Source organism: Mammaliicoccus stepanovicii (genome assembly GCF_002902525.1).
Taxonomy (GTDB): domain Bacteria; phylum Bacillota; class Bacilli; order Staphylococcales; family Staphylococcaceae; genus Mammaliicoccus; species Mammaliicoccus stepanovicii.
Map to the genome: position 1 here is coordinate 30,452 of NZ_PPQZ01000102.1, position 42,374 is coordinate 72,825.

Genomic DNA, 42,374 nt, shown 5'->3' on the forward strand with positions numbered 1-42,374 from the left:
ATTTTTAAATAATGCGACTAGAATTCCTGAAACCGGTCCAAAAGCAAATGTAGCAATCAGTACAGGAATATCACTAAAGTCCATCGTTAAATACGGCGGAATTAGTGGTAAAGGAAATTTTAAAAACATTAAAATAAAGCTGATTGCGATTAACATACTAACCGTAAGTAATCGCTTTGTTTTGTTATGATTACTCATACAGACTCCTCCTATCCATCTCGTAAGAATAGGAGGAAAAGTAATCGTTAAATAAACCTAGACTAACTAGATTAATTTCCTCCATCTTCTCCCATCCAGACTTTAACTGTCGGCCTTAGATTTCCACTAAGTCAGCCAGTATATATTCAAAATATACTAGGTCGCGGGCTATAACCGCCGGTATGGAATTTCACCAAACCCCGAAGATGAATTTTATTTAATTTTATGATTCGAATAATATCTTAGCATAATACATTGGCTAATTCATCAAATAAACTCAAAATATTTTTATTTTGGCAAAGTAATGAAAAATGTTGTACCTTCACCTACGACACTATTTACGGAAATTGTTCCTTCATGTGAGTCGATTATTTTTTGAACGATGAATAGTCCTAAACCAGTACCATTCTTACCTCTTGTTCTGGATTGATCTACTTTATAAAACCTATTAAAGATTTGTTCTAGATGTTCTTTGGCAATACCTACACCAGTATCTCTAACGATAATAGAATTATATGTCGTATGACTATCATCAAAAATAACTTCGATTTGATCATCTTTATGTGTATATCTTATTGCATTATCAATTAAATTAGTCAGGACTTGTTCAATTCTATCGATATCACCATTCCAGTTATTTGATTTACCTGAATTCACTATAGATAAATGTAAACCATTTTCAATCGTTTGTGTTTTGAATTTAGTCTCGATTTTCTTAATGAATGCATCTAAATCAAATTGAGCGATGGTTACTTTAATACCTTCGGCATCCATTTTAGCTACTTCTAACAATTCATTTACAAGTCTACTGAGTCGTTTAGATTCATCTAAAACAATATATAGAAAATCATCAACGTCTTTCTTCTCTGTTACAACCCCATCAACTATTGCTTCTGTATAACCTTGTAGCATTGAAATAGGTGTTCGTAATTCATGTGACACACTTGCAATAAAATCTTTCTTCATTTGATCCATGTGATGTTCTTCTGTCATATCTCTAATAATTACAACGATACCTGAAGAGCCATCATTTTGAATACTATCAATATAAGTTGAAATAACTACATAATATTTATGTCCAACTTCATATTCATAAAACTTAGTATTTTTTTCTTTAAAAGTTGCATTTCTTTGATGAGAAAGTGTGATATTGTCATATTCTTTAACTTCATTTAAAAACGTATCCGCTTTTGAGTTTGATAATATGACTTCATTATTAGCATTAATGCCGACTACACCATCAATCATCGAGTTAATTAACTTTTCTTGAATATTATTCTTAGAATTAACATCATCTATATTCTTCCTAATATCTTTACTCATTTTATTAAATGCTAAACCAAGTTCGCCAATTTCATCACGCGAATAGACAGGTACTTTTTCATTATATTGTCCTTTAGCCACTTTAAATGCTGCTTGCTTAAGTTGTATAAGTGGTTTCGTAATTCGATTCGAAAGAAAGAATGCAAAAACGGTACTCACAATTAATAATATAATGGCAGCAATAAGTATACTAAGCGTAATCACTTTTTGTGTTTCTTTAATAGAATTAACATCTTGGAATATGAATATGCCAGAATTATTGTTGTTAAATGCCTGTGATGGATAACCTAATAATATATAACGGTGTTTATCGCCATTAACTGTCAAATTAATTTCTTTTAAAACATGTGTATCATCTTTAAATACTTTATCAAATGCATGATTCCTTCTAATCTCCTCAATCATGACCTCTTTTAAAGGATCATCTGAATGTGCGTTTAAATCGTGTTTATTTCGTATAATAATTAAACCTGCAGGATCTTCTATTAATTCTCTGGCATAGTCAATGACAGAATTTTTTTCATGAGAGTTGAGCAATAGTCGTTCTATTTTAGCAGCATTTTTATATAAATCTTCACCAGTATTAGAAGTATTATAAGATTGCATGAAAGTAATTAAGAATCCACTTAATAAAAGTAAAACTGTCGTTACTATTAAAATAATAGATAACCACAGTTTTACAACAACACTATTTAACCGGTTCATTATTCTGGAACCTCAAATTTATAACCAACGCCCCATACTGTATGAATCATTTGCGCTGCTTCTTCAGAAACTCTATTTAGCTTTTCACGTAACCTTTTAACATGTGTATCTACCGTTCTTAAATCTCCGTAAAATTCATAATGCCAAACTTCTTTTAGGAGTTGTTCACGGTCGAATACTTTGTCTGGTGATTTTGCTAAGTACAATAATAGCTCATACTCTTTTGGTGTTAAATTAACTTCTTTATGATCCGCCAAAACTCTATGTGCGTCATTATCAATTACTAGATTTTCAAATACAATCATATCTTTAGCGGTATTAGTTTGACTAATCGTCATGTTACTCGTTGTGCGTCTTAAAAGTGCTTTAACTCTTAACACAACTTCTCTAGGTGAAAATGGTTTCACGATATAGTCATCTGCACCTGACTCAAAACCTTCTACTCTATTATTTTCTTCACCTTTAGCTGTAAGCATAATAATAGGAGTTGATTTCGTTTCTCTTAATTTCTTACATACTTCTATTCCATCCATCTTAGGTAACATTAAGTCCAACAAAATACAGTCATAATTTTCATTTAATGCTTTATCTAAAGCTATTTGACCGTTTTCGGCTTCATCAGTTTCATAACCTTCTCTTTGGAGATACATTGTAACTAATTTACGAATTCTATCTTCATCATCTACAACTAAAATACGATCTGTCATTATCGCTTAACTCCTTTCAAGCAATTTTTAAGCATATGAGTGTAATCCGGATACGATTAAGTTAACGGCGATTACATTGAAAAGGATAATACCAAGTCCACCAACAGCTAACCAGGCTGACTTACGACCTTCCCATCCTTTACCTAACCTTAAGTGTAGAAAAATAGCATAATATAGGAATGTAATGAGTGCCCAAACTTCTTTAGGATCCCATCCCCAATATCTACTCCATGCCATTTGTGCCCAAATACTTGCAAATAAAATGCCGCCTAAAGCAAATAATGGGAAACCAATAATAACTGAACGATAACCTATTTCATCCATCAGAGATAAATTAACACGTTTAGTCAATGGTTTAATCAAACTAAATAAAGTTTTACCTTTAAATATTAACCTCAGTATACCATATAATACCGTTCCAATAACGATCGACCATATCACTGTATTGAATTTCTGTGCGTTTAGAACAGGTGGTAATTCGATTTTACTCCAACTTAATATATCATTTCTCTTAGTTGGTTCATAATCACTACCTTTAACGTGGTTTACTAGTATACTATCTTGTTGAGTGACAAATGCTGGTAAGTGATAATGTTGAACTGAATTGTTATCATTTTTATCTATAAAGAAATACGTATCATCATAACCAACAACATCTTTCATAATAACAGTAGTTAATATAAAACCTATTATAATCACGACAAAGTACATAATCACTTCAACAAAGAAACTATGTATCGTTTTTTCACTCGGACTAACTGCTGCCAATAAATAAATTAAACCGGCAACACAGCTAATTGAAAGAATTCCGTATGAAATGGTAACCGTGATGACATGTATAGCTAACCAACTCGATTGTAGTGCTGGAATTAATGGCGAAACATCTCTTGAGAACATACTTGCATATGCAATGAGTAACATTGCAATTGGAAGAACGAACAATGCCAATAGCGGTAATTTATATAATGAATAAATTACTAAAAATCCGCCAACCATCATGATTCCAAACATTGTTAAAAATTCATACATATTACTAACTGGTGCATGACCTGCAGCAATCCATCTTGTGATAAAATATGTTATCTGTAGAATGAATCCAAAAACAGTTAAAGTAACACCAATTTTTTCGGCACGTTTCTTTGTTGCTTTTACTGAAAAAGAAAAAGGTACCATAGCAATTAAATATATGATAAATGCTGAATACAAAGTTATATTACTTATGTTTAATATTAAATCCTTATCCATTGTTTGCCTCCTTACTTTCGTGAATATCTTTTTTTGTATCAACGATATGTTGAATATTATGCTTGTCTAAAATTTGGTTTATTTCCTTACTAAATCCGTAGTAGTTTTTATTCGTATGACCAGCAATATTAAATTTACCATCATTTGTATTAATCCATATTCTTCTATGATTAATATATGATCCTACTGCTAAACCTAGTAAGAAAATAATAAATCCAGTAAATAATATAGGTAAAGTTAAATCTTTTTTGACTGCAAGTACTGTAGCCCATTGATTTGTAGCATTAGCAAATTTAACTTCCATTTTATTATTTTTAGAAATATCTTGTGAGTCTTTTATTCTTAGAAAACTAAATTCAGGTTTTTCGCCTTTTTTAGTGACTTCAAAAACGAAAGCAGGATTGTTTGGATTTGGTGATTTTGTAGCTAAAACACCGTTTTCGATTTTTTCATAATCTGGTGCATAACTTCTTAAATTAATAGTATAGCCATTTCCAACATTGTATTTCTTCTTAGGGTTTTCAAGATTGACTGTAAATGGATTACCAACCTTGTCTCCATCTTTAGTTTTTAAATTAAATGTCATATCCTTCAGAAGTGAATTATCAAAACTACTTTGATAAAATTGTAAGTTTTCATATGTTAGCGGTTTGTTTACTTTAATAGACTTATGCGCAACTTCTTTTAAATTTGCACTTGAACCAATAACATCTTGTTGACTGTTCTTATATAAAGTTGCTTTTGTTTCATAGTTCTTTGCTATTTTGTTCATGCTTGGATCAATAGATTCTGGATTTGTGTTCGATTGAGATTTTTCATCATATTCTTCAAAAATAAAATCATTATTTTTAATATAATACTCTCTATCCGTGCCAGGAACTGGTTTAGTTTCGCCTTCTTTGACGTATACCATTTCGTCTAAATAAAAACCAGGTATGAATCTTAACATAGCACCTATTAATAATATAATTAAGCCCGTATGATTAATATATGGCCCGTATCTTGATAAACGACCTTTTTCTAATAATAAATTGTCACCTTCACGTTTTACTTTATACCGTTTTGCCTTAAATGATTTGCCTAATGCATCTAAATCAACTTTATCTTCAGATGACATGAACAGTCGTTGTCTTTTGAAGAAAGAATCATGTTTCTTAGTTCTTTGGTTTCTTAAAGATTTATGTAACGGAACGCCTCTATCAATACTAGATGTAATAATTGAAAATGCTACTAAACCTAGTAATATTAAGAACCACCATGAACTATATAAATTATGGAAACCTAATTTATAATATAACAACCCTAATGAACCGTAATGTTCAAAGTAATATTGTTCAGGGTTAACATTCATAGGAATAAAGTACTGTTGAGGGAATATCGTTCCAATTGAAGCAGCAATAACAGTTATGATTAACAACGTTACCCCTGTTTTAATTGAAGCAAAGAAATTCCAAATACGGTCTAGTAATGTTTTATTTTTAGTTTTTGAACGAATAGCCTGACCGTCATATCTCATGACATCAGTTGTTTTTTTCTTATCATAGTCGTCATTTATTAATCGACCACAATTCAAACAAAGTTGAGTACCTTCAGGATTTTTGAACCCGCACTCACAAACGATTTGTTTGTTGCTCATCTTAAATCCCCCCTATTTCACTTTAACTGATTCCATTTGTTCTATAATTTGTTTCTTAGATAATTCACCGGTGTGTTTAGCTTTTACTTTACCATCTTTATCAACTGTAATTGTAGTTGGTAATGGATTAACGCCATACGCATCTGTAACTAAATTATCATTGTCCATAGCAACGGTAAAAGTTGGTGATTTGTCCAGTGAACTTAAATATTGTTTTATTTGTTGAGGATTATTTCTAACATGAATTGCAACAACTTCAACGCCTTTATGTTTATATGTCTGATATTGTCTTTCTAATTCTGGCATTTCTCGTTTACAAGGTTCACACCAAGTCCCCCAAAAATTAATTAATACGCCTTTACCCTTCAAATCTTCAAGATTAATTTTCTTACCATCAACTGTTTCAAGTTCAAACAGTGGTGCATCGTCACCAACTTGTGCAACTTTGTCTTTATCTTTTGTAAGACTAGACCACACGACAAAAATAATAGCAAATAAAATGACGACAGTAATAACTATTTGTAAAATAGTCTTATTCTTTTTCTTCATGCATAATCCTCCTTAACACAATAAAAAAACCATACATTTGCTATGTTATGGTGTTTTGTTTAGTATATCATGACTAAAAATCAGTTTAGTGGCATAATTGTGAACGTTTGCAATTTATTTGCCGTCTTGAGCTAAGTGTCTCATGACTTTAATTTCATGTGGTGATAATGTTCTACCTTGACCTGCATTTAATCCTTTTAAGTTTAAAGGGCCGTATTCAACACGTGATAATTTCACAACTTCGTGACCAAAGTGGCTAAACATTCTTCTTACTTGTCGATTTCTTCCTTCAGTTATCGTGATTTCTACATGCGTTACATTTCTTTCGCGATCTTGACTTTTAACTTTAACAATTGCTGGTTGAGTCAATCCGTCTTCTAATTTGATACCTTTTTCAAGTTGTTTTACTTCTTCACGCAATAAATAGCCTTTTAATTTAGCTACATATTTCTTTTGGATTTTATACTTTGGATGTGTCATTAAGTTCGTAAATTCCCCATCATTCGTTAAAATGAGTAATCCAGAAGTGTCATAATCAAGTCGTCCAACTGGGAAAATTCTTGTCTTTATATCTTTGAAGAAATCTGTTACAACTGTTCTTCCTTTATCATCTGACACACTCGTAATAACTTTAGTCGGTTTATGGAAGAGAATATATAATTTGTTTGGCATTTCTAAAGGTATACCTTCCACAACAATATAATCTGATTCTCTAACTTTAGTTCCAAGTTCTGTTACTTGCTTTTGATTGACGTATACTTTACCTTCTTCGATTAATTTCTCGGCTTTTCTACGTGATGTATGCCCGCTCTTTGCAATAACTTTTTGTAATCTATCTAATTCTTCGCTCATTATTCATGCTCCTCATTTTGTTTTTCATTCATGCTACTAAAAAACAAATCCATTTCTTCTTGTTCATTTTCTTCGTTTGTTGATTTTGGTAAATCGTCTAATGATGAAAGTCCAAATACATTTAAAAAGTAATCAGTCGTATAAAGTAACTGACTTCTTGATTGTTCATTATGTTTGGATTCTACAACACCTTTAGCAATTAATGTTTTGACAGATGCGTCGGAATTAACGCCTCTAATTATTTCAATATCGCTTCTCGTTACAGGTTGATTATACGCAATGATAGATAATGTTTCTAGTGCAGCTTGTGATAATTTCGTATTCATATTATCTATCATTAATTGCTCTAAATATGGGTGCATTATCGGTTTAGCTGTTAATATGCAATTGTTACCATAAAAAATAATTTGCAACGTTTCTCTTTCATATTCACTTGCTAACGCTTTAAGCTGTGTAGGTGTTACTTCTAGTAAATCACATAATTGATTAACTTCAATCCCTTCATCACCTAAAGAATATAACAATCCTTCTAATAATCCTAATTTACTCACTGACATAATTTACGCCTCGATTTATAATTATTTCACCGAATTGATGTTTTTGAAAGACATCAATTTGTCTTAATTTCATCATTTCTAAAATTGCTAAAAATAGTGTAACCAACACGTTCGTCGATAAATCATTTGGTAACGTTTCGAAAAAACGATAACTTGATTGGTTTACTAATTGGGTATGTATATTGTTTGTTGCCATTTCTATCGTATATGAATCTTCATTGACGGTCACTTTTTGAGGTTGGTTAAATTTTTGTCGTTTCTTAGTACGTTGATATGCTATTATCAAGTCTGTCAAATTTAAATCTAACGGTGCTCGCTTGTCATAAACTTCTTCAAATTTAGATAAATCTGCAGGTTTTTTTACAAACAATTGCTCTCTTTCAATTTTTTTAGTATTAAGTAGGGAAGCATATTCTTTATAGTTTTGATATTCTATTAATTGCCTCACTAAATCTTCCCTAGGATCGTCTTCGAATTCATCAATTTCGGCTGGCTGAGTTGGTAGTAATAATTTACTTTTTATCATTAGTAATTCAGCGGCCATGACTAAATATTCACTTGCAACATTAATTTCAAGTATCTTCATTTGATGGATATAACTTAAATATTGCTCTGTTAGTGACTTCATTGGTATATCATAAATATCTATTTCATATTTTTGTATTAAATGAAGTAATAAGTCTAAAGGTCCTTCAAAGGCATCAAGTTTTACTTCATACATTTAAGACTTCCTCTTTTCTTTTCCTTTTGCGTGCATAAACCTTGGATTTATTATAACATGTTTACGTATTAAGATTCTATATTGTGAGGGATTACGATGAATACAAATATTATGGAATTCCATTATCATTTTCATGTATTAAGGCATTATTTTGAATGCCACGACATATTAGAAGATCACTGGAAAGCTCAAGATACTTATTCAAAGAATGATGCAATAGTAAGTTTGATATTATTCTCAACTGCTTGTTACCACTACAGACGTGATAATTTAGTAGGCGCACACAAAACTTATAAGAAAGCATTACAAATTGCAGAGAATAACCACGATTTCAACCACTTAGGCATTGAAAAGATGCAATTTATAACAATTATAAATACTCAAATTATGCGAATTCTTGATGGTCAAAAATACGAAAACATTCAACTGCCTTTAACAATTTCTTGTTTACAAGCTTTAGAAACGACATATGCTGATTTCGAATTCAATTATAGTTTGGATGTTTCAGACTATATTAAACATCATCATTTAATGAGAGACCGTACTGAAGTGATAGAAAGTCGTAAACACGCATATCATATTCGACATTCTAAGCAATAAATAACCAGTAAGCCAATCCCCATAAAATGATAAACGTTACTAAAAACGCAAGTGTTTTATATTTGTTTTTTTCGTTATTCTGTTTTTTGTTATTCATTGTAATGCTCCTTCTTTGCTCTTGGATGATAATTCATATACATGTCTCTAATTTGTTTTCTAGAGATATGTGTGTATAGCTGGGTTGTTGATATATCCGAATGACCTAACATTTCTTGTACTGCTCTTAAGTCAGCACCATTTTCTAGTAAATGTGTCGCAAACGAATGTCTTAAAGTATGCGGAGTTAACGTTTTCGTGATACCTTTTTCTAACCCTATTTTCTTTAAAATTTTCCAAAAACCTTGTCTCGAAAGACTGCCACCTCTGGCATTCAAAAACAATACATCAGTTACTTCTTTCTTTAATAAGTTTGGTCTTACTTCTTGAATATAATGACGTAATATATTCATTAACTGTTCACCTAAAGGTACGATTCTTTCTTTATTTCCTTTTCCAAATACTCGAACAAATCCCATCGTCAAATTGACATCTTCAACTTTAAGTTGGATTAATTCCGATACGCGTACGCCTGTCCCATATAGCAACTCCAACATGACGCGGTCTCGCTCGTCCCGATAATTCGTAATATGTGAAAATGTTAATAGCTGATTCACTTCATCTTCACTTAAAACGTCAGGTAATTTTTGCTCGTATTTAGGTGTTTCAATTAGAATTGTTGGATCTTTAACAGCGTATTTTTCTCTAATCGCAAATTGATGAAAGCTCCTAATCGTTGCAGCTAATCTGGCAATAGATTTGGATGACTTTCCTTCCTTTTTAAGATGAGCAAAATATTTTTGAATTACGATGCGATCAACATTATCTATATGACTCACTTTCTGTTCTGTAAGGTATTCGTTATATTGTTTTAAATCTCGATTATATGATTGAATCGTATTTGGACTTAGACCTTTTTCTAGCCTTATAAAATCTATAAATTCATTTATTATTTGCTGCAAAAAATCACCTCATTATTAATCATATTTTACCATAAAAAAAGACATCACTAAAATTAGTATAAAACTTCATTTAGTAAAGTCTATTTTGAATATCTTATTCCTCACGGCATCTATGACAAATTCCATGAAATGTTAATCGATGGTCTAAAATTTTAAAATTAAATTCTCTTTCAACACGCTTTTCTACATCGTCTAATAAATCTTCTTCTATTTCATCAACTGTGCCACATTCCATACAAACCATGTGGTGATGAAAGTGTTTTGCACCTTCTTTTCTTAAATCAAATCGTGCAACACCGTCTCCGAAGTTGATTTTGTCTACAACTTTCAATTCTGCTAATAATTCAAGTGTACGATAAACAGTCGCTAAGCCTATCTCAGGTGCCTTGTCTTTAACTTTAAGATAAACATCTTCAGCACTTAAATGATCAGATTCATTCTCAAGTAACACTCTTACCGTCGCTTCTCTTTGTGGCGTTAATTTATAAGAAGCTTTGTGTAATTGTTCTTTTACTCTTTGTATACGTTCTTCCAAGTTGACACCTACTTCCTCAAATAAAACTCATTCTTAATTAGAAACTTATTCGTATACTAAAATACCAATATTTTTATTAAAAAGCAAGAAGAAATGCTCCTTTATTTAGAATGATTATAATTTAGCAATAAATATTGAAATGCGATTAATGTTTTTGCATCTTCAATGTGCCCAGAAGAAACGCGTCTCTTTACCTCATCAATACTTAATTTCTTGATATTTAAAAATTCATCTTCGTCTAAATCCGCTTTTCCTTCTTTCAAATTATTAGCGAAGTAGATACTTATTTTCTCATTTGCAAAACCTGGACAGCCATATACTTCACCAATTAGTGTTAAATCTTCAGTATAATATCCAGTTTCTTCTTCTAATTCTCTAATCGCAGCACTTTCTCTTTTTTCACCAACTTCAAGTTTACCTGCTGGAATTTCTATTAATGTATGTTCTAAAGCTTTTCTAAATTGTTCAACAACTATGACTTCATTATTAGGTGTTAATGCGAGTATCGAAACTGCACCATTATGTAGTACGATTTCCCTTTCACTCGTTTCACCATTAGGAAGTTTTACTTTGTGTTTTTCAAGGTTAATAATTTTACCTTTATATATTACTTCTTTTGATATTGTATCTTCTGATAATTTCACTTGAGTGTACCTCTTTTCATTTTAATAATTTATCTGATAAACTTAATATATAAAGTGTAGCGAAAGGAGCTTTAATATGCAAAAAAATACATTAAAAAGTGGACTTGAGATTTCTGAAGTCGGTTTAGGATGCATGAGTTTAGGTACTAATATTGATAAAGCTCAACCTATCGTTGAAGAAGCAATAAATCAAGGTATTACTTACTTTGATACTGCGGATTTATATGATTTTGGCGAAAATGAAAAATTACTTGGTACAATTTTAAAACAATATAAACAGAACCACAATATTGTTATTGGTTCAAAAGTTGGTAATCACTTTAATAAGGAAACTAAAGAAAAGTATTGGGATCCATCTAAAGAGCATATTATATCAAGCATAAAAGACTCGCTTCTTAGACTTAACCTAGAACAACTTGATTTATATATGTTGCATGGCGGTACTATTGAAGATAATAAAGACGAAACGATAGAAGCATTTGAAAGACTTAAAGAAGAAGGATTAATTAAAGCTTACGGCATTTCATCAATTAGACCTAATGTTATCGATTATTATTTGAATAACAGTAATATTGAAACTATTATGATGCAATTTAGCCTATTAGATAATAGACCAGAATCACTTATAAACAAAATCGAAGAACAAGGCGTAAAAATATTGGCGAGAGGCCCTGTTTCTAAAGGTTTATTAACAGATAATCATCAAACAGTTCTTGATAATAAATTTAAAGATGGCTTCTTAGATTACAATAGTAATGACTTGGAAAGTACAATCAAAAAATTAGACCAAGCATTTGAAAGTTTATCTACGTTAACATTTAATTATTTAAAATCATTCGATGCCCTTGGCTCAATTATTACAGGTGCTAGCTCACCAGAACAAATTATTTCAAACGTAAAACATTACAATGAACCCTTAACAGATGAGCAATTGAATCATGCACGTTCTATAGTTAAAAATTTAGAATTTAAAGATCACTTAATTTAATCTCACCAGATCATAGTTAATCTACGTAAACAACCTAGGACATAAATGAATAGTCCTAGGTTGTTTATTTGTACCCATTTATAGTTTTTTACTTAAAAATGATTTTTTAAATAACTTCTCTATTGTTCTAGGTGCTAATTGGTAAAATCTTAGACCTAAATCCATCCACTTTGGTTCATTAATTTCAATTTTCTTCTTAATGATGCCTTTTACAATTTGATCTCCTAAATCATTCACATCTAATTGTATTTGTTCAGTTAATCGTTGAAAAGTTCCTGACGGATCGGCTTTAGTATGAAATTCAGATTTAAATGGTCCTGGGTTAATCGTTAGTATATGCAAATCTTCACGTTCAAGTCTAAGTGAATTAGTAAAACTTATAAGTGCGGCTTTAGATGCAGCATAATGACTACCATATGGCGTTGTAACTTTTCCTGAAATGGATGCAATATTAACGACAGATGCATGTCGGTTAAGGAATGGCAAAACAATATTTAACAACTCAATCAGATTTACTAGATTAGTGTTATAAATATCTTTGATTTCAGCGTTAGAATGTTGTTCATTACTCTTGAAATATCCTAAACCCGCATTATTAATTATCCCATCAAACTTAGCATGTTCGCTCAGTTTATCTCTTACATATTTATGATTTATTTCAGAATTTAAATCCAATAATATGACATCAATGATATTAGCGTATTTGTTTTGTAGTAGTGTTGCTTTTTCTTCATTTCGTACAACAATAGTCACAAATGCTCCACATTCATTTAAAGAACGAATTAAACTTTCACCTAAAGAACCGGTTGCACCTGTAATGATATAATGTTTACCTAGCATATGTATCCATCCCTTTAATTAATATATTTAATGTAACATATCTTCATCGTTCATGACGAAATATGTTCACAACCTTTTTGACATAAAGATTTAATTCTTTATAATTAAATATGAAATCATACGGAAGTGAGTGATACAATATGAAAATCGTATTTTACGGTTCTGGAAACATGGCAAATGCTATTTTTACAGGCATTATTAATAGTGAGTCTGTAGCGCCAGAAAATATTTATTTAACAAACAAATCAAATCAAGAAGCACTTGAAGATTATCATGATGCTTTAGGTGTAAGTTATAGTTATGATGATGCTGAGTTATTGAAAGATGCGGATTATGTATTCTTAAGTACTAAGCCTTATGACTTTCTGAAGTTAGCTGAAAGAATAAGACCTTATATTAATGACAATAATAAGTTTATATCGATAATGGCAGGTCTTCCTATAAGTTATATTAGAGAAAATCTACAAAAGGATAACCCAATAGCGAGAATTATGCCAAATACAAATGCACATGTTGGCCATTCAGTCACAGGCATTAGTTTTTCAACAAACTTTGGACCTACTTCGAAACAAGAAGTACTTACACTAATTGAAGCATTTGGTACTGCCTTAGAAGTGAAAGAAGATCATTTACATCAAGTTACAGCAATTACAGGCAGTGGCCCTGCATTTTTATACCATGTATTTGAGCAATACGTAAATGCAGGTACTAAACTAGGTATCGAAAAATCTCAAGTAGAAGAATCTATTAAAGAACTTATAATAGGAACAGGCAAAATGATAGAACGATCTGATTTAAAAATGGAACAACTCAGAAAAAATATTACATCTAAAGGTGGTACGACACAAGCAGGTTTAAATGCTTTAAGTAACCACGATATAGAGGCTGTATTCTTAGATTGTTTAAATGCAGCAGTTAAAAGAAGTATCGAACTTGCAGAAACAGAAGATGATTAAACAATAAGAAGCCACACCACTTTGGTGAGGCTTCTTATTATATTTGGAAATTATCATAATCTTTAACAAACTTTATGTCTTGTGTTGTTGTTTGTTGTATATCATGTTCAATTTCATTTACTTCTTCTAATTCATATCGATTTGAAAGATGTGTAAACAATCCTTTTTTTACATTTGCATTCTTCATCAATTGAAGCACATCATCTATATGACTATGATGATAAGAATTGGCTAACTGTTTGTCACCTTCAATATATGTTGTCTCATGGACAATTAGGTCAGCATTATGTGCTAATATTGCTTGATTTTCACATATCATTGTATCTCCAAATATCGTAATGACTTTTCCTTTTTGTTTAGATCCTTTAAAGTTTTTAGATTGGTAAATTTGACCATTATATTCAAATGTTTCATCTGCTTTAACTTTTTGATAAAGTGGTCCTGGTTCCATACCTAATGCTTTAAGTTTAGCAACATCTAACTTCCCTTCAATATCAGGTGCTTCAATCCTATAACCTACAGATAATATCCCATGTTTAAGTGGAAGTGCTTGAACGTGAAATCCATTTATATTTAAATTGATTTCTGTATCAAATTCGTTTATTGTCATTTGATAATTTAAATTTGATTGAGAAATCTCCAAAGCAGTTTCTATAAATTTGGCGATTCCTTTTGGTCCAATAATAGTTAGCGGTTTATCTTTACCGCCTTGGAAAGAGCGACTCGTTAATAATCCCGGCAAACCAAATATATGATCGCCATGTAAATGGGTTATAAATATATGACTCACTTTACCTAATTTAATACCAGTATGAAGTACTCTATGTTGAGTTGCTTCACCAACATCAAATAACCAAATTTGATTTTCATATGGTAAGCAATTAAAGGCAATCGATTGCGTATTTCTTTCTTTAGTTGGTAAGCCGGCACTTGTGCCTAAAAATGTTAATTCCATCGTCTTCCTCCTTACGAAATTATTATAACACGTTCAATTTATATAATTATCAAAATAAAAAAATTAATCCCTATTTCCTCGATGGATTTACATTTTATGAAAATGACAGTTTAAATTAAAGAATATCAAGAAGTATCATGTTATAATAAATGATATTGAAAATAGTGAAAAAGTTAGAGAATCGAGGTAATGAATTTGACAACGGAAACTAAAAACATCCCATGTTTAATCACAATATTTGGGGCTACTGGTGATTTAAGTCATCGTAAACTATTCCCATCTATTTTCCATTTATATCAACAAAACCAACTTAATGAGAACATTGCAATTATAGGCGTTGGTAGAAGAGATTGGACTACTGACAAATTTAGATCTGAAATTAAATCCTCAGTAGAAAAACATGTCCAAGATACAGACAAACTAGATGAATTTATGGAACATGTTTTTTATCAATCACATGATGTCAGTGATGCTTCAAGTTACCAAGATTTGCTAGAGTTTTCAGAAGATCTTGATTCTAAATTCAAACTAGATGGTAACCGTTTATTTTATTTAGCTATGGCACCACAATTTTTTGGTACTGTGACAGATTTCTTGAAATCTTCTGGATTAACGAAGACAAAAGGATTTAAACGACTAATCATTGAAAAACCTTTCGGAAATGACTTAGCGTCTGCCGAAGAATTAAATAAACAAATTAGAAGATCATTCAAAGAAGAAGAGATTTTCCGTATAGACCATTATTTAGGTAAAGACATGGTACAAAATATCGAAGTACTAAGATTTGCTAACGCTATGTTTGAACCTCTATGGAATAACAAATATATTTCTAACGTCCAAGTTACTTCATCTGAAATTTTAGGTGTTGAAGATCGTGGTGGATACTATGAAAATAGCGGTGCATTAAAGGATATGTTCCAAAACCATATGCTACAAATGGTCGCGTTACTAGCAATGGAACCACCTATCAGTTTAAATAGCGAAGATGTAAGAAATGAAAAAGTAAAAGTATTACGCTCAATTAGACCACTAGATGAATCTGAAGTTAAACAGAATTTTGTTAGAGGACAATATGATCGCGGTAAGATCGAAGGCGAAGAAGTTAAGAGCTATCGTGAAGAAGATAAAGTAGCTGAAGATTCAAATACACCTACATTTGTTGCAGGTAAACTTTTAATTGATAATTTCAGATGGGCTGGTGTACCTTTCTTCATTAGAACTGGGAAAAGAATGAAGAAGAAAGGTATCCAAGTTATCGTTGAATTTAAAGAAGTCCCAATGAACTTATATTATCAAAGAGATAATCAGTTAGAATCTAATTTACTCGTTATTAACATTCAACCAAATGAAGGATTGTCGTTGCATTTAAATGCTAAAAAACATGTACAAGGTATTGAAACAGAACCTGTGCAATTATCATATTCTATGAGTGCTCAAGACAAGATGAATACTGTAGATGCGTATGAAAATTTAATTTATGATTGTCTAAAAGGCGATTCGACAAACTTTACACATTGGGAAGAATTAAAAGCGACATGGAAATATGTGGATATCATTCAAAATGTATGGGATGATGATAAAGCACCATTCCCTAATTATAGAGCTGGCACAAATGGACCTATTAAGAGTCAATTACTGTTGTCAGTTGACGGATTTAAATGGTGGGACGATATTAACTAATCTTTCTACCTACAGGAGTGACTGAACATTGGAAGTAATTAAAGTACTACAAAGAGTGATTGTTTACATAGAAGATAATCTACTAAATACAGTAGACCTTCAAACACTAAGTGAATATGTAGAACAATCCCCTTTTCATTTGAATCAAACATTTACCATGATAATTGGTATGACGCCATCCGAATATCAAACTGCAAGAAGGATGACGGAAGCAGCACAAGATATATTAAATGGACATACAAGGATCATTGATATCGCACTTAAATATGGATACAATGATGCAAATTCATTTGCACATGATTACAGTAATTATCATGGAATTAGTCCACTACAAACGAAAACACATCAATCCATGTTAAAAATTAAAAAAAGAGTATCTATTAAATTAACTGCTACAGAAACAGAACCATTAAATTACACATTACAATATAAAGATGAACTTAATTTAGTAGGTAAAAATCATCATTATCATTCAAATGAACTAGATAATCATTTTTTAATTCCTGATTTATTAGAAATGTTGATTGAAAATAATTATATAGAAGACTTTATTAAATATAATGATGAAAAACCAAATCAATTATTTGTAATAAGAAGACCATTGTTAGATGGATTAGAAGTATTTGTTGGCGTACCTAGTAATCGTTATCCAGGTCATCTAGATAATTATTACTTACCACGACACCACTTCGCAACTTTTAACTTACAAGGAGAATTAGATTTCGTTGTAAGTGAAGCATGGCATCATATAGAAAACCAATGGCAATTAAAGATGCCATATGTACATGATGACTTCTATGTAGAGGTATATCCACTTGATATAAGTTTCGATCAAGAAACGACTAAAGTACAGCTTTGGATGCCGATAGATTTCAAAGGTATTGATTAATCCTAAAACACTTATAAACCAAGTAAAAAAGCACAACTTGTTAATATGCAAGTTGTGCTTTTTTGATATATTATTTTGCCCACTCTGTATGGAAAATACCTTCTTTGTCTTTACGCTCATAAGTATGTGCACCGAAATAATCACGTTGTGCTTGAATTAAATTCGCTGGTAAGTTTTCTGAACGATAACTATCGAAATAATTGATTGCAGATGAAAATCCTGGTGTAGCTATTCCAGCTTTAATTGCTGTAGCTGCAACTTCTCTTAATGAACCTTGGTAGTTGCTCACGATATCTTTGAAATAAGGATCTAATAACAGATTAGTTAAGTTCTTATCATTGTCATAAGCATCTTTGATTTTTTGTAAGAATTGTGCACGTATAATACACCCTTCTCTCCAAATCATAGCTAATTCGCCTAATTTAAGATTCCATTCATTAACTTCACTTGCAGTTTTCATTTGAGCAAATCCTTGTGCATAACTACAAATTTTACTCATGTATAATGCTTGTCTAATTTGTTCTAAGAAAGCTTCTTTATCACCATCAAATTGTGTTACTTCAGGATTAAATGTCTTGCTTGCTACAGTTCTTTCATCTTTATATGAAGAAATAAATCTAGCAAACACTGATTCTGTAATAATAGTTAATGGTACTCCTAAATCAAGTGCATTTATTGATGTCCATTTACCAGTTCCTTTTTGACCAGCTTTATCCATAATTTTTTCAACTAATGGTGTGCCGTCTTCATCTAGCTTGTTGAAGATGTCTCCAGTGATTTCGATTAAATAACTTTCTAATTCACCAGTGTTCCATGATTTAAATGTTTCAGCAATTTCAGTATGATCCATACCTAATACACGCTTCATTAAATCGTAACTTTCAGCTATCAATTGCATGTCTGCATATTCAATACCATTGTGTACCATTTTAACGTAATGACCTGCTCCACCTGGACCAACATAAGTTACACATGGTGCGCCATCTTTTGCTTTAGCTGATATACTTTCTAAGATTGGTGCTACTAATTCGTATGCATGTTTCTGTCCACCTGGCATGATTGAAGGACCTGTTAAAGCACCTTCCTCACCGCCAGATACACCTGTACCGATGAAGTTTATTCCACTTTCGTCTAAATATTGATTTCTACGAATCGTATCTAAATAGTTTGTATTACCACCATCAATTAGAATATCACCTTTATCAAGTAATGGTAATAAACTATCAATTGTCTTATCTGTTGCTTCTCCAGCTTTAACCATAAGTAAAATTTTACGTGGTTTTTCTAAAGAATTCACAAATTCTTCGATTGAATAATTTGGATGTATATTTTTGCCTTTAGATTCTTCAACCATTAGGTCTACTTTTTCTTTAGAACGGTTATATACTGATACTGAGTATCCTCGTGATTCGATATTCCAAGCCAAGTTTTTACCCATTACAGCTAAACCTACTACACCTATTTGTTGTGTCATGAAATTAACCTCACTTTTTATCATTTTCTAGTTCATTTTAACACATTTCTTATTAATATCCTTCTAATTAAGAAGCTATTTTATTGAAATTACAAATGAATACGTTTACATCTTATAAATTATGCTAATTCTGAAATAGCTATAATTTGTTCGGTTATTTTATTTAATTCTACAATAGGCATACGTTCATTTTTAGTGTGTATATATTCATACCCTACACCTAACACGACAGTTGGAATTCCAAAACCACTTATAATATTTCCATCAGATCCGCCACCTAGTTTAACTAAGTCTGCTGCTCTTCCGATTTTTTCTGATGCTTTAACAGCTAATTGTACAACTTCATCTTCAGAACTTAAATTGAAGCTTGGGTACATTACTTGAACGTTTACTTCAGCCGTACAATTATATTCTTCTGCTGTTTTTTCAAATGCTTCTTTCATATGTGAAACTTGTTTTGCCATCTTGTCGTCATTTAAAGAACGTGCTTCTGCAAGGATATAAACATGGTCACTTACTATGTTTGTTGCAGTACCTCCTTCAAATCTACCGATGTTAGCAGTCGTTTCTTCGTCTATTCTACCTAAACTCATATGACTTATTGCTTTAGCAGCGATGTTAATAGCTGATACGCCTTTTTCTGGCTCTAAACCAGCATGTGCTGTTTTTCCTTTAATTATCGTTTCTATTTTAGCTTGTGTTGGTGCAGCAACAACTGTTGTACCTACTTTACCTGGTCCATCAATTGCATAACCGAATTTAGCTTTAATATCTTCTGGGTTTAATGCCTTAGCACCAACTAGACCAGTTTCTTCTCCAACTGTAATGATAAACTGAATATCTCCATGGCTGATATTGTCTTCTTTCATTACTTGAATAGCCTCTATGATAGCTGCTAATCCTGCTTTATCATCAGAACCTAATATTGTTTCACCGTTAGAATAAATATATCCATCCTCACGTATTTCAGGTTGAATATTATTTCCTGGTGTTACAGTATCCATATGGCTAGTAAAATAGATTGGTGTTTTCGTAGTATCTTGACCTTCTAATGTACATATTAAGTTTCCTGCTCCATAACCTGTTTGTGAAGCAGAATCGTCTTCTTTAACTTGTACTCCTAATTCAGAAAATTTTTGTATTAATAAATCAGCAATATTTCTTTCGTTTTTTGATTCAGAATCAACTTTTACTAATTCTATAAAAGTATTAATCAAACGCTCTTCGTTAATCATATAAGTCCCTCGTTTCATTTATTTAAATCTCTCATAATCTAGTGTATAATAGTTGATAAATATATACAAAATTATTGTTCAAAGAGAGGGTTCATATGTTAAACAAGAAAGTCCGCAAAATAATCATCATTGTGATGCTAGTTGCAATTGTTGCATCCATGATATTATCTGGCATTTTACCATTCTTACTTTCATAAAGTAATTTCAAAACAAAGCACTGACCATATAAATGATCAGTGCTTTGTTTTTTTATCTTTAACTAAACTTCCAAATTGTGATTTGATTAATAAATATTCTTCAACTTCATTTAACAATTGAAATACGGATGCTATGCTTTCAAGTTGTTCGTGTGTTTTTGGTAAGTCTATATTTTTAAGTTTTAATTTAATTTCATATAAATCATGGAGCCTTATAAGTGAATAATCATTACTTTGTACATTTTGTGAAACGTCTAATAGCAATTTACTACATAAATAATGCGCATGCCCGGTTTGTTGCATAGATTCTATTAATTTTTTCATTCTAATTAATAACGTAAGCTGTTCTTCACGCATATCAAAATAATGATAGTAAGAATTTTCATTTCTGACAAAATGATTTTTCACTTCTCTAAATGCAAATGATTTAGCATTCTCTATCTTGTTCGCAACTTCATCAAACGAAGGACAATTTATCGGTTTATTTGGATGTAGTAAGCATTCACTAAATATAAATGTTATTAATATAAAATCATCTTCAATCATACGTTTATATTGATTTAATTTATTATCTAAACTTGGCATAAACATATTCATGAGTAAAGCAATTCCTATACCAACAATTAACAATAAGACTTCGTTAATGATTAAATCAAAATCAATTGCTTTTGCCAAAAATAAATGTAATATAATAACACAACTCGTTACAATACCTTCTTGGATACCAAATGTCACCGTAAGGGGTATAAATAACAGAACCATTATTCCTAAAATTAAAGGATTATGTCCAAATAATATAAATGCTGATGATGCCATTAAAATGGCCATCAAACATGCTAAAAATCTATATATTGCTGCTTCCATAGAATGTACTCTTGTATCTTTAACACAAAGCACTACTAATATTGCACTAGAAGCATAGTTATCTAATCCTATTAATTTAGAAAGGATGACAGCAATTGTCATCCCTAAGGCAGTTTTTAACGTTCTATAACCTATTTTATATGGTCTTATACGCATCATTAAAGTTCAGTCCTTTAAATGTTGTCACAATGTTCTTCGAATAACGCTTGAATGTTTGTGATAACACTCATAGGATCATGACCTTCAATTTCATGTCTTTCTATCATTTTTACAATTTTTCCATCTTTAAGGAAAGCAAATGCAGGGCTTGATGGTGGATACCCTTCAAAGTAATCTCTAGCAGTTTCTGTAGCTTCTTTATCTTGGCCTGCAAAAACCGTTACTAACTGATCAGGTAATTTATCATAATGTAATGCATGTTGTGCAGCTGGTCTAGCAATTCCACCAGCACATCCACAAACAGAGTTTACCATAACGAAAGTTGTACCTGGTTTATTGAATGTTTCATTTACTTCTTCTTTAGTTGTTAGCTGCTTATAACCTGCATTTTCTATTTCGTTTCTAGCTGAGTTTACTACGTCGTTCATATATAAATTAAAATCCATTTCCATAAAAAAAGCCTCCTGTAATAGTAGATAATACTATTTTACAGGAGATTTAATTTTAAAACAATGAGAAGCGGTTATTAATAAATTGAAGTGTTTTCAATTGTCATACTTTGAAGTCTTTCTTTCACAAATTTCAAGAACTCTCCAGCTAGTTGTCCATCAAGAATTCTATGATCAATTGAAAGTGATAAATTCACCATATCACGTATACCTATCATATCATTTACTACTATAGGTCTTTTTACAATTGATTCAACTTGTAATATAGCTGCCTGTGGATGATTAATAATACCCATCGATGACACAGAGCCAAATGAACCTGTATTATTCACTGTAAATGTTCCACCTTGCATGTCTTGTGATGTTAATTTATGCTGTCTTCCTCTAGTTGCTAGATCATTTATTTCTTTCGCAATACCTTTAATAGATTTATCATCTGCATTTTTAATGACTGGAACATAAAGTTTATCTTCGCTTGCAACAGCAATTGAGATATTAACTTCTTTATGAATTTTAATTTCGTCACCAGTCCATGTACTATTTAACATTGGATATTTTTTAAGGCCTTCCGCTACTGCTTTAACGAAAAATGCAAAGAAAGTTAAATTATATCCTTCACTCTTCTTAAATGCAGTTTTATGATGTTGTCTCGTTTTAACTAAATCCGTCGCATCTACTTCAACCATCATCCAAGCATGTGGGATTTCAGTTACGCTTTGAACCATTTTATTAGCAATCGCTTTTCTAACGCCATTAACAGGTATTGAATCTCCTGTAATATTTGGATTACTTTGAACTACTTGTTCAGCATCTGATGATTTAGAAAGAGTTGCTATGTCGCTATCTTCTTTGATTACATTATCATTCGATGTTCCTTCTTCCATTGCACGAAGGATATCTTTTTTAGTTACACGTCCAAGATTCCCTGTACCCGTAACATTTTCAAGGTCAATACCATTTTCACTTGCCAATTTAAATACGACTGGCGAATATTGACCATTGTTTTTACGTCCGTTTGATTGAGGTGTTTGAACAGTATTATTTTCTTCTTGAGATACGCCAGTTTGAGAGGTAGTCGCTGTTTCGTTTGTATCTTCTTGATTATCACTTGAATCAGTTTCACCTTCAACGTCCATTTTACAAATGACCGTACCTACATCAACAGTTTCACCTGCTGCAACGACGATTTCTTTAATTGTTCCAGTAAAAGTAGAAGGTACTTCAGCTGTAACCTTATCAGTAATAACCTCACAAAGTGCATCATATTCTTCAATCTTATCACCTGGTTTAACTAACCATTGTTCTATTGTGCCTTCATGTACACTTTCACCGAGTTTCGGCATTTTTACGTCCATGTTTTACCCTCCTAAAATTCAGCTAAAGCTCTCATTTTTTGTTCGATTTTCTCTGGGTTCATCATAAAGAAGTCTTCCATCGGCGGTGAGAATGGCATAGCAGGAACATCTGGTCCAGCTAATCTAGCAATTGGCGCATCTAAATCAAACAAGCAATGTTCTGCGATTATAGCTGATACTTCACTCATGACGCTTCCTTCTAAATTATCTTCTGTGACTAATAATACTTTTCCAGTCTTCTTAGCACGTTCAATAATTGTTTCTTTATCCAATGGATATAATGATCTTAAATCGACGACTTCAACGTCAATATCATCCGTTGCTAATATTTCAGCTGCTTGTAATGCATAATTGACACATAATCCATAAGTAAACACTGTAATGTCTGTACCTTCACGTTTAACATCTGCTTTATCTAATGGAACAGTATAATATTCTTCAGGAACTTCTTCCTTTAGAAGTCTATACGCTTTCTTATGTTCAAAATATAATACAGGATCATTATCTTCAATTGCTGCAAGCAGCAATCCTTTTGCGTCATATGGATTTGAAGGAATCACGACTCTTAATCCAGGTGTCGAACAAAAAATACTCTCGATACTTTGTGAATGATATAAAGCACCATGAATCCCTCCACCGAAAGGACTTCTTATCGTTAGTGGACAATCCCAGTCGTTATTGGATCTGTATCTCACTTTCGCTGCTTCATTAATGATTTGATTCGTTGCCGGTAATATATACTCTGCAAATTGAATTTCAGCGACAGGTCTTTTTCCAAGCATTGCGGCACCTATTGATGCCCCCACAATATTAGATTCTGCTAGTGGTGAATCTATTACTCTACCTTCACCATATTTACTGTGTAAGTTTTTAGTAGCTCCGAATACGCCACCTTTTAAACCTACATCTTCACCTATTACAAATACACTGTCATCTTTATTCATCGCTTGGTCCATAGCTTGATTGATCGCATCAAGATAAGATAATTTAGGCATTTGATTCGCCTCCTTGATCATAAACATGTGTTAATGTTTCTTCTGGTAATGGGTATGGAGCTTTTTCAGCATTTTTCGTTGCTGTATTAATTTCTTGTTTAACTTCATTTTCTAATTCTGCAAACCAAGTTTCATTTGCTATTTCATGCTCAACTAAATATTCCTTAAATTTAATATTGCAGTCATTTTCTTTTTCTAATTTCATTTCTTCAGCTGGACGATAATTATCATCATCGTCTGATGAATGCGGTGTTAGTCTACTACACAATGCTTCTATCAATGTAGGGCCTTCACCATTGATTGCTCTTTCACGAGCGCGCTTAACAGCCTCATAAACAGCGATTGGATCATTTCCATCTACTTGTTCACCAAATGCACCATATCCTTGTGCTCTAACTGATAAATCATCTGTTGCATATTGCAAATGACTTGGTACTGAAATAGCATATTTATTATTTTCAATGATACAAATAAACGGTAATTTATGAACGCCAGCAAAATTCATAGCCTCATGGAAATCTCCTTGACTCGTGCTTCCTTCACCAAGTGTAGCAAGGGCAATGCTTTTTTTGCCATCCATTTTTAAAGATAAACTTGCACCAACAGCATGTAACACTTGTGTTGTTACACAAGAACCTTGCGTTAAAATACCGATTTCTTTTTTGCTAAAATGAGAAGGCATTTGTTTTCCACCGCTTGAAGTGTCACCTTGTTTAGCAAATGCTGCTAACATAGATTCTTCTGCAGATATACCTCTTGCAGTTACTAAAGCTAAATCTCTGTAGTATGGAGATAGAATATCCTCTTTCTCAAGAGCATAATATGTACCAATCTGTGTTGCTTCTTGTCCTTGACAACTAATAACAAAAGGTAATTTCCCTGCCCTATTTAATAGCCACATTCTTTCATCTATTTTTCTACCTAAAAACATCCATTTATAAATTTCTTTTAAATCCTCTTTCGTCAATCCGACAGTTTTATAATCTAACATGTCATCTCTCCTCTTTAGACATGAATAGCTCGATTTTCAGATTTTAACCCTAATTCCATAAGCACTTCTCCTATTGAAGGATGTGCATGAATAGTAGTAGCTAATTCTTCTGTTGAACCATTCATAAATGTAAATAAAGCTGCTTCATTTATTAATTCTGTAACTTTCGCACCAACCATATGAATGCCTAGTACTTTGTCATTTTCAATATCTTTAATTAATATACATTCACCAATGCCATTATTTTCAATCACAGATTTCCCAATTGCTTTAAAAGGAACTTTGTATTTTTTGAAATTTAGGTTTTTATTTTTTGCATCTTGCTCTGTCATACCAATAGATGCAACTTCAGGATTCGTATATATACATCTAGGTACTGTTAAATAATCTAGTAAAATTGGTTTTTCATCAAACATATGTTCAATTGCAATCGTTCCTTCTTTAGTTGCAACATGTGCTAATTGATAATTACCAATCACATCACCCACAGCATAAATATGTTTATCATCTGTTTGATAAACATCATTTGTCAGAATGTAACCTTTATCATCGGATTTTATTTTCGTATTTTGTAAGCCGATATCAACTGTGTTTGGTTTTCTTCCAACCGCTACAAGCACTTTATCAAATTGTGTTGTCGTGTCATTAATCTTCACTTCAACACTATCTTCATGTATAGAAACTAGTTCCTCTGACAGTGGTAAGCCTTCGTATATTTTGATTCCGTTTTGTTCAAATTCTTTTTTAATTAATTTGCTTATTTCTTGTTGTTCATTAGGAATAATTGATGTTCCTGCTTCTACAACCGTAACCTCAACACCTAAATCATTTAAAAGAGAAGCAAATTCAAGTCCAATCACACCACCACCAATAATTAACATGTTGTCGGGAAGTGTATTTAAAGTCATCATGTCATCACTTGAAATAACCGTTTGCTGGTTGAATTTAAGGAACGGCAATTCAATCGGACTCGATCCTGTAGCTATGAGTACATGTTGATTTACTAACAGCTCTGACTCTCCATTATCAAATTCAACTGAAACTGTTCCTGCTTGTGGAGAAAAGAGTGATGGGCCAAGAATTCTACCATTACCTTCAAATATGTCGATTTTATATTTTTTCATTAAACTTTGTACGCCACCGTACATTGTTGATACTGTATTATTTTTCTTATCGACAATATCTTTCATATCAAAATCAGCAGTCGCAGTTTTAATGCCGTAATCACTTGCATGATTAATGTATCTCATTATTTCCGCTGTTTTCAAGTAGGATTTTGTAGGTATGCATCCTTTATGTAAGCATGTTCCACCTAATTTGTATTTTTCAACAATCGCTACTTTTTTTCCTAGCTGTGAAGCTCTAATGGCAGATACATAACCTGCTGTACCCCCACCTAGAATTACTAAATCATATTCTTTTGACATAGTATTACTCCTTATTCATATGACTTGGTACTAATTTTACCGTAAAAGAGGTCCATAACGCCAACATTTAGTGCGTGCATTTCTTTTTCTCCTTTGTATATCGTAACATTTTGTAGCCAAGATACATATTTATTTACTTTATTAGTTATGTATTTCGAATAACTTAACCCGCCTGTAATAATAATTTGATCAATATTACCTTCTAATGAAACTGCACATGCTCCAATAGATTTAGAGATTTGATAGCACATAGCATCTAATACTAATTTTGCTGTTTTATCTCCCTTTTCCATCATTTCTTCAATTTTAAGACAATTATTTGTCCCAAAGTAAGATATTAAACCGGAATTTCTACTCAACATGTTATTTGCTTCTTTAGAATTAAGTTGATGATCAATTACCCACTTTATTAATTCATCATTTGGGATTGAGCCTGCACGTTCAGGACTCATTGGACCTTCACCTAATAAGCCATCATTCACATCAATAACTCTGCCTTTTTTGTGTGCACCCACACTTATACCGCCGCCTAAATGAGCAACTATAACATTGATATCTTCGTACTTTCTACCTGTTTCTTCGGCATATTGTTTAGCGACTGACTTTTGATTTAAAGCATGGAATATGCTTTTTCTTTCTATACCTTTAATACCAGTAATTCTTGCCTCAGGTGTTAATTCATCTACCACTACTGGATCTACTATGTATGCATTGATATGTAACGCTTGAGCTAATTCATAACCTATAATACCACTTAAATTTGACGCATGTATACCATACTTAAAAGACTTTAAATCATGATATAATATGTTATTTATTAAATATGTTCCACCTTCAATAGGTTTTAAAACACCACCTCTACAAGCAATGGCATCCATCGCTTGTAAGGAAATATTGTGTTTGTTTAAGGATTCTTTAATACTATCCAATCTGAATTCAATTTGCTCTATTAAAGGTAGATTAGTTTTTTCAATTTCATGTCTTAATACATCTTCGAATAACATATTATAATTTTCAAATAATGCTACTTTCGACGAAGTGCTACCCAAATTAAGTACAAGAATTTTTTTCATTAATTTTTACCTCTTGATATAATTGATTTTTCTGATTTCAAGAAACTACTTCTTACTCTCATTAACTGATCAATTCGTTCTTCTGCTAATTTTTCTGCAGCTCTTGCTGTTGTAATTTGATCACGTTTACTTATTTCAAATACTTTATCCATTTGGTCATAAATTTTTTCAATATTTGAAATTGCACGGACTTCATTATAACCATCTAATTCATCAGCTACATTTACAACGCCACCTGAATTAACTACAAAGTCAGGCGCATAAATGATTCCTTTTGCTTCTATTTGTTCTGCATGTTTATCAATATCTTCTAATTGATTATTGGCGCTACCACATACAACTTTAACTTTCAAACGATTAATTGTATCATCATTCAAGATACCGCCTAATGCACAAGGTGCGAAGATATCCGCATCAACATCATAAATTTCATCAATTGACACACTTGTTGCATTGAAATCATTAACAACTCGATCAACAGCTTCTTGATTAATATCTGTTACGACTAATTTAGCTCCAGCTTCGTTTAAATAACGACATAAATCATACGCAACATGTCCAACGCCTTGAACAGCTACAGTTTTACCTTCTAATAAATCTGTACCAAAAGCTTCTTTAGCTGCACGTTTCATAGATACAAATACACCTAAAGACGTCTTAGGACTAGGGTTACCACTTGATTGATGACTTTCAGATAAACCAACAACATAGTCTGTTTCTTCAAAGATAATATCCATATCATCTTCTGTAGTACCAACGTCTTCAGCAGTAATATATCTCCCATTTAAACTTTCAACATATCTTCCTAACGCTCTAAATAAAGCTTCTGATTTATCTTTCTTTGGATCACCAATAATGACAGTTTTCCCGCCGCCTAAATTTAATCCAGCTGCCGCATTTTTATAAGTCATTCCTCTTGAAAGTCTTAATGCGTCATTAATTGCTTCTTCTTCACTTTCATATGGCCACATTCTACAACCACCAAGTGCTGGTCCTAATGTTGTATCATGAATTGCAATAATTGCTTTTAAACCTGAGCTTTTGTCATGGCAAAATACAATTTGCTCGTAGTCATATTTTTCTATAGTTTCGAATAACATAATAATCCCCTTTTCATTCTTTATATTAACTTCATATCTAATTTTACATGAAATGTTTTATTTATCAAATAAATATACCTAAAATGATAGCGCTTACAAAAAGTAAAAATTTTTAGAATATTCAAAATAAGTGAATAAATAAGGGATAACTGTTGTTGGTTTAAAAAAACTATTAAAAATAAGTTAATTATTTATTATTACAATATATTAAATGAGTGTTAACGCACAACAAATTGAATTAAATTTATCTTTGGATGAATCAGAACGAGATGTTAATATGATTGGAACTTTAGCACCTATAATAACAGATGCTACTTCTGCTTTGGACAAATAGACTAAAGATTTATATAGAATGTTACCACTTTCAATTTGCGGAACAATAAGTCCATCAACATTTCCGGATATATGTGAATCAATACCTTTCGTAATTGCTGCTTGTTTATTTATTGCTACATCGAAAGCTAATGGACCTTCTACTTCATGAATGTCATTTAACGCATTAAAATAATCGACGATGACTTTAGCATCTACTGAAGATTGAATATTTGGATTTACTTGTTCAATAGCAGATAGGACACCTATTTTTGGATTTTTAATTCCTATTTTTTTAAGACTTGTGATTAAATTTTCTGTAATTTGAATTTTAGCTTCTTGTGATGGGGCTATGTTCATTGCAACATCAGATAACGCTAAAGTTTTATGATACTCAGGTATATCGAAAAGTGCTAAATGGCTCATGCGATTTTCAGTTTTTAAATTATATTTACTATTTAGTACTTCCTTTAATAGCGTTGAGCTGGAAATTAAGCCTTTCATTATTAAATCAGCTTTACCCTCATTCACTGCTTTTACAGATTCAGATACAGTATCATTTTTATCTTTAGTTTGTATTATTTTTATTCTATTAAATTCCTCATGACTCAAGTTAAAAGATCGTATTAGCTCATCTTGAGGTTCTTCATCATATAGAAGAAAATTAGCATTTGTTTTTTTAATACTTTTAATAATTGCTTTAATGACACCTTCATCATTTGATTTACAAACAGCTATTGTAGCATTTGTTTTTTGGCCTTTATTGATAATATCTTTAAATTGCATTTAAAACCCCTCCTAATGCTATCATAATCAAATTTTAACGATTATTCCATCTTTTACTTGTTTACTTTCTTTCATTAACTCATATATAATATAAATTATTAATCTATAGGAGTTTTAATTTATGCAAAAATATGTTGCATTACTTATTTTAGTTATTCCTGGCATTTTAGCAGGACTCGGAATTAAATGGATGAGAGACGCAGTGTTTGGTGAATTAGTACCACAACTTCAATTTATTTGGTTGCAATTTTTACTTGGCCTTATATTTTTTGTATTTGGAATCATCTTTATCGGTGGATATATATTACATCGAGAGAAGAAAAATAAACGTGCCCAAGAGTATTTTTTAAAAAACGAAAATGATGATAAAGATCATAAAAAAAGCTAACTTCAAAGTTAGCTTTTTTTACTGATTATCTTTATATTTTTGATATAAATGAATAATAAATTCACCGTTTGTCGGTCTTACATATGACTTTTCTTCATCATACCAGTATTTTTTTAATTCTTTATCCCAAGCTAATTTAATAGCATGCCTTATTGATCGTTCTACATTATTTGCCTGTACATTGAAATGTTCTGATATTTGTGGATATAGTTCTTTAGTTAATTGCATATTGTGTGAATGATTAAGCATTAATTTGACACCGTATTTTATATATTTATATCCGTTTAAGTTGTATGAAAACCCAATTTTCTCAAGAAGTAAATCAAGTGCTTCAATTTCAGTTATCTTTCTTTTACTTTTATCTAAAACACGATGTATTGTATTTAGAAGAACATCAAATTCAACTGGTTTTATTAAAAAATAATCTACGCCTAAAGATACTGATTCTTTAAGAACATTGTCGCTTACAAATGCACTCATACATATCACTTTATATTTTTTATTAGGTTTAATATATCTTCTTAGTAAAGTCATTCCATCAATATGAGGTAAAATTAAGTCTAATAAAAGAACATCAAATTCAGCTCCATTTAATATTTCTAGAGCTTCTTTTCCGTTATATCCAATATTAACTATTTCAATGTCATGTTTCTTTAAATAATCAGACATTTCACTAACATATGCTCTTGAATCTTCTATTATTGCAACTTTAACACCCATATTTACACCCTACCAAATCATTCTATTTTAATGTTTTATTTTGAACTATCATTTCTTTTGCATGTTGTCTTGTTAATTTTGTAACTTCCACACCAGATATCATACGTGCTATTTCATCGATTTTGTCTTCACCTTTTAAATGTTTTACTGATGTAATCGTACGATCATTTACTGTTTCTTTCGTTATATAAAGATGTTGGTCACTTATTGCTGCTACTTGAGGTAAATGAGATATACATATTACTTGTAATGATTGTGAAATTTCATACATCTTCTCAGCCATTTTTTGTGCTACTCGACCAGATACACCTGTATCAACTTCATCAAACAATATTGCAGTTTGGCCTTTTGAAGAAACAAAAATACTTTTAAGTGCTAGCATAATTCTAGATAATTCGCCACCTGATGCAATTTTATTTAAACTTTTAAGTGGTTCACCTTTATTAGGGCTAATTAAAAATTCAACTTCTTCTAAGCCATCTATTTTTGGTTCAGTTTTATTGAACGTAATTTCAATATTAGCATCTTTCATATGTAAATTTTGTACTTCGCTGACGAGTTTTTCACGTAAATTGAGCGCAATTTCTCTTCTTTTAATAGACAAAGCATTTCCAGTTTCTAATACTTTATTATATAACGATTCAATATCTTCACGTAATTGTGAAGTGCTTTGCTCATAATTCTCGATTTTGTATATTTCATCATCGATTTTATCTCTATATTTTATTAATTCAGGTATGCTTTTGCCATATTTTCGGTTAAGATCAGTCAATACATTTAACCTAGATTCATATTCATTAAGCAATGTTTCATCAAATTCATTTGATGAAAGTTCATTGTATAATTCATGTTTATAATCTTCTAAAGAATAATACATTTGATCTAATTCTTCACTAAATGTATTATATTTTCCTGGAATGATTTCATTTATATTTTGGATGGCTTGATTTAGCTCATATATTTTATCTGTAATATTATCTTCACTGCTTAAAAACATATGTGCTTTGTGAAGACTTTCATTTATACGTTCATAATTTTGAAGTTTTTTAATTTCTTGATTCAAAAATTCTAATTCGTCTTCTTTAAGATTAGCATCTAATAGCTCGTCCCTTTGAAACTTTATTAAATCTAATCTTTGTAATAGCGCTTGATCTTGAGATTCTAATTTCTCAAGTTCTTTTTTCTTTAATCGATATTCTTGATACACTTCTTTATATTCATCAATTTCTTGTTGATATTTGCTATCAGCAAAATTATCTAACAATGTTAGATGATACTTTGGTTTTAATAATATTTGCGTTTCGTGTTGACCATGAATATCAAGTAATTCTTGCATGACAATCTTTAAATCCGAAAGTGTTACATTTTGATTATTTAATTTACAAAGACTTTTACCAGATGCAAAGATTTCTCGCTTAACAAATAAAAAGTCATCATCAAAGTCAATATCTAACTCGTTAAGGACTTTATTTACATTTGGGACATGATCTATATCAAATACACCTTCAATTGTTGCTTTTTGTTCTCCATGTCTAACGAAACTTTGAGAGGCTCTCGCACCCACTAATTGTCCAATAGCATCAATTATAATGGATTTTCCGGCACCCGTTTCACCACTTAATACAGTTAAACCATTTGAAAAGTTTATTTCTAAAGATTCAATAATTGCGAATTGTTTAATTGTCAGTGCTTGTAACATAGTATAATAAAACTCCTTTAAAGCATATTAAATATTCTGTCTGTTATAACTTCAGCAGATTCAATATCTTTACAAATTATTAAGCATGTATCGTCGCCACAAATTGTACCCAATACTTCATTCCATTCAATTTGGTCTATTATTGCACCAATTGATTGCGCATTACCTGGCAATGTTTTTAATACTAATAAATTATCCGCACCATCTATTTTTACAAAAGAATCCATTAAGTATCGACCAAGTTTATCTATTGGATGGTATTTACGGTCTCTTGGTAAACTATAGATATATTGTCCTGATGGCGCAGGTACTTTAATTAATTGTAATTCTTTAATATCTCTAGAAATTGTGGCTTGCGTTATATTTAATTCATACTCATTCAAACGTTTAACTAATTCTTCTTGTGTTTCTATTTGCTCATTCGAAATAATTTCTCTAATTTTAATTTGACGCATAGTTTTATTTGCCAATTGTTACACCTCGTTTAATGAATATTTATACAATAATAATAGCATAAAATTGATAATAATAGTAATGTAAGCGATATTAACCACTTAAAAGACGCCTTAGTATAACTAAAGCGTCTGACGATACATGTTATTTATTTAATAATATCTTGATTTGTGACTTAATATTTGATTGTGATATGCCTATATCTTCTAACAATAAGTTTACATCACCATGTTCAATATATTCATTGTCTATACCAATTCTACGCAAAATATTATGATAATCATTATCCTTCATAAATGTTGCTATTTGACTACCTAATCCACCAGTTAACATAGATTCCTCAATGGTCATGACTGGTTTATTGGTTTTACAAATTTCATGCAACATATCAAAGTCCATCGGTTTAATAAAGCGAGCGTTAATTACATTTATGTTGATGCCTTCTTTAAGAAGATCATCAGCTACTTCAGTTAGTAATTCTAACGTTGGACCATAACTAATAAGTGTTAAATCTTCTCCAACTCTTTCTTTCGTCCATGTTCCGATTGTCAAACTATTAATTTCAGCATTTTCTTGTAGTTTAGGTGCATTTCCTCTCGGATATCTAATAGCCATTGGTCCGTGATCATTTTCAAATGCAGTTTTAACCATTTCTTTAGCTTCATGACCATTTTTAGGCATCATGACAGTGAAATTAGGAAATTGGCTTAAAAATCCAATATCAAAGACACCTTGGTGCGTTTCACCATCTGCTCCAACTAATCCAGCACGATCAATACCAAATAATACATTTAAATTTTGTCTATCCACATCGTGTAATAGTTGGTCATATGCACGTTGCATAAAAGTAGAATATATCGCAACATATGGCTTCATTCCTTGTGTCGCTAGTCCTGCTGCCATTGTAACAGCATGTTGTTCTGCAATACCTACATCAAAAAATTGCTCAGGTAACTCTTGTTGGAATTTCGTCAACTTAGAACCTACAGGCATCGCGGGCGTAATTGCCACGATATGTTTATCTTTTTTAGCATAACTTAACACTTCGTCACTCATTAACGCACTCCATGCAGGTCCATCTGTATTACCTTTGATAACTTCACCTGTTTCAAGTTTGTATGGCCCTAATCCATGCCAAGTACCAATTTTGTCAACTTCTGCTGGTTTATACCCTTTGCCTTTTTTAGTTACAACGTGAATAAGAACGGGTTTATTTATTTTTTTGGATGCTATTATTGCTTCATCCAATTCTTTAAAATTATGTCCATCTACTGGACCGATATATTTTATACCTAATTCTTCAAAAAATATCCCGTCAACTACTAAATATTTCAGGCTATCTTTAATTTTGTCAGCTGAATCTCTAAGTTTGTCTCCGCCAGGTAATCTGTTGAAGAAACTTTCAGCATCAAATTTAAATCTATTATAACTTTGATTTGTTCTAATTCTTCCAAACATGTTATGCATTGCACCAACATTTGGTGCAATACTCATTTCATTATCATTTAATATGATTGTAAGGTCAGTTCTATCATGGCCAATATGATTTAATGCTTCTAACGCCATCCCACCAGTTAAAGCACCATCTCCGATAACAGGCACAACATGATTTGTTTCACCTAGGATATCTCTTGCTTTCGCCATCCCTACTGCAGCTGATAATGAAGTTGAACTATGCCCTGCTTCCCAAACATCATGAATGGATTCATTCATTTTAGGGAAACCACATAATCCTTTATATTGTCTAAGAGAATCAAATTCGTGACCTCTTCCAGTTAAAATTTTATGTATGTAAGCCTGATGGCCAACGTCCCATATAATTTTATCTGTAGGACTATTAAAATGCTTATGCAAACTCAGTGTTAATTCAACAACGCCTAAATTTGCTCCAATATGTCCACCAGTAATTGAACACGTTTCAATTAGAAACTTTCTAATATCAGCACTTAATTGCTCAAGTTCAGAATTAGACATTCCTTTTAAAAAGGATGGATTTTTAATTTTAGAAATATCCATTGTTATACCACCTTTTGTACTATTCCCATAAATTCTATACGATTTAGAACTTAATTAATTTTCTCTATTTGCAACTAATTTTGTAATTGCTTTTAGTTCTTCGATGTTATATTTATCTTGTAATTGTTCTAATAGATAGTTTGCTTGATTCACATGTTGTTCAAGTGCAATTTTAGTATTTGCTTTACCTAGAAGTGAAATATATGTACTTTTATTATTTGTTTCGTCGCTAGCTATTTTACCAGTTTTATCAAAGTCACCTTCAATATCTAATAAATCATCTTTAATTTGGAAGATCAAACCAAGTTGTTGACTAAATGAATCTAATAACAGAAATGTTTTACTGTCTACTTTCGCGATTGTACATGCAGCAATGATTGCAAAACGAATCAAAGCACCAGTTTTATATCTATGAATCTTGCGCAAAGTATCTAAAGTAATATCTTTATTTTCACTGTTCATATCTAAAACTTGTCCACCTACCATACCATGATGGCCAGCTGATTCAGATAATAGTCTAATTAATTTTACCTTATCTTCGGCAGAGAGTTTATTATCTTTAGTGATTAATTCGAATGCTTTCGTTAAAAGTGCATCTCCAGCTAATATAGCAGTAGCATCTCCATAAACCTTGTGGTTTGTTTTAATACCTCTTCTAAAGTCATCATTATCCATTGCAGGTAAATCATCATGAATTAAAGAATAAGTATGTATCATTTCTAAAGCTTTTGCTGTTTCCATACCATTTTCAATGTCAGTATTTAACATAGATAATGTCATAAGCAAAAGTGAAGGTCTAATACGCTTACCATTTGCAAATAAGGAGTAATGCATGCTTTCTTCTAATTGCGTATCAACTACAGAAGTTAATTCAGTTTCTTTTAGTGATGCATTAAATTGCTCTACATACTTATTGATGATCTGATTCATTTGAATCACCTTCACTTTTTACTAATTTATTAACTTTTTCTTCAGCTTCTTTTAGTTTTGTTTCACATTTGCTACTTAATTCAATACCTCTTTGATAAAGTTCAATAGATTCTTCTAATGAGATGTTTTCTTCGTCTAATTTTCCAACAACTTTTTCTAATTCAACCATCATTTCTTCAAATGTTTGTTCTTTCGCCACAATTGTCACCTAATTTCTTTAACATTAGCTTTTATTTTACCATCTTTTAAGTTAATAGTAATATCATCATGTATATTTAAATCTTCTTTACTTGTTATTATTTTATCATCTTTTTCTAAAATTGAATAACCCCGTAACATAATCTGAGTTGGACTTAATGCATCTAGTTGAACAAGCTTTGTAGATAGCAGTTGTTTTTTGTTATTTATAATTCTATTCATCTGTTGTGATTGCTCACTATTTAATCTATCAAGTGTCTGCCTATATTGATTAACTGAATGTTCAATAGGACCAATCTTTAATTTATTTTGTAAAATATCTATGCGGTGATTATTTCTTAATATAATTTGATCAAGATTTCTATTCAATTGTTTATGTAAGTCATCTAATTGTTGAATTTCTTGATCGTATAATAGTGATGGACTTTTAAGTTTATAATAAGATGATAACTGGTTTAATTTTTGTTTATCGCTTTGAATACTTTGGGTAATATGTTTTGTTAAGTATTTGCGTGCGTTATTTATAAGGTTATATAATTCATTGATATCTGGAGTTGCTATAATTGCAGCTTGTGTAGGCGTTGCCGCTCTAATATCACTCACAAAATCACTCAAGGTCGTATCTGTCTCATGACCCACAGCTGAAATAATAGGTGTTGAACAATTGTAAATTGCTTCAACTACTTCTTTTTCATTAAAACTCCATAAATCTTCAATTGATCCACCACCACGGCCAACGATAATAACATCAACATTCATGGCATCTGCTTTATTTATGTTGTTAATGATATTATCCTTAGCTTCTTTCCCTTGAACAAGTGTGCTAATTAATACTTGTTCAGCAAGCGGATATCGCTTATCTAAGGTAGAACATATATCTCTAATTGCTGCACCAGTTGAAGCCGTTAGGATAGCAATTTTCTTTGGATATTTAGGTAATGCCAACTTATGATTAGCATCAAAATAACCTTTTTGAGACAATTCTTTTTTAAGTGCTTCAAACTTCTCATACAAAAGTCCAATTCCATCCAACTGCATAGTTTGAACATAAATTTGATAAGATCCTCTTGATTCATAAATACCAATTCTACCTTCAATTAGTACTTGATCCCCTTCTTTTGGTTCGAAACTCAATTTACTTGCACTAGACTTAAACATCATCGCACTTAATACACCTTTATCATCTTTTAATGCGAAATAAAGGTGTCCACTTGAATGTCGTTTGAAATTTGAAATTTCCCCTTTAATAAAAACGTTCTGTAAATGAGGGTCTTGATCAAATTTATATTTAATATATTTCGTTAATGCAGTTACTGATAAATATTTATCCATTTATATCACTCTTTATTAGTTTGATAAACTACTTAATACACCGTTAATAAATTTATAATGATCGTCATCACTATACATTTTTGCAATTTCTACCGCTTCATTAAATACTACTTTTTCAGGTGTGTCATTATATTTTAATTCATAAGTTGCCATTCTCAAAATGATTCTATCCGTTTTTAACAAACGCTCAAGCGTCCAATTTTTCAAATGTGGTTTGAATATTTCATCTAATTCTTCACGCTTTTCAATTACTTCATTCACGAAACTTTTAACGTATCTAAATTGGTCTCCATGAAAATCTTCTACTAAATAATGGATTGCTTCATCGACTGTTAATTCAGTCTTATTGTTTTCTAATTGATATAATGTTTTAAAAACTAACTCTCTTAATTCGGATCTCTTCATACTCTTCTCCTTCAAAGAATAAGAGGATGCACGCATCCTCTTAATTAATCATGTTTATTATTGGAAGTTTATATTAACGATGTGAACGTTAACTTCTTTAGGTGTTAATGCCGTCATCGTATTTAATGCTTGTTTAATTTCGGATTGAACTTTTCTCGCTGTTTCAGAAATTTTCGTACCGTAGTCAAATGTACAATATACGTTAATATAAATGCCGTCTTCTTTTATGTCTACTTTAATACCTTTACCAAAATTCTTTTTTCCGAACTTCTCTATTGAGTTCTTGTTAAATACGGATTGCATGTGAGAGACACCTTTAATATCAGTGGTAGCAATACTCGCAATTACTTCAATTACTTCAGGTGCGATCTCAATCTTACCTAAAGAAGGCTTTTCATTTTCAATTGTTTTAGCCATTTGAATCCCTCCTTAACTATCTTCACTATTTATAATATCATGAATCTCTAGGAAATTGGTATTAAAAATACCTGATTCAAATACATCATTTTCTAATAATCTTAAGTGGAAAGGAATTGTTGTGTCTATTCCTGATATTAAATATTCAGTAAGTGCTCTTTTACCAATTTGAATTGCTTCTGTTCTATCTGATCCATAGACAATAAGTTTCGCAACCATTGAATCATAGTAAGGTGGAATCGTATATCCAGTGTAACAAGCTGAATCTATTCTTACACCATAACCTCCAGGCGTTAAATATTGATTGATTTTACCTGGTGAAGGCATAAAGTTTTTAAATGGGCTTTCTGCATTAATTCTAAATTCTATTGCATGGCCACTTAAATTCACTTCATCTTGTGTTAAAGGTAATGGTTCTCCACTTGCAACTCTCAGTTGTAGCTTCACTAAATCCATGCCAGTAACCATTTCAGTAACTGGGTGTTCAACTTGAATACGTGTATTCATTTCCATAAAGTAAAATGCATCTTCATCTAAATCATAGATAAATTCAATTGTACCTGCATTTTCGTAATTAACAGCTTTAGCAGCTCTAATAGCCGCCTCACCCATTTCTTGACGCATCTTTTCTGATAACACTGGAGATGGAGATTCTTCCACTAATTTCTGCATACGTCTTTGTATGGTACAATCACGCTCTCCTAAATGGATAACATTGCCGTGAGAATCACCTAAAATTTGAATTTCTATATGTCTAAAGTTTTCAATAAACTTTTCTAGATATAAACCTTTGTTTCCAAATGCTGTTTCCGCTTCTTGTTGCGTCATTCTAAATCCAGTAACAAGTTCTTCTTCGTTACGTGCGATACGGATTCCTTTACCGCCACCACCAGCAGTTGCTTTAATGATTACAGGATATCCAATTTGTTTTGCGCATTTCTTAGCGATTTTCACAGTATCTACTAATCCGTCACTACCAGGAACAACTGGTACATTTGCTTTAATCATTTCTTCTTTAGCAACATCTTTAATACCCATCTTTTGAATGGATTTATAACTTGGGCCAATAAATTTAATTTGGCAAGCGTCACACATTTCAGCAAAATCACTATTTTCAGCTAAAAATCCATACCCAGGATGAATTCCGTCACAACCTGTAGATTTGGCAATTGAAATAATATTAGGTACATGTAAATACGAATCTTTAGATTGAGTTGGTCCTACACAATAAGCTTCATCTGCAATTTGAGTATGTAATGCATCTTTATCAGCTTCTGAATAAATCGCAACCGTCTGAATATTTAGTTCTCTACAAGCTCTAATAATTCTTACTGCAATTTCCCCTCTATTTGCAATTAATACTTTTTTCATATTACTTCACCTTGAATAACGGTTGGCCATACTCTACCATTTGTCCGTCTTCAACTAAAATTTCAGTTATCTCACCAGAAACATCTGCTTGAATTTCATTAAATAATTTCATTGCTTCTAAAATACATACCGTTGTATCTGCATCTACTTTTGTTCCAACTTGCACATATGGACCTTCGTCTGGGGATGGAGACTTGTAGAATGTTCCTACCATTGGTGCATTAATCGTAATACCATTGTCTACTTCGTTCTCAGTTGCTTGTGGTGCTACAGCATCAGCACTTGTTTGTTGTGGTTGAGCAACTGGACCTGAAGGTGCTTGTCCATATACTATTTCTTGTTTAATTTCTTTTTTTAATGTTAATTTAAAATCTTTATCAGTTATATCTAATTCAGTTAATGAAGAGTTGTCTAACAGTTCAACTAATTCTTTAATTTGTTTCAAGTTCATTTGAAAAACTCCTTTTAAGTTCAAATTCATAATACTTAACACTTTATACATTTTACTTTAGTGGTCATACCAATTCAAGCGATTTATTAATTTAATTTCAAACCATTATAATAGAAAACTTTTTATTTATATCATTGTTTTGAATTTTATTACATTCAAATGAATATTGTCGGACATCATGATGATGTTAAAGCCTTTATTAAATAAGATACAGAATTAAAAAAAGGACCTATCCATTTCAATTAATAGATAGATCCTTTGAAATTAAGATTAACCTCTTGATACGTAACTTCCATCTGTAGTGTTAATTACTAATAAGTCACCTTCATTTACAAATAAAGGAACATTTAAGCTATAACCAGTTTCAACCGTAGCTTGTTTTGTAGCGCCAGTAGCAGTATCACCTTTAATACCTGGTTCAGTTTCTGTTACTTTTAATGTTACTGTATTAGGAATTTCAACGCCAATTGTTTCACCATCGTAAGATTGAATTTGAACTTCCATATTTTCTTTAATAAATTTAAGTTCATATTCTAGACTTTCTTCTGGTAATTCTAATTGCTCATACGTAACATTATCCATAAATACATGACTATCTCCATCGGCATATAAGTATTGCATACGTTTATTATCGATTTGTGCTTTTTCTACTTTTTCACCGGCTCTAAATGTTTTTTCTTGAATTGCACCAGTTCTTAAGTTTCTTAATTTTGATCGAACGAACGCCGCACCTTTACCTGGTTTTACGTGTTGGAAGTCGATTACTTTCCAAATACCATTTTCTACTTTAATTGTTAAACCTGTTTTAAAATCATTAACTGAAATCATTCATTTTCCTCCTAGTTATACCTTCTTATAAAATAATAAGGTCTTTTGAAGATTTAGTAAAGCGTTGTAACCCATTTTTTGTAACTAATACATCATCTTCAATTCTCACACCACCGAGTCCGTCTACATAAATACCTGGTTCGAGAGTGATACACATGTTTTCTTCAAGTATAATATCGGATTTCTGTGACAATGCAGGACCTTCATGTACTTCTAAACCTATTCCATGTCCTAAAGAATGACCAAATTGTTCTCCATAACCATGTTCTTTAATAATTTCTCTAGCGATAGAGTCAGCCTCTTTACCTGTCATACCCATTTTCACTCGTTCTAAGGCTGCCTTTTGAGATTTAAGAACGATGTTGTATATTTTTTTCATTTCTTCTTTTGGTTCACCAATTGCAAATGTTCTCGTAATATCACTTACATATCCATTATATAGTGCACCAAAATCAAGTGTGATCATATCCCCTTTTTCAATCACTTTATCACTTGCTACACCATGTGGTAATGCGCCGCGATGACCTGAAGCAACAATCGTATCGAATGAAGAACAAGTAGCGCCTTGTTTCCTCATATACATTTCCATTTCATTGTTGACTTCATTCTCTGTCATACCCGGTTTAATCCAATCAAGTATATGTTCATAAGTATCATCAACGATATCTGCTGCTATTTGAATTTGTTCTATTTCATAATCGTTTTTAACCATTCTTAACGATTCTATAACTCCTTCAAATGATGATAATTCTACATTTTCTGTATTTAACGCTTGATATTCATTATAAGTAATTAAATTTGCCTCTACGCCAACTTTGTTATATTGACCTGATTTAATCAATTCATTTAGTTTTTCGATCATAGGTCCATTTTGATTTACAATTTCAAAATCTTTTGATTGTGTAGTTGCTTGTTGTATATATCTAAAGTCGGTTATTAATTGTGCTTGTTCATGTGTGATTAATAAACTACCGCTTGTACCAGTAAATCCAGAAAGATACCTTCTATTGAATGAAGATAATACTACCACAGCAGCTAAGTCTTTTTGTTTCATGACTTTTCTTAAATTATTTATTTTCATAATTTTCCCCTTTCTATTTGTACAATAATTCTATATACATTAAAATAATATCATACATAACAAAAGTTTTTCATAGTAAAACATTAGGAG

Annotated in this window: 44 protein-coding genes, 1 pseudogene and 1 riboswitch; of the genes and pseudogenes, 7 read left to right on the forward strand and 38 right to left on the reverse strand. The window is 31.4% G+C overall.

Annotation, left to right across the window (positions count from 1 at the left end):
* From CD111_RS12785 to CD111_RS10465, 9 genes and pseudogenes are all read right to left on the reverse strand, one after another.
* A partial coding sequence (locus CD111_RS12785) for an ECF transporter S component (protein ID WP_240610510.1) occupies positions 1-198 on the reverse strand: 198 nt, incomplete at its 3' end.
* A 79-nt stretch (positions 199-277) separates the two neighbouring features.
* Positions 278-410: riboswitch (FMN riboswitch) on the reverse strand.
* 76 nt (positions 411-486) lie between these two features.
* The gene (locus tag CD111_RS10430) at positions 487-2,226 is read right to left on the reverse strand and encodes an ATP-binding protein (RefSeq protein WP_095087920.1); all 1,740 of its coding nucleotides are present in this window, start codon (positions 2,224-2,226) and stop codon (positions 487-489) included.
* Positions 2,210-2,933: pseudogene (locus CD111_RS10435) on the reverse strand (response regulator transcription factor). The gene CD111_RS10430 and the pseudogene CD111_RS10435 overlap by 17 nt, the downstream one beginning before the upstream one ends.
* Positions 2,934-2,960: 27 nt before the next feature.
* Positions 2,961-4,178, reverse strand: a complete 1,218-nt coding sequence (ccsB, locus tag CD111_RS10440) for a c-type cytochrome biogenesis protein CcsB (RefSeq protein WP_095087918.1) — start codon at positions 4,176-4,178, stop codon at positions 2,961-2,963.
* A complete protein-coding gene (gene resB, locus CD111_RS10445) occupies positions 4,171-5,814 on the reverse strand; it encodes a cytochrome c biogenesis protein ResB (protein ID WP_095087916.1) in 1,644 nt (547 codons plus the stop codon). The genes ccsB and resB overlap by 8 nt, the downstream gene beginning before the upstream one ends.
* A gap of 12 nt (positions 5,815-5,826) precedes the next feature.
* Positions 5,827-6,363 (reverse strand): thiol-disulfide oxidoreductase ResA, encoded by a 537-nt coding sequence (gene resA / locus CD111_RS10450; protein ID WP_095087914.1) that lies wholly within the window; start codon positions 6,361-6,363, stop codon positions 5,827-5,829.
* Positions 6,364-6,477: 114 nt separating this feature from the next.
* Positions 6,478-7,215, reverse strand: a complete 738-nt coding sequence (locus CD111_RS10455; protein WP_095087912.1) for a pseudouridine synthase — start codon at positions 7,213-7,215, stop codon at positions 6,478-6,480.
* A complete protein-coding gene (scpB, locus tag CD111_RS10460) occupies positions 7,215-7,772 on the reverse strand; it encodes an SMC-Scp complex subunit ScpB (RefSeq protein ID WP_095087910.1) in 558 nt (185 codons plus the stop codon). The genes CD111_RS10455 and scpB overlap by 1 nt, the downstream gene beginning before the upstream one ends.
* Positions 7,759-8,493, reverse strand: a complete 735-nt coding sequence (locus tag CD111_RS10465; protein ID WP_095087908.1) for a segregation and condensation protein A — start codon at positions 8,491-8,493, stop codon at positions 7,759-7,761. Before CD111_RS10465 ends, scpB begins: the two co-directional genes overlap by 14 nt.
* A gap of 96 nt (positions 8,494-8,589) precedes the next feature.
* On the opposite strand from CD111_RS10465, the gene CD111_RS10470 reads away from it, so the two are divergent.
* Positions 8,590-9,093 carry a DUF309 domain-containing protein gene (locus tag CD111_RS10470; RefSeq protein WP_095087906.1) on the forward strand — a complete coding sequence of 168 codons (504 nt, stop codon included), beginning with the start codon at positions 8,590-8,592 and terminating at the stop codon, positions 9,091-9,093.
* Positions 9,094-9,182: 89 nt separating this feature from the next.
* Here CD111_RS10470 and xerD read toward each other — a convergent pair whose 3' ends face one another.
* The 3 genes from xerD to CD111_RS10485 all read right to left on the reverse strand — a co-directional run bounded on the left by xerD (position 9,183) and on the right by CD111_RS10485 (position 11,270).
* Positions 9,183-10,091, reverse strand: a complete 909-nt coding sequence (xerD, locus tag CD111_RS10475; protein ID WP_095087904.1) for a site-specific tyrosine recombinase XerD — start codon at positions 10,089-10,091, stop codon at positions 9,183-9,185.
* Between the two features lie 94 nt (positions 10,092-10,185).
* Positions 10,186-10,626, reverse strand: coding sequence for a ferric iron uptake transcriptional regulator (gene fur / locus CD111_RS10480; RefSeq protein WP_095087902.1), 441 nt, complete (start codon positions 10,624-10,626; stop codon positions 10,186-10,188).
* Positions 10,627-10,727: 101 nt separating this feature from the next.
* Positions 10,728-11,270: an NUDIX hydrolase gene (locus tag CD111_RS10485; RefSeq protein ID WP_095087900.1), complete on the reverse strand. Its 543-nt coding sequence runs from the start codon at positions 11,268-11,270 to the stop codon at positions 10,728-10,730.
* Positions 11,271-11,346: 76 nt separating this feature from the next.
* Here CD111_RS10485 and CD111_RS10490 point away from each other — a divergent pair, with 76 nt between their 5' ends.
* Entirely contained in the window at positions 11,347-12,258 is a 912-nt protein-coding gene (locus CD111_RS10490) for an aldo/keto reductase (RefSeq protein ID WP_095087898.1), read from the forward strand.
* A 78-nt stretch (positions 12,259-12,336) separates the two neighbouring features.
* On the opposite strand, the gene CD111_RS10495 is transcribed toward CD111_RS10490, so the two are convergent.
* On the reverse strand, positions 12,337-13,098 hold the full coding sequence (locus tag CD111_RS10495; protein ID WP_095087896.1) for an SDR family NAD(P)-dependent oxidoreductase: 762 nt from the start codon (positions 13,096-13,098) through the stop codon (positions 12,337-12,339).
* A 140-nt stretch (positions 13,099-13,238) separates the two neighbouring features.
* Between CD111_RS10495 and proC the strand changes: the two genes are divergently transcribed.
* Entirely contained in the window at positions 13,239-14,054 is an 816-nt protein-coding gene (gene proC / locus CD111_RS10500) for a pyrroline-5-carboxylate reductase (RefSeq protein WP_095087894.1), read from the forward strand.
* A gap of 37 nt (positions 14,055-14,091) precedes the next feature.
* On the opposite strand, the gene rnz is transcribed toward proC, so the two are convergent.
* On the reverse strand, positions 14,092-15,009 hold the full coding sequence (gene rnz / locus CD111_RS10505; protein ID WP_095087892.1) for a ribonuclease Z: 918 nt from the start codon (positions 15,007-15,009) through the stop codon (positions 14,092-14,094).
* 189 nt (positions 15,010-15,198) lie between these two features.
* Here rnz and zwf point away from each other — a divergent pair, with 189 nt between their 5' ends.
* Both zwf and CD111_RS10515 read left to right on the forward strand, forming a co-directional pair.
* The gene (zwf, locus tag CD111_RS10510; protein ID WP_371868702.1) at positions 15,199-16,689 is read left to right on the forward strand and encodes a glucose-6-phosphate dehydrogenase; all 1,491 of its coding nucleotides are present in this window, start codon (positions 15,199-15,201) and stop codon (positions 16,687-16,689) included.
* 28 nt (positions 16,690-16,717) lie between these two features.
* The gene (locus CD111_RS10515; protein ID WP_095087890.1) at positions 16,718-17,578 is read left to right on the forward strand and encodes a helix-turn-helix domain-containing protein; all 861 of its coding nucleotides are present in this window, start codon (positions 16,718-16,720) and stop codon (positions 17,576-17,578) included.
* A gap of 70 nt (positions 17,579-17,648) precedes the next feature.
* Here the strand turns inward: CD111_RS10515 and gndA are convergent, their stop codons facing one another.
* Both gndA and CD111_RS10525 read right to left on the reverse strand, forming a co-directional pair.
* Positions 17,649-19,052 carry an NADP-dependent phosphogluconate dehydrogenase gene (gndA, locus tag CD111_RS10520; protein WP_095087888.1) on the reverse strand — a complete coding sequence of 468 codons (1,404 nt, stop codon included), beginning with the start codon at positions 19,050-19,052 and terminating at the stop codon, positions 17,649-17,651.
* A gap of 119 nt (positions 19,053-19,171) precedes the next feature.
* On the reverse strand, positions 19,172-20,287 hold the full coding sequence (locus CD111_RS10525; protein ID WP_095087886.1) for a M20/M25/M40 family metallo-hydrolase: 1,116 nt from the start codon (positions 20,285-20,287) through the stop codon (positions 19,172-19,174).
* A gap of 95 nt (positions 20,288-20,382) precedes the next feature.
* On the opposite strand from CD111_RS10525, the gene prli42 reads away from it, so the two are divergent.
* Positions 20,383-20,484, forward strand: coding sequence for a stressosome-associated protein Prli42 (gene prli42 / locus CD111_RS12555; protein WP_158245698.1), 102 nt, complete (start codon positions 20,383-20,385; stop codon positions 20,482-20,484).
* 36 nt (positions 20,485-20,520) lie between these two features.
* Here the strand turns inward: prli42 and CD111_RS10530 are convergent, their stop codons facing one another.
* The 9 genes from CD111_RS10530 to CD111_RS10570 all read right to left on the reverse strand — a co-directional run bounded on the left by CD111_RS10530 (position 20,521) and on the right by CD111_RS10570 (position 29,995).
* A complete protein-coding gene (locus CD111_RS10530) occupies positions 20,521-21,507 on the reverse strand; it encodes an aromatic acid exporter family protein (RefSeq protein ID WP_095087884.1) in 987 nt (328 codons plus the stop codon).
* Positions 21,508-21,521: 14 nt separating this feature from the next.
* On the reverse strand, positions 21,522-21,959 hold the full coding sequence (locus CD111_RS10535; RefSeq protein ID WP_095087882.1) for a BrxA/BrxB family bacilliredoxin: 438 nt from the start codon (positions 21,957-21,959) through the stop codon (positions 21,522-21,524).
* A 74-nt stretch (positions 21,960-22,033) separates the two neighbouring features.
* The gene (locus CD111_RS10540; RefSeq protein WP_095087880.1) at positions 22,034-23,311 is read right to left on the reverse strand and encodes a dihydrolipoamide acetyltransferase family protein; all 1,278 of its coding nucleotides are present in this window, start codon (positions 23,309-23,311) and stop codon (positions 22,034-22,036) included.
* A gap of 11 nt (positions 23,312-23,322) precedes the next feature.
* Positions 23,323-24,306: an alpha-ketoacid dehydrogenase subunit beta gene (locus CD111_RS10545; RefSeq protein WP_095087878.1), complete on the reverse strand. Its 984-nt coding sequence runs from the start codon at positions 24,304-24,306 to the stop codon at positions 23,323-23,325.
* Positions 24,299-25,297, reverse strand: coding sequence for a thiamine pyrophosphate-dependent dehydrogenase E1 component subunit alpha (locus CD111_RS10550; RefSeq protein ID WP_095087877.1), 999 nt, complete (start codon positions 25,295-25,297; stop codon positions 24,299-24,301). The genes CD111_RS10545 and CD111_RS10550 overlap by 8 nt, the downstream gene beginning before the upstream one ends.
* A gap of 14 nt (positions 25,298-25,311) precedes the next feature.
* Positions 25,312-26,724: a dihydrolipoyl dehydrogenase gene (gene lpdA / locus CD111_RS10555; RefSeq protein ID WP_095087875.1), complete on the reverse strand. Its 1,413-nt coding sequence runs from the start codon at positions 26,722-26,724 to the stop codon at positions 25,312-25,314.
* An 11-nt stretch (positions 26,725-26,735) separates the two neighbouring features.
* Positions 26,736-27,797 (reverse strand): butyrate kinase, encoded by a 1,062-nt coding sequence (gene buk, locus CD111_RS10560; RefSeq protein WP_095087873.1) that lies wholly within the window; start codon positions 27,795-27,797, stop codon positions 26,736-26,738.
* Positions 27,797-28,897 carry a Glu/Leu/Phe/Val dehydrogenase dimerization domain-containing protein gene (locus tag CD111_RS10565; RefSeq protein ID WP_095087871.1) on the reverse strand — a complete coding sequence of 367 codons (1,101 nt, stop codon included), beginning with the start codon at positions 28,895-28,897 and terminating at the stop codon, positions 27,797-27,799. The genes buk and CD111_RS10565 overlap by 1 nt, the downstream gene beginning before the upstream one ends.
* 207 nt (positions 28,898-29,104) lie before the next feature.
* Complete coding sequence (locus tag CD111_RS10570) at positions 29,105-29,995, reverse strand: phosphate acyltransferase (RefSeq protein ID WP_095087869.1); 891 nt, start codon at positions 29,993-29,995, stop codon at positions 29,105-29,107.
* Positions 29,996-30,116: 121 nt separating this feature from the next.
* Between CD111_RS10570 and CD111_RS10575 the strand changes: the two genes are divergently transcribed.
* Positions 30,117-30,383 (forward strand): DUF2627 domain-containing protein, encoded by a 267-nt coding sequence (locus CD111_RS10575; protein ID WP_095087867.1) that lies wholly within the window; start codon positions 30,117-30,119, stop codon positions 30,381-30,383.
* Between the two features lie 18 nt (positions 30,384-30,401).
* Here the strand turns inward: CD111_RS10575 and CD111_RS10580 are convergent, their stop codons facing one another.
* The 13 genes from CD111_RS10580 to CD111_RS10640 all read right to left on the reverse strand — a co-directional run bounded on the left by CD111_RS10580 (position 30,402) and on the right by CD111_RS10640 (position 42,284).
* Positions 30,402-31,103, reverse strand: a complete 702-nt coding sequence (locus tag CD111_RS10580; RefSeq protein ID WP_095087865.1) for a sporulation initiation factor Spo0A C-terminal domain-containing protein — start codon at positions 31,101-31,103, stop codon at positions 30,402-30,404.
* Between the two features lie 22 nt (positions 31,104-31,125).
* Positions 31,126-32,802: a DNA repair protein RecN gene (gene recN / locus CD111_RS10585; protein WP_095087863.1), complete on the reverse strand. Its 1,677-nt coding sequence runs from the start codon at positions 32,800-32,802 to the stop codon at positions 31,126-31,128.
* 17 nt (positions 32,803-32,819) lie between these two features.
* Positions 32,820-33,257, reverse strand: coding sequence for a transcriptional regulator AhrC/ArgR (gene ahrC / locus CD111_RS10590; RefSeq protein ID WP_371868714.1), 438 nt, complete (start codon positions 33,255-33,257; stop codon positions 32,820-32,822).
* A gap of 142 nt (positions 33,258-33,399) precedes the next feature.
* A complete protein-coding gene (gene dxs / locus CD111_RS10595) occupies positions 33,400-35,271 on the reverse strand; it encodes a 1-deoxy-D-xylulose-5-phosphate synthase (RefSeq protein WP_095087859.1) in 1,872 nt (623 codons plus the stop codon).
* Between the two features lie 54 nt (positions 35,272-35,325).
* A complete protein-coding gene (locus CD111_RS10600) occupies positions 35,326-36,201 on the reverse strand; it encodes a polyprenyl synthetase family protein (protein ID WP_188350498.1) in 876 nt (291 codons plus the stop codon).
* Positions 36,182-36,403 carry an exodeoxyribonuclease VII small subunit gene (locus CD111_RS10605; RefSeq protein ID WP_229726485.1) on the reverse strand — a complete coding sequence of 74 codons (222 nt, stop codon included), beginning with the start codon at positions 36,401-36,403 and terminating at the stop codon, positions 36,182-36,184. The genes CD111_RS10600 and CD111_RS10605 overlap by 20 nt, the downstream gene beginning before the upstream one ends.
* Before the next feature lie 2 nt (positions 36,404-36,405).
* Positions 36,406-37,731: an exodeoxyribonuclease VII large subunit gene (xseA, locus tag CD111_RS10610; protein ID WP_095087855.1), complete on the reverse strand. Its 1,326-nt coding sequence runs from the start codon at positions 37,729-37,731 to the stop codon at positions 36,406-36,408.
* Positions 37,732-37,746: 15 nt separating this feature from the next.
* Positions 37,747-38,136, reverse strand: coding sequence for a transcription antitermination factor NusB (gene nusB, locus CD111_RS10615; protein WP_095087853.1), 390 nt, complete (start codon positions 38,134-38,136; stop codon positions 37,747-37,749).
* Positions 38,137-38,193: 57 nt separating this feature from the next.
* The gene (locus CD111_RS10620) at positions 38,194-38,553 is read right to left on the reverse strand and encodes an Asp23/Gls24 family envelope stress response protein (protein WP_095087851.1); all 360 of its coding nucleotides are present in this window, start codon (positions 38,551-38,553) and stop codon (positions 38,194-38,196) included.
* A 12-nt stretch (positions 38,554-38,565) separates the two neighbouring features.
* Complete coding sequence (gene accC / locus CD111_RS10625; RefSeq protein ID WP_095087849.1) at positions 38,566-39,924, reverse strand: acetyl-CoA carboxylase biotin carboxylase subunit; 1,359 nt, start codon at positions 39,922-39,924, stop codon at positions 38,566-38,568.
* Position 39,925: 1 nt separating this feature from the next.
* The gene (accB, locus tag CD111_RS10630) at positions 39,926-40,375 is read right to left on the reverse strand and encodes an acetyl-CoA carboxylase biotin carboxyl carrier protein (protein WP_095087847.1); all 450 of its coding nucleotides are present in this window, start codon (positions 40,373-40,375) and stop codon (positions 39,926-39,928) included.
* Between the two features lie 270 nt (positions 40,376-40,645).
* The gene (gene efp / locus CD111_RS10635; protein WP_095087845.1) at positions 40,646-41,203 is read right to left on the reverse strand and encodes an elongation factor P; all 558 of its coding nucleotides are present in this window, start codon (positions 41,201-41,203) and stop codon (positions 40,646-40,648) included.
* Between the two features lie 25 nt (positions 41,204-41,228).
* On the reverse strand, positions 41,229-42,284 hold the full coding sequence (locus CD111_RS10640) for a M24 family metallopeptidase (protein ID WP_095087843.1): 1,056 nt from the start codon (positions 42,282-42,284) through the stop codon (positions 41,229-41,231).
* Between the last annotated feature and the right edge of the window lie 90 nt (positions 42,285-42,374).

Coding starts and splice junctions, on each gene's coding strand:
- CD111_RS10430 (WP_095087920.1), bottom strand. CDS start 2,226: ATGAACCGGTTAAATAGTGTTGTTGTAAAACTGTGGTTATCTATTATT.
- ccsB (WP_095087918.1), bottom strand. CDS start 4,178: ATGGATAAGGATTTAATATTAAACATAAGTAATATAACTTTGTATTCA.
- resB (WP_095087916.1), bottom strand. CDS start 5,814: ATGAGCAACAAACAAATCGTTTGTGAGTGCGGGTTCAAAAATCCTGAA.
- resA (WP_095087914.1), bottom strand. CDS start 6,363: ATGAAGAAAAAGAATAAGACTATTTTACAAATAGTTATTACTGTCGTC.
- CD111_RS10455 (WP_095087912.1), bottom strand. CDS start 7,215: ATGAGCGAAGAATTAGATAGATTACAAAAAGTTATTGCAAAGAGCGGG.
- scpB (WP_095087910.1), bottom strand. CDS start 7,772: ATGTCAGTGAGTAAATTAGGATTATTAGAAGGATTGTTATATTCTTTA.
- CD111_RS10465 (WP_095087908.1), bottom strand. CDS start 8,493: ATGTATGAAGTAAAACTTGATGCCTTTGAAGGACCTTTAGACTTATTA.
- CD111_RS10470 (WP_095087906.1), top strand. CDS start 8,590: ATGAATACAAATATTATGGAATTCCATTATCATTTTCATGTATTAAGG.
- CD111_RS10490 (WP_095087898.1), top strand. CDS start 11,347: ATGCAAAAAAATACATTAAAAAGTGGACTTGAGATTTCTGAAGTCGGT.
- CD111_RS10495 (WP_095087896.1), bottom strand. CDS start 13,098: ATGCTAGGTAAACATTATATCATTACAGGTGCAACCGGTTCTTTAGGT.
- proC (WP_095087894.1), top strand. CDS start 13,239: ATGAAAATCGTATTTTACGGTTCTGGAAACATGGCAAATGCTATTTTT.
- rnz (WP_095087892.1), bottom strand. CDS start 15,009: ATGGAATTAACATTTTTAGGCACAAGTGCCGGCTTACCAACTAAAGAA.
- zwf (WP_371868702.1), top strand. CDS start 15,199: ATGAATTTGACAACGGAAACTAAAAACATCCCATGTTTAATCACAATA.
- gndA (WP_095087888.1), bottom strand. CDS start 19,052: ATGACACAACAAATAGGTGTAGTAGGTTTAGCTGTAATGGGTAAAAAC.
- CD111_RS10525 (WP_095087886.1), bottom strand. CDS start 20,287: ATGATTAACGAAGAGCGTTTGATTAATACTTTTATAGAATTAGTAAAA.
- prli42 (WP_158245698.1), top strand. CDS start 20,383: ATGTTAAACAAGAAAGTCCGCAAAATAATCATCATTGTGATGCTAGTT.
- CD111_RS10530 (WP_095087884.1), bottom strand. CDS start 21,507: ATGATGCGTATAAGACCATATAAAATAGGTTATAGAACGTTAAAAACT.
- CD111_RS10535 (WP_095087882.1), bottom strand. CDS start 21,959: ATGGAAATGGATTTTAATTTATATATGAACGACGTAGTAAACTCAGCT.
- CD111_RS10540 (WP_095087880.1), bottom strand. CDS start 23,311: ATGGACGTAAAAATGCCGAAACTCGGTGAAAGTGTACATGAAGGCACA.
- CD111_RS10545 (WP_095087878.1), bottom strand. CDS start 24,306: ATGCCTAAATTATCTTATCTTGATGCGATCAATCAAGCTATGGACCAA.
- CD111_RS10550 (WP_095087877.1), bottom strand. CDS start 25,297: ATGTTAGATTATAAAACTGTCGGATTGACGAAAGAGGATTTAAAAGAA.
- lpdA (WP_095087875.1), bottom strand. CDS start 26,724: ATGTCAAAAGAATATGATTTAGTAATTCTAGGTGGGGGTACAGCAGGT.
- buk (WP_095087873.1), bottom strand. CDS start 27,797: ATGAAAAAAATTCTTGTACTTAATTTGGGTAGCACTTCGTCGAAAGTA.
- CD111_RS10565 (WP_095087871.1), bottom strand. CDS start 28,897: ATGTTATTCGAAACTATAGAAAAATATGACTACGAGCAAATTGTATTT.
- CD111_RS10570 (WP_095087869.1), bottom strand. CDS start 29,995: ATGCAATTTAAAGATATTATCAATAAAGGCCAAAAAACAAATGCTACA.
- CD111_RS10575 (WP_095087867.1), top strand. CDS start 30,117: ATGCAAAAATATGTTGCATTACTTATTTTAGTTATTCCTGGCATTTTA.
- CD111_RS10580 (WP_095087865.1), bottom strand. CDS start 31,103: ATGGGTGTTAAAGTTGCAATAATAGAAGATTCAAGAGCATATGTTAGT.
- recN (WP_095087863.1), bottom strand. CDS start 32,802: ATGTTACAAGCACTGACAATTAAACAATTCGCAATTATTGAATCTTTA.
- ahrC (WP_371868714.1), bottom strand. CDS start 33,257: ATGCGTCAAATTAAAATTAGAGAAATTATTTCGAATGAGCAAATAGAA.
- dxs (WP_095087859.1), bottom strand. CDS start 35,271: ATGGATATTTCTAAAATTAAAAATCCATCCTTTTTAAAAGGAATGTCT.
- CD111_RS10600 (WP_188350498.1), bottom strand. CDS start 36,201: ATGAATCAGATCATCAATAAGTATGTAGAGCAATTTAATGCATCACTA.
- xseA (WP_095087855.1), bottom strand. CDS start 37,731: ATGGATAAATATTTATCAGTAACTGCATTAACGAAATATATTAAATAT.
- nusB (WP_095087853.1), bottom strand. CDS start 38,136: ATGAAGAGATCCGAATTAAGAGAGTTAGTTTTTAAAACATTATATCAA.
- CD111_RS10620 (WP_095087851.1), bottom strand. CDS start 38,553: ATGGCTAAAACAATTGAAAATGAAAAGCCTTCTTTAGGTAAGATTGAG.
- accC (WP_095087849.1), bottom strand. CDS start 39,924: ATGAAAAAAGTATTAATTGCAAATAGAGGGGAAATTGCAGTAAGAATT.
- accB (WP_095087847.1), bottom strand. CDS start 40,375: ATGAACTTGAAACAAATTAAAGAATTAGTTGAACTGTTAGACAACTCT.
- efp (WP_095087845.1), bottom strand. CDS start 41,203: ATGATTTCAGTTAATGATTTTAAAACAGGTTTAACAATTAAAGTAGAA.
- CD111_RS10640 (WP_095087843.1), bottom strand. CDS start 42,284: ATGAAAATAAATAATTTAAGAAAAGTCATGAAACAAAAAGACTTAGCT.